Origin of the sequence: Psychroflexus torquis ATCC 700755, assembly GCF_000153485.2 — a bacterium.
Classification (GTDB): domain Bacteria; phylum Bacteroidota; class Bacteroidia; order Flavobacteriales; family Flavobacteriaceae; genus Psychroflexus; species Psychroflexus torquis.
The window spans coordinates 1,960,265-2,017,935 of the sequence record NC_018721.1; the positions used below are offsets into that span (position 1 = coordinate 1,960,265).

Here is a 57,671-nt window from a genome sequence, read left to right on the forward strand (position 1 = left end):
AAAAGGTTAACGAAAAAAGTGTGCCTTTAGGTACGCCCTATGGTTTTGTAATTATAAATTACAAAACGCCATTCAAAAATCACTTCCCAATTGTGCTTTCAAAAAGTTTTAGAATACGCCTATACTCATCTGTCCAACTGCTAGGCTGAGTAAAGCCATGTCCTTCGATTGGGTAGACTGCCATTTCCCAATTTTCTTTCTCTAATTCTATAAGGCGTTGTGACAGCCTTACCACATCTTGAAAATGGACATTGGTATCTACAACACCGTGAGCGATCAACAGATGCCCTTCAAGACCTTCAGCAAAGTAAATAGGTGACGACTTTCGGTAAGCTTCTGGATCTAGGTGAGGCTCATTCAGAATGTTGGAGGTATAGCCATGGTTATAATGAGCCCAGTCCGTTACAGATCTTAGAGCTGCTCCGGCGGCAAAAGTATCTGGTTCATTGAATAAAGCCATCAAGGTGATAAAGCCGCCATAGCTTCCTCCATACATCCCGATTTTCTCAGGATCTATACTATAGTTATCTACTAAATACTTAGCCCCATCAACTTGGTCAGATAAATCCTTTCCTCCCATATGTCTATAAATTCCTGTTCTCCAATTTCTCCCATATCCTGCACTTCCTCTATAGTCTATGTCCAAAACCGTATATCCAAGATCGGTCAAAAGATTATTGAACATATACTCTCTAAAATAACTCGACCACCATTTGTGAGCATTTTGAAGATAACCTGCCCCATGAACAAAAATTACCGCGGCTTTTTTATCAACATCTTTGTCTGGAGTATAAAGTCTCGCATAAGGTTTGGCACCATCTTCAGCGGTAAACTGAATCAACTCTGGTGTTTTCCAATCATAACTTTTAAAAGCGTCAGACTGTCCAGAAGTGAGTTCTTCTAAAGAAGAATTCGCTTTAGTCCGCTTTAAATAAAGTTCCTCTGGTGTATTGGAATCCGAAAACAAGACCGCCATATACTTTTCATCTGGAGACAAACTCACTTGATGCTTACCTTCCATTGACGTCAGTTGGATTTTTTCACCTCCCATAACCGGCATTTTATAAAAATGACGCTCTCCTGGATGCACTTCAGAAGACGTAAAAAACCATGAGTTTTGGTCTAAAGACAGTTGGGGGTTAAAGATTTCATACTCGCCATCTGTCAGCTGAATTTGTTTGTTCTTCTTAACATCATGAACATATAGATGTGAGTATCCTGTCGCTTCAGACTGGTAATACACATGAGTATTATCGCCTAGCCAACCCAATGTTCCTCCACCGTAATAACTACCAATCCCAGGGCCCGCAATCCAAGCTTCGTCATGTTGTCTATCTAAAGTTTCTAAAGCGCCCGTGTCCAAATTCAAAAGGCTAATCCAACGGTCCTTATTGTCTTGAGCTCTCATAGACAAAACTGCCTGTTGATCTGTAGAAGAAAATTTTACATCAGAAAAACTGACTTCACGTTCCTTGTTTTCCCATTCTCGATCTGGATAATTCTTGGTATAACTAGGTAAATCTGTGAGGCCAGGCAGTGAGGAAACATCTATCTTGAAAACCGTGTCTTTTTCGATATGGTAAAGCCACAAGTCTCTTTGTTGAGTCTGGTCGCCTACTTTGCTTCTCGCCTCCAAGAGTTTTGTATAGCCAGAAGCATCTACATAATTTGGAACTTCTGTAGATTCTGATTCTGAAGGTTCGTAAGTTTGAAAGGCTAAAAACTGACCTGTTTCACTAATGTTGAAATTAAAGGCTCTTTTTTTATCTAAATAAAAGACGAATTTTTCACCCTCAAATAACTCTTTGTTTTTATCTCTGAGTTCGGAGTTTTCCTTTTGAGTACGCACTTCTTCAAGGAGACTTAAATTTTCATCTTCTAACCATTGATTTTTTTCAGATTTTTTAGAGGTTTGGTCGTTAGAGCTTCCAGATTCTATGTTGGTTTTCTGCTGAATTTGCCCTAGATCAGCATCATAAATAAAGAGATTATTTCTTGAAATAAAGGCATACTTTGAAGTCGTAATAAACTTTGGACTCTGGATGCGTTCTCCAAGATCCAAGATGAGCTGGGCCGATTTCTTTTTCTTATCGTAGAGGTATAAATCTCCAGATTTCACGAAAAGCTTTTGAGTTTGTTTATCGTTATAATCCCCGTAAGCAGGAATTTTTGACTTACGCTCTGTAAGGCTTACTTTCTCGATGTTCGATTTGTTTTTCAACCTTTTTTGATACAACGAGTCAGAAAGCTGTTGTTCTGGATTATAGTCGAAATAAATAATGTCCGACTCCTCGTTCCATTCTATATTAGAGGGAAACGTTCCAAACCATTGTGGATCTTGCATGATTTGGTTGACAGTCAGATCAGATTGGGCTTTTCCGATCCAACTTGCTAGAAAAATGAAGATAAAAATGCGCAGTGAAAAGTTCATAGATTTTATGTTTTGAGAATAGATCAAATATAAAAGCTTTTCGAGTAAAGCTTTAAGGGGAATTCTTATTAATTTTAAGCCTAGATTATATTCTTATGACTTCAAAACCCCATTTAAGTTTAACGCTCCTCTTGCTACTTGTTTTTAATTTGACTTACTCTCAAGAGAAAAAAGCCTTTTCCCTGTATACCCAAGAAGGAGAAAAAATCTCTTATGATACTATGCTGGACAGTTTAAGCAAAACCAATGTGGTTCTGTTTGGAGAGTATCATAATAATCCTATTTCCCATTGGTTACAATTTGGAGTTGTCTCCGATTTAAAAACCTCTAAAATCAACCTTGCCATCGGTGCTGAAATGTTTGAAACCGACACACAATCTGTTCTTAACTTGTATTTAAAAGATAGCCTTACAGAACCTAAGTTTAAAAAAGAGGCTAGAGTTTGGAGCAATTATTCCACAGATTATAAGCCATTGGTAGAGCTAGCAAAACGAGATTCTATCCCCTATATAGCGACCAATATCCCAAGACCTTATGCCACTAGTGTGTACAGAAATGGTGGCTTTTCAGCTTTAGATAGCCTTCCTAAAAACGAGTTGAAGTGGATAGCGCCATTGCCTATTCCTTTTGATATCCATTTAAGTTCATACCAAAATATGCTAGACATGATGGGGGGACATGGAGGGGAAGATCTCGTAAAAGCCCAAGCCATAAAAGACGCGACTATGGCTCATTTTATATTAGAAAATTTAAAACCAAACCAAGTCTTTGTCCACCTTAACGGAAGCTACCATTCCAATTTTTTTGAAGGTATTTACTGGTATCTTAAAACCTACAGAGAAAACCTCAACATCCTAACCCTAACCACGGTTGAACAAAAAAACGTGCATCAATTGAAGGAGGAACACAAAGGTCTAGCGAATTTTATTATTGTTGTAGACGAAAACATGACCAAAACGTATTAAATAATGAACGATACTCTTCAGATCTCTTATATACAAGCCGACTTAATTTGGGAACATCCCAATGCAAACAGAGCTGTTTTTGAAAAAAAAATAGCCACTTGCCCAAAGGATACCGAGGTGATTATTTTACCCGAAATGTTTAACACAGGCTTTTCTATGAATGCTGAAGCCAACGCACAAGAAGTGCCAGACGTTTTGGAATGGATGAAAGCTCAATCTAAAAAACACCACGCAGCGCTAACGGGAAGTGCCATGGTAAAAGAAAATGGAAAGTATTTCAACAGGATGTTCTTTGTAGAGCCTAATGGAAAAGTCTCAAAATACGATAAAAAACACTTGTTTACTTTAGCAAAAGAACAGGAAACGTATACACCTGGCAACGAAAGGTGTGTCGTGCATTATAAAGGTTGGAACATTTGTTTGATGGTTTGCTACGATTTGCGTTTTCCAGTCTGGGCTAGGAATAAAGATGATTATGAGGTCTTGATTTATGTTGCCAATTGGCCAGCAAAGCGAATCTCCGCGTGGGATACTTTATTAAAAGCCCGTGCTATCGAAAACATGAGTTATTGTATTGGCGTTAATATAATTGGAACCGATGGAAATAATTTTCCTTACTTAGGTCATTCTGCGGCCTATAATGTATTGGGAGAACCCTTAAGCTCTCACCTTCCAGAAGAGGAGGTCATAGAAACTGTCATTTTAAAAAAATCTGACCTTGAAACGACTCGAGAAAAACTAGGCTTTTTAAAAGATAAAGATAGCTTTGAGTTCACTACTGAACAATAAACAGTCGTCAAATTCGTGAATGTGCTAAAAAATCTCTACACTTTCCCTGAAATACCATCTCTCAAATTTACTCATCATCATGGGATCATCGGCAAACCATAGAGTTACTCTACCTTAAATCCTCGAGGGCTTATGTTGTGCCTCCCCTACGAATGCTTATTTATTGGCAAAAGGTATTCTCTTTTGTTATTGTTTTTTTGACTTCTAAAAAATGAGAACATTTGTCCATTTCAAGAGAACCAATATTATAGATGTAACGCCCGTACAAATATATATAGCATCTTGCCAATAAAAAGTTCTCGCTCCCCATATCTTCCAATTATGCCCATATTTTGTTTTGATCGTTTCACGGGTAAACTTCCAATAAATTAAAGTGATTATTAAAAAAATAGATACCGCTATTACTATTATCCAAATTTCTGCCATTTGTTGAATTTTTAGTTTGTGTTTTTTTAATTACTGGATATAGATATAACATAACATCTTGTGTTATACCAGTCTTAAAATTCTAAACTAAAACATTTTCGCAACATGGATGTTATTTTTTTTGTTTTAGTCGTCTGATAGCATAAAAAGCTTGTATATATCTCCAGTTAATCTCAGCTTTTAGAGGATGTTAAGCAAAATTAGGCCTAAAAATCTGTAGTATTACTGGAATTGTGGTTTTTACTTTTTAATCAGTTTTTCGAAATGTTAGCCATCGATTCTATCTACCTCAAATCATCGAGAGTTTATGTTGTGCCTACCCTACCAATGCTTCTTAGATATTGTTCAACATTACTTATTCAGGCTAAAATCTGTATCCAATTCTTAGGTGTATGTTAACAGTACCTTCACTTTCATTTTCTAAAAATCCTGCTTGTTTTGCATAAGCATACCTATAACCAATCCCTATTCCAGTTTCATAAGTAAAATGTTTTCCTATATTTCTTCTGATTCCCCAGGTCGGTATAATTGAAATACTACTAATTACAATAACATTTTCCGTATTAGAAATAACAAACCAATCTGGATGATAACTGGTTTTCAGCGAAATAAAATTTCCACTATTTCCATCAATTCTACGTGATTTCTTTACTCTTTTATTTAAGTTGTAATAAAGTCTTGGTTCGAGTGTAATTACAGGTGTCATTAAAAACCCAGTTCCATCGTAGAAACTTCCTCCCCAAATTTCGCTGTCAAATCCGATTTCAGTTCGTAATGCTATTAAGTTTGTGAGTTTAGATTCTTGATGAGCTCAAATTCCTAGAAATCCAGTTTGAATTCCGTAAGTTGATTTTTCCACACTAGCGGTTTGAGGTTTAGCTATTAAAGTCATTCCACACAATGCCATTGTAAATAAAATTCTTTTCATTAAGTTAAATTTTTGTCCTAAAGTTTAAATTGTTATCAAGTGTTACACAACAGCCTTGGTTAAGGAGAGTGTTGTGGAGTAGGGACTCGAACTTGTCGGCTTTTTTGTTTATTCTCAAAAATAACACTTCATTCGAATACCCACTTTATAAGCTTAACCGATTTTACCTGCGGGATTTCTCCCATTATGTGGTCATCGTCAGTATCAATACCAATGTAAAAATCCCAACAGCTGTTGTAAATCTTCCCATTTTTTTTGATTTGGTCCATCCTGCTAAAGAAATCATAGCTATCAATGATATAATTCCCAAAATAAATGAAATAGTTCCTACTATTCTTGGAAATATTAAATCACTTTCGATGACTTCCAAAGGGTAACCTGTAGTCGTTTTCATAAGAAGGGTGGTCATTGCAAAAACTGAAACCAAAAAGAAACTAGCGGCTAATGTGGACACTATCATAATATTTTTAAATATCCGAGTGTTCACCTCTGATACTAATAGATTTGCAATTACCGCGATTGTAAACCCACCAAGTAACGAACTAATCATTATTGTCTGGTCAGCAAGTTTATTCCAGTATCCAAAAGTAATTTCAATCATAAATTCAGTGTGTTTTTACAATTAGATTCTAATACCAAGTTAGACCTATAATGACGCAATAAATCGTTTTACCGATACGAATTCGGCACAGGCTTTTTTCGCCTGCTTTTCATTAAAAATAATTACCGCAGCTAAGGCTATGCTAGTTATTAGTGCCTTTTGCAATAAAGTAAGTTGTAGAAGCTAGATAATATTTTTTGTAAGGGTTTCTCTGATATAAGAGTCAACGATCTCTTCTAAGATACCTAAAGGAACTGCTCCATTTTTCAAGACCACATTATGAAATTCCCGCAAATCGAATTCATTACCAAGTTCTTGTTTTGATTTTTCTCTAAGCTCTAATATTTTGAGCATTCCGATCTTATAAGCACAAGCCTGTCCTGGCCAAACAATATATCTCTCAATTTCCGTAGTTACTTCTGTCGTCGTCATTCCTGTGTTGAGCACCATATAATCGATGGCTTCTTCTCTTGTCCATTTTTTATAGTGAATCCCCGTATCCACCACTAATCTAACAGCCCTGAACATTTCAGCTTGTAATCTGCCTAAGTTTCCAAATGGGTCATTGTCATAAAGACCAAGCTCCCATCCCAATTGCTCGGAGTATAATGCCCAACCTTCTACATATGCTGTAAAAAGCCCTATCGTCCTAAAAACAGGAACACCTTCAAGTTCAGATTGAATAGCTATTTGAAAATGATGCCCAGGAATGCCTTCGTGGTATGCTAATGTTTTCATTCCAAATTTTACAGATTCATGCACGTTCCTAAGATTAGCATAGAAAACGCCCCCTCGTGAATCATCCATGGCCGGACCCTTATAATAGGCGCCAGCGGAACCTTCTTCTTTAAATTCAGGAACGCGCTTCACCTCTAGACCTGCTTTTGGTCGTACATCAAAGGCATCATCCAAACCCCCACTTATTTCAGATAATATACGGTCATATTCATCGAGTACCATTTGCCTTCCTTCATCAGTGTTAGGAAAAAGAAAACGTTCTTCCTTGTTCAATTCCTGAATTATTGCGCCGACTGTTTTGGTTGAATCTACATATCCTTCGGCTAATAGAATATTTTTCATTTCACTCTTTATTCTGGCTACTTCTGATAAACCGATCTGATGTACCTCCTCTGGATTTAGATTGGTTGTCGTGCTTTGTTTCAATTGATGACGATAGTATGCTGCTCCATTAGGGAGCTTCCAAACACCATCATCAGTAGTCGCTTTTTCATCGAGTTTTTCGAAATAATCAATAAGATTTTGATAGGCACGAAAGACTGTTGTGTCTATTTCTACTTCAACTTGTTTTTTATAGGAAGTTTTCTGTTCTGCAGATATCTCATCCAGCTTATCAATTTTCAATTCAAAATTGGTGTATAGAATATTCGATTTTTCTGCTGATAGAGTCGTGTTTGAAACCTTAGTTGAGTCTGTGGTTTCTGTTAGTATTCCTGTGAAGCCTTTCATTTCGTCAACCACTCTTTTAATCACAAACTTTGGAGGAATGATGCCTTTATTCTCTGCTATTTTCAAGTTTTCAATTAATTGCTCAAACTTCGTGTCGAATTTCGAAAGCCTGGAAATATAGGCTTCGACATCACTCTCATCCCTAAGTTTATGGGCGCTTTCCATAAGACTTGGCAATCCGCTTTGGATACCGCCCATTTGGTTTACAGGATAACCGTGATAGAAAAATGGTTCACTATCCTTTAACCCTTGTAAATAGAAGGCCAAAATTTTGGTGTTCAGCTTATTTTCTTCCGATTGACTTTCAAAATCATAACTCATCAATGTCTCGTAGTCTTCTTTCATTTTATAGAAAGATTCCCATTGTTTTGCATCGGAGATATCATCCAATTCATCTTTTGATCTATCGTATAGAATAGGAATCCCAACGGATGTTGTTAGTTCCGGACTATCTATGGCCAATTCTACAAAGATCTTATCGTAAAAGTGTTCGATATTAAATGGTCGAAACCAAATAAGGTTTATGAGCCAAAAAATACCGACTAAAAAAAGTATAAGAATAGTTCTTGATGTCCAAAATTTCCAAGTGCGTTTTTTCGTCATTATAGTTATTTTATTTAGCAATACATTTTTTTAGCATTTTACGCTAACACATTTTAATTGTAGTCGTTCTTTAATAAAAGGCTAAGGTTTGGCCAAACTGCAGTTTCATGCAGTTTAGGTTTTGTTGGCTAATGGATTTATTAACCACAATATCCGCCCCCATAAGAATAAATATATTTTGGGTTCCATTTGTTTTCTTTACCCAAAATCATTCTTGACCATTTAACTCCTTTCTTCAAACCGTAACTCTCTAGAAAATTAACGCCTTCTCCATTATCTATTGGCAATAATGTTCTCATTCCTTGTTTTGTGTGCTTTAATTTTAACAATTCAATTCCTGCTTTGCTATCCTTGGACAAAACTAAACCACGTCCAAGGTGTGGAAGGTAAAATTCCAACAACTCCTTATCATTATTGAAGTATCCTGTTCCGGTTGCAAAATATTTATCTATCAGATGTATCCTATTCTCACCATTTGTTTCCTTATCCAGTTTATATATACTTTCTAAATCTGATTTTTTCAATCTCCGCATGGAATTTGTATAATTAAAATCCATGTCTACTTCTGAATCGAAGCATTGGTATTCCATTATTTTTCTAAAGCCAACTTTTTGATAAACGGTCTCTCCAAGTTCAGTAGCAATTAACAATTGTGTTTCACACCCTTTATGATTTAAAAAGTCAACAAGAAATTTTGTCATTTTATACCCTAAACCTTTACCCCGGTGATTCTGATCTACAATAATGTTTGCAAGCCAACCAACTTTTTCTTTGAGCATGACATTTCCTGTCCCTACGATTAGTTCATCCTGAATTATGACAAAAGCATGGAAAAAGTCATCTTCGATAAAACTCTTTACAAAAGCTTCGTAATCAAATTTCCAATCTATTGGTGGAAGATTATTTAATCCTTTTATATCCGTTCCTTCTAATTCTCTAATCATTAGATTAATTCTCACATTTAGAATCATGGTTTTTAACGTAAAGCCAAAATTGTTGCCTTTTTTTATGATATGATTAAGCACTAAAGTTAATAAATAAATTAAAAATAGAAAATCCGCGAGTTCCGACACTTTGGGCTTCGTAAGTAAACTAAAACTAGCCATAAATTATATACGGCTTAAGTTTAATTTCTAATACCTTAAGTTATAAATCAGAAAGAACAAAAGAAAAAATTAATCGTTCTCTATACGATGAAGCTTTAAACTTCAACAATCCCAGAGCCTCGGGATTAATTCTCTCTCTATTACTACTTAAATCATGGTCTCCTTATAAATATAGGGACTGTGAGACATTAGATCTTATTTTCAAGCCTTTACTAAGCTTGTCTTAATGTTGTTGTTACCCATAGCTAGTTCTTTCATAAATCAATTCTTATAGATGAATATAAAGAAACTTTGGAGTTGACATCAGTAAGAATGTTTTTGATGTCCACTGTAGTTCTACAAGTGATAATCAGTACAAAACCGATGATACAGGTTTTAAAAAATTTCTTAAAGACTTGCCTAAAGGTTCCTTAGTAGTAATGGAAGCTACAGGGTGTTATCAGTATAGACTTGCTCAGCTTCTTTTAAAATAAGAAATACTTCATGACCCACCCTGAGCTTAACAGCCCCAAGAACAACCCCTTGGACGCAACGTTGTGTTTAATACCAAATTAGACCTATAATGACGTAACAAACGGTTAATACCAATTTAGCATCCGAATGTCGGATAAAATCAGTTTCTTTTTCACTTATTAATCGTCATAAAATAGAACTATAACTGGTGCTATGCTTATATTTTTTTCCTCAACTAAGTAAAAAACTTGTACTGAGCTACATCGTAGAATAATTCAAATTTTTAATACAAGATTTAAAAACTAAATTGGTATTAGAAATAGCAGACAAAAGCAACAAAAAAATGATGGTTTATATTTCTATCAGATTTTGAAATCCATATGGTGATCTTTGGAATTTTGGTATCGTAGATGGGTGGACCGAACGTTTATCTAAAATGGGAGTCAAGATTTTGTCTTTAAATGATACTATAGGCAGTTTAGACCCTGAAAATATTAATTATCTCTTTTCAAATTTAATTCCAGCCTATTCAAATATTGAGTTTGGAGCTCATCTTTACATGACACCAAGTATTTGGTGTAAACAAATTTATGCTACTTATACCAAATTAGCATCCAAATGTCGTACAAAATCAGTTTCTTTTTCACTTAATAATCGTCATAAAATAGAACCATAACTATTGCTATGCTTATATTTTTTTCCTCAACTAAGTAAAAAATATTTCAACTTTTTAATACAAGATTTAAAAACTAAATTGGTATTACTCAAGCGGCTGCGGCCGTTTTGATCGTTGTCTTATGGCAAAAGATATACTGACTGGTCATATGCCAACAGAAAAAATGCTATTCAATTATACTCAAAAAAAGCACATCAACTTACTGCGATGTGTTTTGAGAGTTCTTTTAATAAAGCGACTAGTATGTTTTCGGAGTACCATTAAAAAAAAGACTGCCCTTACAGACAGTCTTTTAATTAAATAGTATTTGGTTAAGCTTATTTTAGGATAATCCTTTTGGTCGTCGTGAATCCTCCAGAGGTGAATTGTAAAATATAAATACCACCCGCTAGCGATGACAAATCGAGTGATTTATTATAAAACCCTCCAACTTTATTTAATGTAGTTTGCAGTATTTTTTTTCCGACAGTAGAAAAAATCACAACATTATGTTCGTCTGAATTTAATTTACTGGTATCATAATTTAGATTGATTTTTTTATCATTTGACGGATTTGGATAAACGCTAAAAGATAAATTATTAGAAACGTTTTCAATGCCCAAAGTCTCACTTGTAGCTTTATCAGAAATAATAAAAGCAGTATCCACAGCACTTACAGACCAATAGTAATTTGTATTTCCTAAGTTTTTAATAGTCCATGAATTACCATTGACTTTGTAAGATGCAATCTCAGAACCATTTTGAGTCGTCCCTACATTTAAAAAATAAAATAAACCGTCTGATGGTGCAGGGCGAACGCATTAAAAAAAGTTTAAGTTAATTGGGTAAAAATGAGTGTTAATCACTTAAAATTCATCATATTATTTGTTGTTTTTTAGTTTAAAATATTGTATATTATATTGATAACCAATACTTTATACATTTTGAAAACTACCCAAAAGCTAAAGACCATATTTGGTCAAATACCCGACTTTAGACGTTCTCACAAGCAACTTTACGATTTAGAAAGCATCCTTCTCATCGGGATTATTTCAGTGATTTGTGGAGCAGATTCATGGAATGAAATGGAAAACTACGCCAACTCAAAAGAAGAATTTCTTCGTAGCTTCCTTGATTTGCCTAATGGTATCCCCTCGCACGACACATTTAATCGCGTTTTTTCTAATATTGACAGTAATCAATTTGAAAAATGCTTTATACAATGGGTTAGTGCTCTTGCACAACTACAGCCCAGAGAAATCATTGCTATAGATGGTAAAACAATTAGAGGTGCTAAAGCTGGCGGTAAAAAATCCCCAGTACACATGGTTAGTGCTTGGGCAAATGACAATAATTTGGTTTTAGGACAAGTGAAAGTTTCCCACAAGTCAAATGAGATCACTGCCATTCCAAAATTATTAAAAGTCTTATCCATAGAAAATACTATTGTAACTATTGATGCTATGGGATGTCAAACTAAAATAGCTAAGGCCATCGTTAAAAAAAATGCAGACTATATCTTGGCTGTAAAAGAGAATCAACCTCAGTTACTAGAGCATATTGAAGATGAATTTAGATTTGGAAAAACTATGGAATCAAACCTTAGCCAAGAATTAGACCATGGCAGAATAGAAACCAGGACGTGCAGTGTAATAAGCAACTTTAAGTTTATTTTAAAAAACAATAACTGGGAAAACCTAACAAGTGTTATAAAAATAGAAAGCAAACGTGAGTTTAAAAACTCACAAAAGCCTGCACAACACGCAATACGATATTATATTTCAAGTATAAAGGCTAGCTCCCAAGATTTTCAAAAAGCCATTCGTTCTCATTGGTCTATAGAAAATAAGTTACACTGGACTTTAGATGTTGCTTTTTCAGAAGATGCTTCTAGAAAAAGAACAGGTAACTCCACTCAAAATTTCTCCATACTCAATAAAATTGCACTAAATTTATTGAAAAATGAAAAATCATTAAAAACAGGGGTGAAGAGCAGAAGACTTCAAGCGGGATGGGACAATCACTATCTGATAAAAGTGCTGAATCTAATGAAAGTTTAATGCGTTTGCCCTGTCTGATGGTGTAAAATCGTCAGAAGCATTATCCCAAGTAAATGTTATAGAATCATCAGTATTTATTTGATTCGAAAGATTTGCAGGTACATTCGGTTGTGTATTGACCACATCGATATTGTTTTTATGTAAAACTGATTGAGATACATAAGCAGCATCATCAAAAAAACCAGAAACTAAAATATCAAAGTCGTTCTCATTGTCGTAATCGGACCAAGTCACATTTGTGCTTCCACCAAGATTAATAAGACCTTCTTCTACCAACGTAAAAACCGTGCCGTCGTTTCTATAAAGATAAGTAAGATCATTAAAGTTATTATCTGTACCAGATAACACTAAATCTAAATCACCATCGTTATCATAATCTCCCCAAGCTAATGGCGTTGTACCACTTGAATTACCGACACCTTCTAATACAATATTTGAATCCGTAAACATACCGGTTCCGTCATTATTATAAATTTTACTTAAGTAATCATAATTAGCATCATAACCTGTGAATACTAAATCTAAGTCACCATCATTATCGTAATCTCCAAGCGTTACCCAGCTATCTGCTGTGGCAAAAGGGATTTGACCTTCTGAGAAAATACCGTCTACATTATTGAATATTTGAGCATAATTATCGCCGTTTAAATCATAGCCATTAATTATAATATCTAAATCTTCATCTTTATCAATATCTCCAAACACAGCATTACCACCTTGTACCCCTGGTAAATTAGCAATTGCATCAGAGAATGTGCCATTAGTATTATTATAAATTGTGGTACCCCTTCCATTACTCCCTACTCCTGTAATCAATAGATCCAAATCTCCATCATTATCATAATCACCAAAATCAATAGAACTATAAATGACGCCTTCTAACTCTTGTTTTACGGTAAAAACGCCACTATTATTTTCATAGACGGTCAAGAAAAAAGAGGTGATATCATCATAATTTTGACCAGAGACTACTAAATCCATATCACCATCATAATCAATATCTAAAAACTTTACAGCTCCTAAATGGAGACCTTGTACATTAGGCTGTGAAATCAAACTCATTACTCCATTGTTATTTTCATAGAAATCTACTTTACTTGTGTCAGCAAATTCATTAGCATCTGTATCTAAAGCTCCAGAAATGACAAGGTCTTTATCGCCGTCATTGTCAATATCTGCCCAATCTGATGATGAGAAAAAATAGTCGTCGATTTCAGATGTAATAGGTTCAAATACACTTGGTGTTATTGTTTGGTTTAAAAATACTGTAGTCTTTGGTGTATTGTTTTCATCATATCCTGAAATAACAATATCAGGCCTCCCATCGTTGTTAATATCTCCAGAATCGCCATCTCCATAATATGAAGCTGTTAAGACGCTATCAGTTTGTGTGAAAGTGTCGTCTCCATTATTTACAAAAACGTAATGCGCAGAATCACCCTCTCCTGGTGTTGTTGTTGCGCCAACTATTAGTAGATCTACTAAACCATCTAAGTTAAAATCATTCCATTCCAAAATGCTATGTGAAACACCTGGAAGATTAATGTTTAATGGTGTAAAAGTGTTACCATCTATATTTTTATAAATGGTTGTTTGGCGTTCTACGCCACTATATCCACCTGTGACAGAGACAACTAAGTCTATAAATCCGTCGTTATTGTAATCTGCCCATTCTGTATCTCCTAACCAACTTTGAGTTAAATCAATGTTACTGTTAGAAAAGGTATTATCACCATTATTGGTATATATATTAACAGAATAGCTACCACTAATTGCGTCAAACCCGCTTAAAAGAAAGTCTGGGTAATTATCATTATTATAATCAGCCCATTTTATTCTTCCATAATTCATTCCAGGAATCGTTTCTAGATTGTTAATTTCTGTTACTGTATTATCTCCATTGTTTATAAATAATTTGGTTACAAATGTCCATGTATTAGTTTCAATGCCTGTAGTAGATATATCTACATCACCATCATTATCAAAATCTGAAAAAGCAACTTCGCCCAAGTACATTGGAGGCAGTCCTAATTCTAATTCGCTAAAAGTGTTATCGGTATTGTTTATGTATAGTTTTGTTAACCCACTTACGGAAGCATCATGTCCTTGTATAAGAATGTCTTGATAACCATCGTCATTATAATCTGCCCATCGTGCAGAACCTAGAGCTACTTGTGGTAGGTTACTTGTTGTTTGAAGTATGTAATTATCATTATGATAAATATATAAGCCTCCTTCTATATCACCAGAGGCATTATTTCCAGAGAGATATAAATCCATATCACCATCGTTGTCCACATCTCCTAGAGCTGTTATGGAATTATAGATCTCAGGGAGGCTTGTGCTTATTGGTGAAAAATCTTGAGCCTTAACAGAGCATATGCAGGCCATGGCAAATATTACGAGTTGTAATCTTTTATTTAGAATCATTCTAACTTATGTTTTAGGGTAAAAAAAAGAGAGCTTATTTTATCTCTCTTTTTTTGTTAATTAATTTATGTGAGCTTATTTTAAAATTAGTTTTTTAGTTATGTTATTGTTTCCAGATGTGAATTGTAAAATATAAACACCTCCAGGTTGGAGTGTCTACCTTTGATGTGACGATTTTTATGAGTTTATAAATTTTATATTTGAGTTATGGTAAAAAAGTATGACAATGAATTTAAAGTTATGATCGTCGAACTATTAAATTCTGGTATTGAGACAAAACAAGTTAGTGAGGATTATGATTTAAGCCTTAATATGATTGGTCGTTGGAAACGAGAATACAAGCTCAAATCTGGAGACTTTTCAAAGAAGAAGGAGTTATCTATTGAAGCTCAAGAGCTCAAAGCATTAAAGAAAGAGTTAAAGAATGTAACGATGGAACGTGACATCTTAAAAAAGGCGGTGAGCATCTTCTCCAAGAGCGACTGATAAGATATCAATTCATTTTAAAGAATGTTGATATGTATCCAGTAGAGAAGATGTGCAAATCCATGAGAGTTAGCAAGAACGCTTATTATCATTGGTTTAAAAACAAAGACATTGTAGTTTTAAAAACAGCGACAGCGGTTCTAAAAGAGAGGATCAAAATTATTTTTGAGCAAAGTAGAGAAATTTATGGTAGCTCTAGGGTTCAAAAAATGTTAGAACGAGAAGGCTTGGTTTACTCTCGTTCCTACATCGGTTTACTGATGAAAGATATGGGGCTAAGAAGTGTTCTAAAGAGAAAATTCGTTCTTACAACAAACTCTAATCATCCATATTTAACTAAGGAAAATGAGTTAAATAGAGAGTTCTCTAGTTTTAAATTAGGGGAGAAATGGGTGTCTGACATCACTTATATTCGAGTTAATGATGATTGGAATTACTTAACAACCATCATAGATTTAGCAGATAGAAAGGTGGTTGGATGGTCTTTAAGTGAAGATATGACTACTCAAAATACAGTTCTGAAGGCTTGGATTGATGCTCGAAAAACAAGAAGTATTCATAAAGAATTTATTTTTCATTCAGATAGAGGTGTGCAATATGCTTCGAATAAAATGACTAACATTTGCAATTTTAACCTTAAAATAACTCAAAGTATGAGTAGGAAGGGGAATTGCTGGGACAATGCTGTAGCTGAAAGCTTTTTTAAAACAATCAAATACGAATGGCTATATAGATTTAAATTTACCTCATATAATCAATTATATGAGTCTATTGATAGCTACATTCATTGGTATAATACCGAAAGATTACATTCTAGTTTAGGATATTCCTCACCTCTAGAAATGGAAATAAAATTGAGAGGATTTATTAAAAAAATAGCTTAAAAAATTAGTCACAAATTTACTAGCTATTCCAATCGACGCTGTCAAACGTTCCTGTTACGATAGTAGCACCAGCATCACCATTTCTTGTAGGTTCATCATTTGTGCCTGTAGCTGTTCCACCATTTATGGCAATAGTCGTACCTCTAAAGGCAATGTCCCACTCTGTATCGCTGGTGGTTTCTGCGCCAGTTTTAAAATCAAATTTTGTAAATGGACCTCCTACATCCATTCCCGTTCCCTGACCACCGGTTTGAGGTGCTGATAGATTACTTATCTGTTCTGCTTGAACAGGGTCTGATATTGGTATATTGTCATCGTCGCTGCTGCAAGATGTGAATGCCATAAATAATACTGCTAGTGCTAGTGTCTGTACTGTTTTCATTGTTTTCATTGTTTTCATTCTAATTGTGTTTAAAAACCTGCCCGACGGCAGGCGGGTTAAAATTGATAATTGAGTTTTACGTATCCTTGAATTCCCGGCAACGTTGGAATATTGATATCGGTATAGTCCAAAAGATTATTTGCTCCTACCTGTACTGTGAAATCTGTATAAAAGGTTTTGCTAGCTGCTACATTTGCCGTTACAAAACCATCGATAAAACTGGTATCATAAGAATCGATAAGTCCATTTCCATTAGTGTCGAACTGAGCATATTTGCTTCGATATAGAAGTCGTAGATTAATGTTTGCCTTTGCGGAAACAATATCATAAAACACCTTGAAGTTGGCATTGTGCCGAGAGCGGTTCACGAGCCCAAAATAATCGGACTGCGTGACCGCCACGGTCTGGTTTGTCCCAGGGTCACGGGCAAATACTTGACCATCTTCTACCTCTTGTTGTTTGTTTTTATCGTAGGCATAAAGCAACTGATAGCCAGCACTTACATTAAAGGCCTCGGTTATTTTATACCCTGTGTTGATTTCAAGTCCTGTGGTATAGATTTCATCAAAATTGACATAACTGAAAATATTTTGACCGTTGGTTTTGCGGGCAATAATGCGTGTATCGATAAGGTTCTTAATATCGTTTCTAAAAAAATTAAGTTCGCTATTCCATTTGCCTTCTTTGAAAGTCAATCCTAAATTATAACCAACAGAACTTTCTGCTTCTAACGGATTATTTAAGTCATCTCCCGAAACTACCACGTTAAGAATTTGTCCTTGTTCTTGAAGCTCTTGTAATTTATCCAGAGCCACGTTATACCCCAGAACCGTATAACCAACTGCCGAATTGGTAAAATCAAAATACAACTGTCTAAAGTCTGGCGCTTTAAAACCATAGCCTACCGAGCCTTTTACAGCAAATGCATCACTCAATTTATAACGCATTGCCAGTTTGGGACTAAATTGATTGCTATATTCCGAATGATTGTCAAAGCGAGCACCAGCAATAACATTGAGTCGTTCTATAGGATTGATGTCATATTGTGCATAAACATATTGCGAGTTGAAACTTACAAGTTCATCAAAAAACGTTCTGTCCAAAGCATCATATTGAAAGCCCAATCCTGCCGTTAGCGTTCCTGCGTTTGTGAAAGTGTAATTTCCACGAATTTCTGGTCGTAATAATTTTTGATCAAAATCACTATCGCTCAACACCTCTTCGGTAATTGGGTTTGCAAGTCGCTCATTGGCTACATAATTGGTATAATACAATTCATAAGCTGTCGTGAATTTTTCGTTCCATTTTTGGTCGAGCCTTGCATGGGCATTCCATTCCCGTTCTTTGCTATCTCCTTCAAACAGAACATCGTTGAAGGTAAATCCAGCATCCTGTACTTGGTCATAAAATCGTGTAGATGTGAATAAAGATAGCTTGTCATTAAAGTCATAATACACTCGACCATTAACGGTATAACTTTCAAATGGATTGACCGTTTGACCCTCTTCTTCAGGATTTAAATCATAGCCTTCGCTGGAAAATCGGTTGACAAAAAACCCATAACGCAACTTTTTAAAACGCTGTTTAATATCAAGATTGATATCTTGTTGTACAAAACTGCCTATGCGATAAGAAACGTCTCCCTGCAGGTCTTCAGTTTTTGGTTTTTCCGTGATAATATTGATGACACCCCCCAAAGCTTCAGAACCGTAAAGACTGCTCGAAGGTCCTTTTACCACCTCAATCTGTTTGATATTGCCCACCGTAAGCCTGCTCAAATCAAAATTTCCGGCACTTCTACCCACAAGTGGCACCCCATCTATAAGAATCAAAATATAATCTGATGAGATCCCTTGAATTTGTACACCTTCAAAACCACTTTCATCAGCCACGGTTATAATTCCTGTTTGCTCGCTTAATATTTCATTTGAGCGGATTGTACCCGACTGTAAAATTTTCTTTTTTGAGATTAAAGTTACTGGCAGTGGTAAAGATGAAAGTTGTCTTTCTGTACGCGTGGCCGTAAGGATAACTTCCTCTAAATTGTTGATTTGAGTGCTATCTACGCCCTCTTGGGAAACTACTTTCAAAAAAGATAAAATTATCAAAGTGTTTATAATAAGGAGTTTATAGTTCATTTTATTTATAACCAATCTTAATAGAGTTCAAATATATATATATTATTGTTATTTAGATTTAATAAAAATAGCTATTTTTGAGAAAAAATTATTAATCAATAAATCCTATTTCATGAAAACACCTTTTTACACCCTATTGGCACTATTGTTTTCGATAAGTGCAATTTCTCAAACATCAAAAAAACAAGAAGACCGCGAAGCTATCAAGACTATGTGTGGCTGTTTTGAGGTCGCTTTTAACTTTGCAGAGACCTTTAATTACAGTACTGATTCGCTTTACAAGCCCTCAAAAACGAAAATGGTCAAAGGTTTGGAATGGGCACAATTAGTGACCGATACAGATGATAAAATCCAAATTCAGCATTTGTTACAAGTCGGTAATCCTGCCGAACCTATGGTTATGAAGCATTGGCGTCAAGATTGGTTGTTTGAGAACACAGATTTATACTCTTACAACGCAGAGAATGAATGGAAGTTTAAAAAATTCTCTTCTCCCGAAGTTACAGGACAATGGACACAGAAAGTATTTCAAGTAGATGACAGTCCGCGTTATGAAGGGTCTGGCTCTTGGGTACATGTAGATGGTAAAAGTTATTGGGAAAACACCACACCTGCACCTTTAGCAAGACGTGAATATACCACCAGAAGCGACTACAACGTTTTGATGCGTGGCAACCGTCACGAAATTACAGATTACGGTTGGGTACATGACCAAGATAATACCAAAATTATCCGTGAGACTGGCAAGGAAGATATCGTATTGGCTAAGGAAAAAGGATATAACACCTATGTAAAAGTAGATGACAGCAAATGTGCTGCTGCCTCACAATGGTGGAAGGACAATGACAAAAAATGGGCTTTAGTTCGTGCTAAATGGGATGAAGTTTATGGCCGCAATAAAGACCTTGTTCTTGAAGAAAAAGTAGACAATAAGCCGCTCTATAAGTTTTTATTTGAAGAAGAAAGTTACGAAAAGGAAGCCGAAATTGATGAAGTCATTGAATCTTTCGTAAAAAAATAGTAAGATGAAGATTTTGAAAAATGTAACGCTGCTTGCTATGCTCTTTATGAGCATAGTGGCAGTGGCACAACAAGATAATGTACTTCTTGACCGTTCCTTCTGGAAAGGAAATCCAGACTTGAAAACAGTAAAGCAAAAAATCGCTGAGGGCAATGATGCAACCGCCTTAAATGAGAATGCATTTGATGCCGTAATCTATGCGTTACTTGAAAATGCAGATGATAGTATCATAAAGCACCTCTTGTCTTTTGAAGGAAATCCGGTTGATAAAAAAACCCACGACAGCCGTATCTACTTGCATTGGGCGGCCTATGCTGGACAAACCGAAATGGTCAATTTTTTACTCGATAAGGGTTCTTCTGTTACGAAATTAGACAGCCACGGTTATACACCACTTGCCTTTGCAGCGAATGCAGGTCAGAAAAACAAAGCCCTGTACGACGCTTTTGAAAGTCACGGTGTAAATCTTCTTAATGAGAAAAATGAAAGTGGTGCTAACCTACTTTTACTGGTTGCGCCATCACTTTCCAATGAAGAAGAGTTGAATTTCTTCACCGGAAAAGGTCTAAAACTTAATAGCACAGATAAAAATGGCAACGGTATTTTCAATTACGCCTCCAAAAAAGGGAATATAGATTTTCTAAAATTGCTTATTAAAAAAGGTGTGGATTATAAATCATCGAACAAAAAAGGGGGGAATGCCTTTTTATTCGCAGCACAAGGCGGACGTGGTTATAGTAATCCGTTGGCAGTTTATGAGTACTTGAAAAGTCTTGGTCTTGAGCCTAATATCGTGACCAAAGACGGCTACACGCCCTTACATAGATTGGCGTACAACACTAGCGATCCAGCGATTTTTGAATTTTTCCTAACTGCTGGTGCAGATGTAAACCAAAAAGATGCCGAAGGCAACACACCCTTTCTCAATGCAGCATCCCGAAATGAACTGGAAATGGTAAAACTACTTTCCAAAAATGTAAAAGACTTCGATGCTACAAATAATAATGGACAGTTGGCTTTAATGCTTGCGTTTCAACGTAACAGTCCAGAAGTGGCAGAATTCTTATTGAATAAGAAAAGTGATGCTGAAATTTATAGTGAGGGTCGTAGAAATGCAAAAGACAAGAAAGGCAATACCATCGCTTATTATTTGGTAGCCTCTTTTGATAGCAGAAAACCTGATGAATTTGATGCCAAATTAAAACTGCTTCAAGAAAAAAATATACAATTAAACACCACGCAAGCTGAAGGAAACACGCTATTTCATCTTGCCACCAAAGACAATGAATTAGGGGTATTGAAACGCCTTGTAGATTTTAATATTAACATCAATGCTAAAAATGGAAAAGGGTTAACCGCTTTACACCTTGCTGCTATGAAAGCTGAAGACAGCCAAATAATGAAATACCTAATCTCAAAAGGTGCGGATACAAAAATCAATACCGATTTTGAAGAAACGGTTTTTGACTTGGCCAGCGAAAATGAACTCTTACAAAAACAAAACACCTCATTGAATTTTTTAAAGTAATATGAAGCCCATAATCCCGAAATAAATTCGGGACAAGTTGGGCCTTAAAAATTTAGCTTAATGAAAACACTATTTAAAATTATTCCTGTGATGGTAATTGCAATATTATTGCTCTCGGCATTTACAACTACTGAAAACAAAGCTGTAAAATGCCTTATACAAATGACCAATTACACAGGCGAAGGTGCTTATGTAATTGTTTCTTTAATGAATCCATCTGGCGACTATGAAGAAACCCTTTACGTGCAAGGCAAAGACAGTGAATGGTTTAGTGAAATCCCTGAATGGTGGAAATTCTATGGGAAATATCGCCCTAATATCGATGCTATTTCGAGTGCAACGATAAGCGGTGGCGAACGTACCGTTACTGTATTGCAGATTCCAACCGATAAAGTTGATAAAGGATACAGCCTGCGTTTTGAAACTTCGGTAGAAGACCAAGACTATTATGCCGCTGATATTCAATTTGAGTTGACCACAGAAAATCTTAAATCCAAAAAAGAGGGGAAAGGGTTTATACGCTATATAAGAATGCTTCTGCAGTAAAAATTACCTATGACAATTTCTATTTGGCGATACAGTCATTTTATACTTGCCTTTGCTTCTTCTTTGTTTTTACTCATTGCCTCGGTGACAGGTGTGATTTTAGCCATTGAGCCCATTTCGCATCAAGCTAAAGGGTATGCAGTTCAAGATTTGGACAAGATATCTTTAGGGACTACCACTGAGGCGCTGAAAAAAAATTACGACGACGTATTTGCACTCGAAGTAGAAACATCAGGTTTTGTAAAGGCCTCTGTTCTTACTTTGGAAATGGAAATGCTCGATATCTACATCGATCCAAACACAGGCCTAGAATTGGGCCAAATACAAGAGCGACCCTTTATTTATAGTTTTGCCACTAATCTACATCGTTCTCTTTTTCTTAAAAGCATCGGACGGTTTTTTGTGGGTTTGATTTCGCTTTTACTTTTACTGATTACCATTACTGGAGTATTGCTTCTCGCCAAAAGGCAAGGAGGTTTTAAACGTCTTTTTTCAAAAGTTCAAAAAGATTATTTTGAACTTCGATACCATGTTATTTTAAGCCGATGGTTTTTTATTCCAATTGTTATTCTTGCTTTTACAGGTGTCTATCTTTCCGCAGAAAAATTTGAATTACTACCCAATGCTACTATCACGCATAAAGAAATTAATAATACGGATACGACAGAACGTTTTGAGCATATTATTGATATTCCTTTTTTCAAGGCAACCACGCTCGACCAAATAAGAAAGGTAGATTTTCCATTTTCTGAAAATCCTGAGGAGTATTATCAAGTCGCATTAAAGAATAAGGAAATAAGGGTCAGTCAACAAACAGGACAAATTGTAAGTGAAGCCAATTATCCTTTTGTAGCATTGGCATCCCGTTTAAGTTGGAAGCTGCATACAGGCGAAGGAAATGTCTTTTGGTCTATTGTTTTACTACTTGCAAGTGCTTCCATTCTATTCTTTATGTATTCAGGTTTTGCGATGACGCTGAAACGTAGAAAAAAAGTAAAAGCCATTTCCATAATGCCAGATAAGGACGACTGTGAATTTGTTATTTTAGTGGGGTCAGAAACAGGAACAACATTCGATTTTGCAAGGCAACTTTATACAAGTTTGAATGCTACTGGTAAAAAAGTCTATATGACCGAATTGAATAAGTATTGCACTTTCGCTAAAGCAAGACGCATCATCATATTTACTGCGACCTACGGCGAAGGCGAACCCCCTTCAAACGCCAGGAAGTTTGAAGCTATTTTTTCAACTATCCAACAACCGAACAAAATCCGATATTCCGTAGTAGGATTTGGTTCCTTGGAATATCCAGACTATTGTAAGTTTGCTATAAAAGTTGATGCGATCTTGCAAATACATCCTGATTTTCAGCCCTTGTTCCCACTTTATAAAATCAATAATGCAGATGCTGCTGATTTTGAAAACTGGGTCAAACAATTGAGCAAACAAATTGATATTTCGTTATCGATACAGCAGCCTAAAAAAATTAAAAGGCAGCTCAAGCAAATCCCTTTTGAAGTTTTGGGACGTACTGGATTAAATGTAGATGACACTTTTCTGATTCGATTAAAGCCCAAGAAAAAAATAAAATTCACTTCTGGCGATTTATTGGTCATATTAATAAAAGGAACTACTATTACCCGTCAATATTCTATTGCCAGAATAGGCGATGAAATACTGTTAAGCATCAAAAAACACGAGTTTGGCCAGTGCTCCTCCTATCTCTACGAATTGAGTAAGGGCGATACCATTGAGGCCGCTGTAAAGGCTAATCAACATTTTCATTTCCCTAAAAAAACGACTGCTACAGTATTGATAGCAAACGGAACTGGGATAGCCCCATACTTGGGGATGATAGAACAGAATAGAAACACAACAATTAACTTATTTTGGGGAGGTAGGACCGTAGCTTCATCAGCTATTTATGATGACATTCTTAAAGGGATTATTTCGAAAAATGAAAATAACACAATCCATAAATCCCATTCAAGAGAGGGAAGTAAAGAATACGTCCAAAATCTGGTAATCCAACAAAAGGATAGTGTTCTCAAAACAGTTCAAGAAGGTGGTGTGGTTATGATTTGTGGTTCGCTAGCGATGCAACACGATGTTTTAGATGTGCTGGAAAGTTTACTCGCAGAACATTCTGCAACTAGCCTCGACGAGCTTCAGCATAATGGGCAGTTAAAGATGGATTGTTACTAATACCAAATTAAACCTATAATGTCGTAATAAATCGTTTCTTTTCCGCCTGCTTTTTATCAAAAATAATTACCGTAGCTAAGGCTATGCTAATTATTTTTAATTTCAATCAACCAAAAAGTAATTCGATTTATTCATACGGCATTATAGATATATTTTGGTATAAGAAGACCTGAGTGCCGAAATACAAAGTCACTATCGAAAAACTTGAACGGACAGTTCGCCTAAAGTAAAAGTAACAATGCCTATTTTCTTTACCTCATCAACATCTGCCTTGAGTTTACTCCAAGAGAAATGAAGGCTTTTAAACAGTTCGTATCCAAAATTGAAGTGCACTATTGGGAATAGTGTTGCCAAAGAGCCCTCCTTAAACCAAAATTCACGTATGAAGAATGAAACAGAACCTTGCTATGGTCTTTAACCAGCAAGAGCTGAAATCGCTCAAAGATTTGATTATTTAACACACTAAAAACCAGACGCAACTTTGAAAGTAACTGAAATTAAGAGATAAAAACTTAGCATACATAATACCCTTTGCCATTCAAGAGAAATCTCTCCATCGCTGTTGTCCAAGTTGTAAAAGGAAACCTTGATCACACTTTTTACTTTTGACAGTCGAGGGCCGCCAAAGGATTACAAAAAAATTATAAAGGATAAACTGGAATACAAAAATTAAAAAACAGTTCTAAAAAGAAGATTAGCAGAGTACTGCCTAAACTGAAGAAAAAAGGGTAATATCGAGTGAAACTCACATAAAAGGAAACAAACAAACCCAAAAAAAAGTTGCTTCAAGTGACCATCAAAGAAAAACAATGCCTAATTTGATGTAAAACCAATCTTCTCCTTTTTTAAGGTCTATGGCCTAATCGTCAATTTACACCTTACCAGCAATCACGGATCAGTCAACAAATCATATAGCGGACTCCACTGAGCCTGTTGAAGTGTTGGCCTATCGGCAAGCGATATACTTAGTTATTGTCAATAGTTTTTGGTTCAATTTTATCCTGTAATTAGTATAGCTAGTCCTGTAGCTAATTATTGTGAACCATTCTCTAATATTATTTTTCATCGTGACTATGAACTTTGTCTTTAAGAATTGGAATCTACACCATTAAATGACTCCGTATTATTATAAGTTTAATATTCATATTCTACCAGGGTTGCTAATCTTTTTTGATTATTATTTGTTAAATGGTTTATTAAATTTTGTATCTCGATTATTATTTGAGCAGGAGTAATTAAACATTCCATTTTCCAAATCGGGTCCCTCTCAAACAAATACAATCCATTTATTAAGTATTTTTTTAGAGTATTCAAACTTGCTATTATTTCACTTTTTGGACAAAAGACGAGTGGTGCAAGTTGATCAGAATAGTCATCCCTTTTATTAATGTCTTCAAATGGAGCTAGACAATAATCCTTTTCGGAGCTACAATAATGTAAATAAGGGTAGTCTAGAAACTTATAATTTATATTTATTAGGCAATCAAGATCAACTGTTAATATTTTAAATCGAGACTTCATTTTATGTATATAATTTTTACAATTAGTAGTTTATGATCTTGCTAATTTGAAGGTAACGATAACAATAAATTAAATATGATTATTAGACTTAAGTAATTCATGTCCCACTATTACCAAGGTTAGTGAAAATAGTAGCCGGCTTTGTAAGAAGAATATTTCAGTTTTTTACTAAGTTTAATGTTGGCAACACTATTAATATTAGCTATGATCTCTGTTAATATTTTTATACATTATTGGTAAACTCCCTTTTTTTAATGTTGGCCATTCCACAAAATTGCCAAATATTTCATATCTTTTTTTAAATGTTCAATATTCAAGTCATTAATAGTCTTATTTTTTGACATTATTTAAACTATGAAAGTAATTTTTTTACTCATCAAACCAATAATTTTGTTTGAAATGCGGATAGGGTAAATCATCAGTACTAATGTATATAAACTCACTTTTTTCTTCTCCCGTTAGCCAATCGACCCAACCCCATTTGCCGTTTTTCTTAACAGCAAGTTTTGAGACACCATCGGCATCATACCTTTTGTAATCTTCATATTTGCAAGCCACAGTTTGTTTGGCCTGCTCATCATAACTCCAATAAGAGAGGTAAAATCCTGCTTTTCCGTTATTATATACTGCAGTGTACTTTACGTTGAAGGAATAAAAGTTTAAGCTATCATATTGCATTGGTATTAATTCTTTTTCCTCCATATTCATGTCCAGAAATTGATACATTCCCCACTTTTTAGTTTCTTTATTTCGTGCTTTTAAAGCACCATCTCCATTGAGTGGATCAAAAATTACAAGGTCAGCATTCAATTTTGTTTTTGCTAGTTTGAAGGTTTCTACCATCCAACTTTCCATTCTTACTAATGGAACTTCCTTTGGTGTGTTAAATATTGGGTCTACAATATAAAAACCATCAAACCAATCTATTAAACCCCATTTATCATCTTCCTTAACGAGTATATAATCTTCTCCATTGATATTTTTATGGATGATTTTATCAAATTTGCAATTCACTCTATCCCCAGCATCTTCAATTTCAAAAGGGAGTAAAAGAATACCGTATTTATCCTTCTGCTTTACGATTTGAAATCGTGCTTCTGGTTCAAAAAAGCTTAGTGAATCAAATTTTGGGGCAATAACTTCTTCAAATGAGAAATCTTCAATGTCCATACCTACATAAATAGAGTATAGGCCCCATTTTTTTGTGCTTTTCATTTTGGCTAATACCATTTCCTCTCCATAATATTCAGTCCGGATCACCTCTTTAGCTATCATTTTTTTGCGGATCTCTTTATTTGAAATTTCTTGAGAGAAGCAGCCAATCGTAAAAAGGGTTATAAGGTGTAGTAAAAATATTCTTTTCATAGTTTATTTTAATGTTTGCCAAAGTGAGTATAAGTGTAGTGCGGCATCTCGAAGTACATCCTTTTAATTTACCGTAAAGTTTGCTCCTTGAGAGGTATTGACTTTTAGACGTAAAGCAGGCACTATCGCATATACAATGTTGTAGCACGTCTTCATTTTAGTCTTGATTCCACCAATCAAACCGTTTATGATTGTTAGTTTCCATATATTCTATATCACAAGCTTTTACTATGTCAAGACAAGTTCTTTTGGATCCTATCATGAGGGCATAAGGGCAATCGTAATCGGGTAAAAGAATTTCAATTCCATCTTTGCTTTTGAGAGATTTTGCTTCTTCGATTTCAAGATAGATATCAAATTCGTCTTTATTCTTGAAGGGCACAATTTTATTTTTTGAATCTGGAAACCTTTCTAATTTTTTAGTTAGTAAATCTGTCAACCCTTTGTATTTAAAATATCGAATTAATGGGATGAGTAGACCTACAGGAATTTTGTCAGACACATAATCAGGAAAGTCTATTTTTTTCCATTCACAATAGTCCTTCAATTCAGATTGAAAAGTATCTTGAAGTTCTAAAATTCCTTTTGCTAATCTATTCAATGAGTTAAAGCCGATATCATCACTAATTTCTTTCCAACTTTTTGGCGCTAAAAGCGGATAGGTATTCTTTAAATCGGCTTCCCAATTGAAATGGTCAGCAAACACCTGATGGTTGAACGGAAACAAACAAATTAGTACTTCTTGGTCAGCAGGAAAGTGACTTTTAATTGTCTTGTCGTATGAGATTGTTACTGCTTCCATTTTAATGTGCTGCAAAATCCGTATAAACCCAATTCAAATCTTCAGTATAGGGTATATATCTATTTAGGGCGTTGTTTTATTTTCATCTAAACTAACACTTTCATACATACTACCAAATTAAGTTTATAATGTCGTATCAATAAATTAAATTATACTACAACGCAGCTCAGCACAGGTTTTTTTGATGGATTGAAATTAAAAATAATAAAAATAGCCTTAGTTACGATAACTATTTTTGATAAAAGCAAGCAAAAAAAGCATATGCCAAATTCGTTTCGGTAAAACGATTTATTCCGAAATTATAAGTTTGAATTGATATAAATTAAAGTTGCTCTACAAAGTCAGAAAAAACCTGCTTATGATGTTCCAAATCCAGATTTGGTGACACAGAAACGCGGGCAATATAATCCTTATCTTCTTCTTTAGTGGTTCCTTGAGTGGAGGTTGCTGGGATGGTCCAGTAACATCCTTTTAACTGCCCATAGCTCACACAGTGCTTGCTTTCATTAGGAATTTCGCTAATCATCATATCGATGAGTTTTTGATTTAAAGCTCTTTTATAAGCTTCTCTTTCTTCATCCGTGTTCCCTTTCGTAGGGAGATCTAATGAAAATACGGATGGTGTAAACCCTTGCTCAACCACCTCATCTGGAACAAAATTGATTTTTGCTTCTGGTAGCTCTTTTTTGATAAAATTGACAAACTCACGGGTGTTTATATACGCGTCTGCAATCCTCTTGTTCATAGATGGCAACTGCTCTGCTAAGATTTCCACTTGAAGATCTGTAGCCTCGTTATCGCAAAGTTTAAAATGCTTTTCTATGGCTGGCATTAGATCTTCTGCTTTTTCGTTGGCAACACAGTAACCCGTGGTACATTTTCCACCACTAGGAAATTTCGATCCACTCACGTAGGAAATTGATCGTATAGAAGAGAAAATACCCTCTTTGCTTAAAAATTGAACATTAGGACAAAAAGTTTGGTCCAAGATAAAAACAGGATCAATAGCCGTTTTTCCAGTAGGGGTTTGGCGGGTCTTACTTAAAACTGCTTTTAATTTTTCCAAGTCTGGAACTTCAACTCTTGGGTTAGTTGGAATTTCAGCAATAATGTAAGGAATGGCGTCTAGCTTCGCCACTTGGTCTAGAACTTGATCGGTGCTTTGTACCATATCATTATCCCGATCTACAGGTAGGTCTAAAATATCTACGTTTTCTACCGCCGCTACCACTCGTCTAGCTTGATCATTGGTTCCTCCATAACAGTTGGGTGGAACAATGATTTTGATGTTTTTTCCTGGATGCTTTTCTTTGGCATCGTCTATAAGCCCCATCATGATCGCATATTGAACGGATAGTCCACAAGACCCCAATAACACTTTAGACTTGGTTGCGGTAATCTCTTGTACCGATTTGACTACACTTGCTTTGTTCTTTGCTGTATCCCTTTCGACTGGAGTAGAGGGGGATTTCCCGACGAGTTGCTGTAAGGCAGAAAAAGAATCGGCTGGTGTCATGGCGATGGTTTCCCGTCTTCGCACATGTTGAATCTCTGAGATATAACTTTCGCTTTCTTCACTATTAACGAGTATAATACTTCCAAATGGAGGTTGTACACTAACGTAGAAATCGATTGCAGTCGACAGGTCGGCTCCTCCCATTTCATCATCTTGAGAAATGAAAATGTTACTGCCCCTAAAGTCAGGAATATCGTCTGCATTTTTAACCTGCTTTAATTCAAAGTTATACCCATAAACATCCTCTAGGGCTTTAAAATCGAAAGCCGGAGGCAAGTCTCCTGTATACAGGATTTGAGTGTTTTTATGATCGAATACATTCTTTCTGAGGACGGCTAAAACCGGCATCGTCTGAGATGAAAAAGCAATGACCTGTTCTGGTTTTAAATCATGCATATGAGCAATGCCCCATTCCAATATAGAAGATAAGGGATGACCCAAGCGAATATAGTCAAAAGCAGTAGGCAATTCACTAAGAGCTGATGTGTCTGAATTCTGGGCTTTATACAAGGCTTCAAACTGATCTATGAATTGGGTTTTAGCCAAACTTTCATTAAAAATATCCAATCGATGAGTGGTGAGTTTCAACCAGTCTGTTGGCATATTTTTGAGGACTTCTACTATATAATTAAGCATTTTAGGATCTTGCATCATCTTTTCTTTTAGGAAGGCAAAAATACAGATTTATTAGGCTTCCGCTAAAGGCCTTAACAAGATGTTTTGTCTTCACAATACAATGCCTTTGAGTTTGTCTTTTAAAAAGTAGCGACGAATTATTTTAAAAAACTCATCAATTAGTTTATCAGGTCCCATCTTTCCTAGATTTATGACTAAGGGAAGCCGCTATTATAAAAGCTGGAGTTGTAAACACACCTACTAATGTTTTAATTTCCACAAGCTCGTAAAACCCTAAAATAATGGATATAAATAAAAGTATATTTATTGTAGGGCTTTACGAGCTTTATTGATGTTCATGTGTTAGTTTTTAGTAACGGTTTATGGGGTTTTGATTAACAGAAGTAGATTAAAGTTGGGATCAAGGCTTATTGTTAGTTCTTCTATAAAATTGCTTTTAACAATATTATTTTGTGAATCTAATTTGCAAATTCAATTGATTACTTTCTTTATAAATCTCTCCAAATCCATGTCTTGAAGAACTCGCAGTATCGAGTTTTGTATTATTTAGCAAATAGTCCTCAAATTCATTTCTATTATAAATGTGATAACACAGAACATCTCCGTTTCCTTTAACAATTAAATATCCCCCCGTTGCCTCTTATTGACCTGTCCAAACTTTTGATGGCATCATTCCAGTGCGACATCGGTTAAATGGGAGGATGTAATCCAACTAAATCTCTGCGTTAGCTTCTATAAAACTTTCTAATTCACCTTCAGTTAAAAATGAATATTTTGGTTCTAAGCCAAATTCGAAGAATTTTACTAATCCTAATACGTCTGTGAAAAGCCTGAAGTGATTTCCTTCATAATTATAAACGTAAAAAAGTTTATCAGTATTTTTTAAATTGATTGTTTCAATGGTGCGACATGCAGTGATGTAATCTACTAAGCAATTATTAATTGTCTTCATTTTTTCTATAGTTTAAAAGTTTTTTTTCAAATAGCTATTGTCATCAAAAAAGTAAGAGCATTTGTAACCAAGTCTTTATTGCTTAATTTTTGATTCTATTCTCTACTACCGATTTTAGTAGGTTAGAAAGTTGACATTCATTTTTTTAACTTTTTAAAATCTCAATAAACTCCCCGACAACTCTCATTCCTGATGCACTTTCTTCATTGAGAATAATATCTTCATAAGAATCATCAAGCGAATTTGGCCTTAAAACAATAGACTTATGTCTAAAACTTTCCCCCGAAAACACTTTTTCACTTGAATATGTTTTGATAGTAAAAGCGGAATTGAAATCTTGATCTTGAATATCCATATTTTCTACCAAAACGATTTTCCCGTTTCTACTGCCCACTGGATTTGCTTTAAATAAGCAGATTGAACCATTCGGGATTACTCTATTCATTGATTCACCAACTATTTTACAAGCAAAATAATCGTTATTTGAATTACTTTTTTCTGAGCCTTCTATTAAGGAAAAATCTTTTTCTAATTGCATTTCACTAAACGTTCCTGCTGCGGCATAAAAATTATAAAATGGGATAGGGTTTAGTAACTCTTTTTCAACAGGTGTCGTTCTTACTAGTGGAACAGTTTTTCCATTATTTTCTGAAGAGGAATCTCTTATCTTTCTATTCTCTTGTAAATAGGTATAGATGGGAGCTATAACAGGATTTTCTAAATTGAACCGAATTTTTACAACTGGAATTTGTCTACCTTTGTTATTCTGGATTGCCATTTACTCAGCAACACGAGGGAAAAACATGGATCAACACTAGTGTAATCGGAATGCGTACAAATGATTATAAACAAAGCGTTTGGCATGGTGTTTTTGATGTGGAAACAAACCCCTTTTAGTTAAAGTCGATCCAATATGATGCTTAAGCAGTAAATACAGCAATGTAACAAAACAACTTCCGGAAGAATATTCCAAGACATTAGATACTTGACTTTGGAATAATTGTGCAATTTTGCCTGAGGTGGAGACTAAGGAGGAGGATTAGGAGATTGGTGAATCGTTGATTTTAATACGCTGATTAACCCGTCTAAAAAAAAATTGCAGATTTAACTTTTAAACAAAGTGACCACTTTATTGGTGTAAAAAAAGTTGTATTACAAGATTTACAACTTTTGCGACAAAAAATTACTATTCAGTTTGTCGGAAACAAAATTTAACTATATTTGTAACCATGTATAATGTTGTGTAATATGGTTATTAAAGATTATTATTCTATTTCTGAAGTTGCTGATATTCTAGGAAAAAGCACTGAAACCCTAAGAAGATGGGATCGAGATGGTAAGTTGTCAGCGGTTCGAGAACCTATGAGTAACTATCGTGTTTATTGCAAGGAACAGTTACAATTATTTCCTGAATTCCAAAATGCCGAAAATATAAATCATGTAGTGGGGAATTTTGTGAAACCAAATAACGATTATTCTGTTCTTGAACTATTTGCTGGAGCTGGGGGTCTTGCAATCGGATTAGAACAGTCGGGAATAAAGTGTACAGCACTAAATGAAATTGATAAATGGGCTTGTCAAACTCTTCGAACTAATAGACCTAGTTGGAATATCCTTGAAGGAGATATTAAGAATTTTGATTTTAGACAATATGAGAATAAAGTTGATATTGTAACGGGGGGATTTCCATGTCAAGCATTTAGTTACGCGGGTAAAAAACTAGGTTTAAAAGATGCTCGTGGAACATTGTTTTATGAGTTTGCTAGAGTAATTCAAGAAGTAAAACCAGCAATTTGTATTGGAGAGAATGTACGTGGATTATTGAACCATGAGAACGGTGAAACTTTGAAGGGTATGATTTCTATTTTAGATGAAATCGGATATAACGTAGTTGCTCCAGTTCAAATTCTAAAGGCAATAAACTATAATGTTCCCCAAAAAAGAGAAAGGTTGATTTTAGTGGGGGTACGAAAAGACATTGATTTAGAATATGTTTATCCTTCACCATATGAAAAAGTATACAACCTTAGTGATGCCTTGAAAAAAGGAGAGCTTTACGATTCAAAAGTTCCAATTTCTAAAGGAACACAATACCCAGAAAACAAAAAGAAAGTGTTGGACTTAATTCCACCAAAAGGCTATTGGAGAGATTTACCTATAGATCTTCAGAAAGAATACATGCAAAAGAGTTTCTATCTTGGAGGTGGAAAAACAGGCATGGCAAGAAGAATTGGTTGGGATGAGCCGTGTTTAACATTAACGTGTAGCCCAGCTCAGAAGCAAACAGAGAGATGCCATCCTGAAGAAACGCGGCCATTTACAGTAAGGGAATATGCTAGAATTCAAACTTTTCCAGATAAATGGAGCTTTGAAGGATCCGTTTCACAACAATACAAACAAATAGGTAATGCTGTCCCTATTAACCTTGCAAAAGAGATAGGTTATTCTTTAGTCAAATTTTTAAATGAATTTTATACAGAAAAATAAAACAGTCTATTTGTATTTTTCTTCAATTTCTTTGGTTAATTTATTTATTGTAGTTTCAACCACCTTGCTGGCATCAACTTCTAGAGCTACTTCTCCTATAGCATCTATTAGTTCAAAGTAGAAATCTTCTTTTCCTGTTAATCGGTACCAAAAATCTTGACCTATGTATACTGGATAATTTTGCCCTATCTTTCGATAATGGGAGCTTAATTCAGATACTTCACCATAAACCACACCAACAATCATATCATTTATTCCAACATTTAAATTATTGGTTCTAGCTAGATTTCTTACACCATCGAAATGATTAACGATGGTTGTTACATCATCGCGATTTATCGTGTTTGGTCCAGCTTTTAATTGACAGTATTTTTTTCTTTCATCCACCGCATCAATGAACTCTATATCGATTCCTTGAGTTGTGGAGCCAAGACCTTGAAATAAAGATGTTATTAAGCTCTGGACTTTCATTCCAAAAGAAGTTGTAATAGAAGAGCCCAATACCCTTGGAAGAACCAAAGCTTTAGCAATACTTTTAGGGTCATCATTTCCTGTCAAAAAATTAGCCAAATATTTAAATAAAAAGGGATTTACATTATAGTTTGAAAGGCTACTAGCTCTTTTACAAGCTCCGTCGATATGGCTTTGTGCAATTTCAGCTCTGAAAAATTGTTTAGCATTTTCAATAATCTGTTCCCTATGTTCATTATCCATTTTTTTTATCAGTTTTATCAAAGTTAGTAAAAGTTATTGTATTGGATTTATTTTTTACAATGATCGCCAACATATTAGTGTATGGTTATTTATTATTAGTATTAAACTAGTCACCTATTGTCTAAACTTTGTTGTTACAAATGCAACAGAGATATAAAATTGATTGCAGTTTTCTAGTTCATGAAGTATTGATGAAAGAACTTTTTTTGGTGGATTTTTTTGATTGACGAGTAGTTCAGGTTGGTAGTCTAGATCCGATGAAATGGTTTTATCTACATAACCCGTTTGTAAACTTCTATTGAAAATTTCAGTAAGCTTATCCATTCACTAGTAATTTGTCTACTATGGGAATATCCGCTGCTGCCCAATCAAGTTTTTTAAGTTCTTTTAGCGTTAGCCACTCTTTAGCTATATGTTCATGAAGTGTAAGTTCTTTTGTTTCAACTTCGCAAATAAAACTATGCATAGTCAATTCAAAATCTGGATATTCATGAACAACTGTAAGAAACAATGCTTTGATATGTGTTGAAATACTTAATTCTTCTAGCAATTCACGTTCCAAAGCTTCCTTTTTTGTTTCACCATGTTCCACTTTCCCACCGGGAAATTCAAATTTCTCAGATATATAGGCCAGTTTGTTTTTTGGCCTTTGAACGCACAAAATTTCATTCTGAAAAAAGATTACTCCAGCAACTACTTCAATCTTTTGCATTACTACCTTTTGTTTTATTCTATTTGCTGACAATTAGTTTTATAAACACAATAATACAAGTTAATCACAAACTCTTTTAAAATAAGTGAGTTTAATTTTTTATCTATCGAGAACACTCTCTAAAAGCTGAAGATATAAAAGAGTGCTGACTATTTAAGTTTACAAAAGCTCCTAAAACCATAGAATAATGGGTGTAAATAAAAGAATGTTTAAAATACAGAACCCTGTTGTGTTTTCTTTTAGTGATAGCTTAAAAGACTAGTCTCATAATTTGATAAGACAGAGGCTGTTTTTCTTTAGCCGTTTATTCTAGGTTCCTACTATTCAATAATCAGTTATTCAAGCATTGAAAGCTCCCAATTGGACTACCATCTGGGATTTTGGGTGATGGAATTACCTTGAACTTTTCCGGTTCGTCCATAAACTGATCGATACGGTACGTCATTTCCATTTCAACTACTGAGTTGGATTCCCTAAATTCGTTTTTCAATCCCTTCAAGGTTTTGTTTGCAAAAGCCTTTACTTGTGGAATACTCCCTGAATTCGCTGAAAGATTCATCAGGTGCTTTAATACATTAAAATTGATGGTGTTTTGGACTTCACTCAAATAAGCAGAGTCGTGTTGCTTTCCAAACGTGTTTTTTACCAATTCCTCCAAGACCTGTTCTAGTCCTAAATTTGACTTCTCTAAAGATTTCTGCTGGATGAGTCGGTTGGCACGCTCTGGATGCAGTAATAAGCCTAAGCTCATATCGCTTGCTGTAGCGGAGGCGCCCAAAGCATCAAAACCAACCCCTGTTTTACTTTTAAAGGATTCGCGGCTTCTGGCATAACCAAATGCACGAGGTGGAAACAGGTCCAAAATTCGCTCTGGAATAGCCAAAGCTTCTGCATCAAGAGTATTTAAAGCCGCTTCAAGAGCCTTGATCTGATCGGATTTTGGAATCCTCTCAACTGGTGTTAAGCTACTGCCTTTAACTGCATAGTTGTAATCCAAACCACCAATAAGTTTAATGGTGGCCTCTGTTTGATAGCGATGGAAAAAATATAAAGAGGCGAACACATCCTCTAAAACTGAATATGGTTCACCCGTCTTGATATTGTCTATAGAAAAGTTTGAAATGGCTGTTTTGCGTAGCTCTAAAAGACGACTTAACTCCTTATAGACATCTTTTCCATTATCCCACAAATGAGCATAGGCATGCGCTCCACCTTGAGCTCGCGCATCAGCATCGCTTATAAACCGCAAACCATCGGCTTCGGCTTGTTTTAAAATAGCGTTTAAGTATTGTTTTTCAGTTTTATTGGTACCGCTATCCCCATAACTATAGGCAACGGTGACTTTATCCCATTCGCCAATATTGGTATCGTAAGCTTCAGAGAAGTCGATTTGGTTATCTTTTAATTTCAGTTTTGGATGTGGATAATCCATAACGCTCGTCCTACCCTGTGCACTGGCAGAAAAGTTGTGTGCAAACCCCAAGGTATGGCCAACTTCGTGTGCCGCCAACTGACGGATACGCGCCAAAGCCATCTTTAACATAGGTTGGTAATTATCATCAGAAATCTCAAAAGGTCGATTCATCAAGGCCTGTGCGATCATATAATCCTGACGAATCCTAAGGCTACCTAAACTTACATGACCTTTTAGAATTTCACCTGTGCGCGGATCAACGACACTAGCACCATAGCTCCAACCCCTTGTGGAACGGTGTACCCATTGAATTACGTTATAGCGAAGGTCCATAGGATCTGCATCGGCTGGAAGCATCTTGACCTGAAAAGCATTTTTATAACCAATCTCTTCGAAGGCCTGATCCCACCATCTGGCACCATCTAACAAAGCAGATCTTACAGGCTCTGGTGTTCCAGGATCCAAATAATAAATAATGGGTTCTTTAGCTTCGCTTATGTCTGCATTGGGATTCTTTTTTTCCAAGCGATGGCGAATGCTGTATCGCTTAACCAACGGCTCAAAAATCGGCGTTGCATAGTCCTGATAGGACATAAAAATAGAACCGCTTCTGGGGTCAAATTCACGTTTTTTATAGCCGTCTTTAGGTAACTGGACAAAACTGTGGTGTTGGGTTACCGTTAAGTTAGAGGCATCCGGAGCAACTGAGCGAATATTTCTCCCCTCAGGATCGCCTGAAAAGGTAAGCAAAGCTTCAAATTCTGTATTTTTAGGAAAAGCTTTGGTGCGAAGCATGGCTAGTGCACTTTTATTTTTATCCAATTTGTAAGTCCCCTGCTTTTGTTGTTTCAATCGTCTAGAGACACCGTGAGCATCTTCCATTAGAAAAGGAGTGAGGTCGATAAGGAAACTCTTATCACTTTCGTCTTCAATTTTGAAACCATACAAAACAGATTTGGCAAAAGCTTGTTCAACACTTCGGCGCTCTAAACTATTATCCGTTATAGCTTTATAATCCTGATTGGGCTGAACCAATAGCAGCTTGTTTCCAGCACGTTGAAACTTTACAATGGCTGTTCCTCCAAGCTGTCCACGATCCAAACCGATGTCGTTGGAGCCCAAACCAGTCGTAAGTGAATGCACGTAGAGGAAGTCTTGGTCAAGCTGTTCAACCTTCATATAAATTTTATCTTCCTTTTCTGAATACCAAAAATCGAAAAACCCTTCATATTTTGTTAGTTGCTCCTTTTTTTCTAAAATTTTAAAGGTTTGCGCAGAAGAAACTGAAGCCATTAACAAAATAGTAACGTAAATAAGAGTTTTCATAGATAGATATTTATAAAATCAAAGCTTTAAAGATAGTAAAACTTGTTAATCCCTTTCAAAAAGCTTGATGTTTGCAAATTAAAAGTTCCAAAACCAACAAAAAGTAATCCTTTTAAGAATTTTTAATATTGAATTCCTATTTCCGTATAAAATATACTTTCCTAATTTAATTAATGAATTTTTAATAAAAGTAAAGACTTATTTGAAAATCTTTAAACATAGTTTTGCAGGTCATGATTACTTTCAAAAAAGCGCGTAAAGAAATATATTTAGAATTAAGTCAATCGCTTAAGAATCTATACTTAGGGACATTTACAAAAGGTCTTTCTGCTCAACATATCAGTAATGAAGAAGCAGAACTTTACCTCGATAACTTGTTTACAAAAGGATATGGAATTTTTGGGTTTTCTGATGATCAACTTGTTGCAGCGCTAATTGTAACACCCCCAAGTTTTGATAAAGAACGACCTGAATCAATTCAAAACAAATACAGTGATAAAGACTCTTTATATATCGCTGAAGTACTTGTAGACGATAAGTTTCGGGGTATGGGTCTCGGCAAAGGATTGTTTAAAGAATTTGAAATAAACCTGAGCAGTGATATAAAATACGTTTTACTGAGAGTGTGGAGTAAAAATGAAATCGCAGTCAACCTATATAAAAAATTCGGATTTGAATACTGCGGAAGTATCCTCCAAGAAAAATTAAAACCCGTTTCAAAAGAGCCTTTTAAAATGCTTAAACTCTATATGGTTAAGCCCTATTCAAAAATATTATGAAAGAATTCAATATAAAAACTCCTCATTTAATTGATGGAACTCCAGAAGAAAAACGACAAGAAATCCTTGATTATTTCCATAGAACTTTTGACTTAGACACAGAACTCTATGAAACAGTTAAAGACGACGCTACTTTCTATATGCGTGCAGACCACCTTCGCCATCCTATTATTTTTTATTATGGCCACACCTCTTGTTTTTTTATAAATAAGTTGGTTTTAGCGGGGCTGCTACCCTCTCATATCAATCCTTCTTTTGAATCAATTTTCGCCATTGGTGTGGATGAAATGTCATGGGACGATCTCAACAAAGAAAATTACGCTTGGCCTTCGGTATCTGAAGTTCGAGAGTATCGTGAGGTTGTAAGAACAACCATTGCCAAACTCATAGAAGAATTACCGCTAGAACTTCCTATCAACTGGGAAAGTCCGTTTTGGACTATTATTATGGGAATTGAACACCAAAATATTCATATTGAAACCTCATCGGTCTTAATAAGACAGCTCCCTGTAGAGAAGCTTCAAAGTGGACTATTTTCCAATATTTGCAAAGAAGATGAACCGGTTATTGCAAACGAATTAGTCGCTGTAGAAGGCTCAGAGGTAAATATGGGAAAACCACATAATCATCCTCTTTATGGTTGGGATCTGGAATACGGGAGTTTCCTAGAAACTGTCGACGACTTTAAAGCTTCAAAATATCTGGTTTCTAATGCTGAATTTTTTGAATTCATAGAAAATGATGGTTACAAAGATAAGCAGTGGTGGACTGAGGAAGGCTGGTCTTGGTGTACTTATAAAAAAGCTGAACATCCTCAATTTTGGATAAAAGAAAATGAGACGTATAAATTGCGTTTGATGACCGAATTTGTCCCTATGAAATGGAGCTTTCCAGCAGAAATTAATTATTTGGAAGCCAAAGCATTTTGCAATTGGAAGTCTGCTAAAACCGGCAAAAAACTGCGTATGCCTACAGAATCTGAATGGTATCGACTCGTAGAAGTTTCCCAAGTCAAGGAGGCTACAGATTGGGACGTAGCGCCAGGGAATATAAACCTAGAACATTACAGTTCATCTTGTCCAGTGAATACGTTTTCTTTTGGTGACTTTTACGATGTGATAGGGAATGTTTGGCAATGGACAGAAACGCCTATCACAGGTTACCCTGGTTTTAAAGTTCACCCATTATATGATGATTTTTCAACCCCAACTTTTGATGGTAAGCATAATATCATTAAAGGGGGATCTTGGATCTCTACAGGAAACGAAGCCACTTTACATGCTCGCTATTCGTTTCGCAGGCATTTCTATCAGCATGTTGGGTTTAGATATGTTGAGTCTAACCACGAGCCCGACATACGTGTAGATAGTTACGTAACTGATGAAGAAGTAGCCATTTCATGCGAGCAAAATTATGGGGAGTCCTATTTAGGAATGTCAAAATTGCCACTTCAAGTTTTAGATATTTTAAAAAAATACGTTGAAAATTCATCTGGAAAAAGACTCCTAGATCTAAATTGTGATACCGGTCGCTTAGCGTTTGAAGCTGCTTCACATTTCAAAGAGGTTACAGCAATAGATACTTCTGCAAGATTTATTCAACCAGCTATCGAATTGCAAAAAAATGGATTGTTGCGTTACGTTATTAAAGATGAAGGTGAATTATCCATTTTTAAAGATGTTCTCCTGAAGGATTTAAAATTAAACGACAATCATAGTCGCATCCAATTTATGCAGGATGATGCGACGAAATTAAAAGACCGCTACACAAATTATGATGTCATTGTAGCTATGAATCTGCTTGAAGAAATACGTAAACCTAAAGAATTCCTTAGTAAAATTCATCAAAGATTAAATGCTGATGGACTGCTTATACTAGGTTCAACTTACGAGTATAAAGAATCTGTAAGTCAAATAGATAACTGGATTGGTGGCTTCAAAAAAGATGGAGAACCTATTAGATCTATCGATGGGATTAGCCAGGTATTATCAGAGCATTTTACGCAAGAGTCTAATCCTTTCAACCTCACCTATCCTGTAAGAAAGTCGAGTAGACATTTTGAAGTGATGAGCTCAGAAGTTAGTATTTGGCGTAGAAAAATGTAGGGGTGATTAAGATTTTGTGACCTGAATTGTAGTTTTAGATCAGCTTGTATGAACAGTGTTGCCAACTCGTAGATCCACATTTTGTGAGCCTTTAAAGTTATATAGCATATATCCAGAACAGCTCTGCTTTTATATATCGAAAGTAGAGCTGTTTTGAATATATGAAGCTAGGGGGCCATAACTCCATCCCCATATGGAAGATAAAGTATGTGACCTAGGTGAATATAAGCGAAAAGACATTAATTAACTCAAGTTTCGCACCTAATCAATTTCACTTAACACCTTGATGATTAAAGCTATGGGTATTTGTTAGAAACCCATAACTCTCAATATCCTCTATTATTTTGGATGTAATAAGTTCAATATCAATTGATTCTACTAGTTTTTCCAAATTGGTTAAAATTAAGTTGACAACTGCCAATATTCTGATATTCAGCTTATTTTCAATATAATCCTGTTTTAAATCTTTAAATAATCCGCCTATGGTTTCATAAGCCTCCATTCTGTACCGAATACTTGTGAGCAGATATTGGGTCATTGCAATTGTTATTTGTGCAATCTGGACATCAAAATTGGTAGACTGACACTTTCCAAGACCAAAGAGCTGCTTGGCTTCTTTAAAAAAGACTTCAATTGACCATCGAATACTATATACTTCAATTGCTTTTACAAATTTGAGTGATGTATCAGTGGTTATTAAGGTGTGCCATTTGCCGTTCTTCCCACGCTTCGAAATAAAGAGAGCAACCTTGAGCCCATCAATTTCAGCTATGTAATGATGGTAGTAGTAATTGAATTTACGACAGCGCTTGGGCTTTGCTTTCTGTTTTTTAAGTTGTGCTAAAGTTTTGACCTTTGATCTGACTTCAATTTTACTATTGTATTTATACATCCCAATAATATGGGTCGAACTGCAAATACTTCGTAACTTTTTAAGTAATCCCACACTTGTAAACCAGGTATCTATTAAAATATAGTCTACAGGAATTTTACGCTTTACAACCCTGGAAAACATTTGCACTACTAGGTCTGTTTTCTTTTTATTGAGTTCCCTATACCTCTTTGCCGCAACTGTTTTACTACATCTTGGTGTCTTCTTTTGGGCCTTACGCTGCTTTGCGGTTAGACCATATTTTAATCTTGATGTTTTGCTCTCACGGTGCAGACTAAAATCAATGGGGATAAAAACACTTCCATTCCAATACCCAGCCACAAGTAGCTTGAAACCTAAATAGTAGGTCTTTGACACATGGTTGTAGATCTTTGAGACTCCTTCAATAGTCTTTCCTGTTTTTGAAAGATCAGTATCATCAAAGATCAAGCATCTTGTAGGGTCTGCTGAGGGGGTGAAGAGTTCATCTTTCAATAGATATTGCTTTACAAACTGGGCCAAAAAAGCTCTCCAATTAATTTTTTGATTTGCCAAGATTCGATAGTATGAATCTTTTCCACATTTATTAAGTTCTGGATCTTTGTCAGTTGTAAGTCCATAAATAGAATTAATTCCAATAAGGGGCAAAATCAAGAGCGTAGCGATCAAATCCTCAAATGAAAAACCCGCCTTTTTGCACCAACTGAATTGTTTTTTTATTCTATTGAAGCCTAAAATATTCAGATGTGCCCGTAAATAGTCTGAATTAAACCAAACCTTATTAAACTTCCCTTTTATTTCTTGAACTTTTGCAATATATTCGTGTTGTAGCATGTTTTGTACTTTGTGTTTAGTTACTTAAAGATACAGTAAAACCAAGGGTTTCCCTTGGTTTTCATGCTATTTTTTTCCAATTAAACCCTGTGAATAATGGGTGCGAAACTTGAGTTAATTAATAATATTAACCCACAGTGGGATCTTTTGAACGATAAGATTTAATTGCCTTTGGAAAAGAAAGATTCTTCAGTCGCAAAAAGCTCCTTCAAAATGACAGAGGCGTGTTGTCATTCCGACAGAGAAGCTGTTTTTTCTTTGACGAGGAATCTGTATGTTTTCGATAGAGAAAGATTCTTCAGTTGCGAAAAGCTCCTTCAGAATGACAGCAGCGTGTTGTCATTCCGACAGAAAAGCTGTTTTGCTTTGACGAGGAATCTTTTTGTCATTCCGACAGAAAAGCTGTTTTTGCTTTGACGAGGAATCTTTTTCTTTAAGCAAGGAATCTGTATGTTTCAGCAAGGAACCTTTATGTTTTCGAAAAGGATTAATTCTTCAGTCGCAAAAAGCTCCTTCAGAATGACAGCAGCGTGTTGTCATTCCGACAGAGAAGTTGTTTTTCTTCGATGAGGAATCTTTTTGTCGTTCCGACAGAAAAGCTTTTTTTGCTTTGACGAGGAATCTTTTTGTTTCAGCAAGGAACCTTTATGTTTTCGATAGGAAAAATTCTTCAGTCGCGAAAAGCTCCTTCAGAATAACAGAGGTGTGTTGTCGTTCCGACAGAAAAGCTGTTTTTGCTTTGACGAGGAATCTTTTTGTTTCAGCAAGGAATCTGTATGTTTTCGAAAAGGAACGATTCTTCAGTCGCGAAAAGCTCCTTCAGAATAACAGCAGTGTGTTGTCATTCCGACAGAGAAGTTGTTTTTCTTCGATTAGGAATCTTTTTGTCATTCCGACAGAAAAGCTGTTTTTGCTTTGACGAGGAATCTGTGTGTTTTCGAAAAGGAAAGATTCTTCAGTCGCAAAAAGCTCCTTCAGAATGACAGAGGCGTGTTGTCATTCCGACAGAAAAGCTGTTTTTGCTTTGACGAGGAATCTGTATGTTTTCGATAGGAAAGATTCTTCAGTCGCGAAAGGCTCCTTCAGAATGACAGAGGCGTGTTGTCATTCCGACAGAAAAGCTGTTTTTGCTTTGACGAGGAATCCTTTATATTTTCAAAAGGAAACGATTCTTCAATCGCAAAAAGCTCCTTCAGAATGACAGAGGCGTGTTGTCATTCCGACAGAAAAGCTGTTTTTGCTTTGACGAGGAATCTTTTTGTCATTCCGACAGAGAAGCTGTTTTTGCTTTGACGAGGAATCTGTATGTTTTCGTTAAGGAAAGATTCTTCAGTCGCAAAAAGCTCCTTCAGAATGACAGAGGCGTGTTGTCATTCCGACAGAAAAGCTGTTTTTGCTTTGACGAGGAATCTGTATGTTTCAGCAAGGAACCTTTATGTTTTCGATAGGAAAAATTCTTCAGTCGCTAAAAGCTCCTTCAGAATAACAGAGGTGTGTTGTCGTTCCGACAGAAAAGCTGTTTTTGCTTTGACGAGGAATCTGCATGTTTTCGATAGGAAAGATTCTTCAGTAGCGAAAGGCTCCTTCAGAATGACAGAGGCGTGTTGTCATTCCGACAAAGAAGCTGTTTTTGCTTCGATGAGGAATCTGTATGTTTTCGATCAAAAAGGCGAAAAAAGCCTTTGCCGAATTCGTTTCGGTAAAGGCTTTTTTCGTGGAAGTATAGGTCTAAATTGGTATTATCTCATCTTTACTTTTAATTAGGCGAAGGATACAGCTATATTAGACCTCAGGTAAAGGCCTTAGCAGGATGTTTTGTCTTAGGTAGGCTAACTCTTAAGAACAAAAATTAAACGCGCTAAGAACTTTGCTGAGATAGTGAGTTTGTTAATTAATTCTGTAAGTATTACCCTTCACAATCGTCTAGGATTTTTTGAGCTTTTTTCTCTCCCCAATCTGGATAAAACTTTACCTCTGATTTTTCTTCATTTTGAAAAAACCCTAAGGCCCTTTTAATGTCTTTGCAATAAGGTTCGATAGAACTGCCAAAAAATTGGGCTGACCCCATATCCCATTCGGCTTTGGAAAGAATAACCCTCGGGTTATTTGGGGCTATTTTAAGCGCCGCTTGATAAATATATTCGTTTTTTCCAGATAAAGTCATACCATATTTTTGACTATCAAAATTTATGTAAGCAGTGTTTGCCAGAGCTTTCACAATCATAATTTCAGGATTGTTAGGTGAACTGCTTGACGCTTGACTCAAAAGTTCAGTGGCTTTTTCAATCTTCAATTTAAAAGTTGCCTCATCTTTCGCTTCAAAAGAAGAAATCACTAGTGTATAGCCTGCATAAAAAGGTGGGATCCAATTGTCTTTTTCTGCTTTTGCAATGCGTTCAAAGAGATTGGAAGCTTCCATGATCTTTTCTTCTTCCCAAAGATTAAAGGCTTCTTCCATGCCTTTTTCATAAGAAGTTTGAGCGTTTATATTCAAACCTAAGATCATAGTAATGATAAAAATAGATAGTATTTTCATAATGCTTATTTTATTTTGAGTTGAATGACTGTATCGGTTTTAATCTCAATTTTAGATTCTTGAAAATTTGGTGGTCCAAAATTGCCTTTTTGACCATTGGAAAATCCATAAGGTTCTTTGGGAATCCCTACCATGTTTTTATCTAATTCACCATTACTGTTCACATCGTGATAGTAGGAGAAACTGTAAAACCCCTCTGGCAAATTTTCTATAACAATTTTAGCCTTGCCGTCTTTAAAACTAGATGAAGCTGCTTTATAGTTATTTTCCATGTGACTGTCCTCTGAATTAAAAAGGGCAAATAAAATACTGCCACCGTCGAATTCTGTGGCTTCAAACTCGAGTGTCAAGTCGATTTTGTTTTCTGATTGCGCATAAGACTGCATAGCAAACAAGATTAAAATTGATAAATAGCTGATTGTTTTCATAGTTTTTATTTTGAGTTAAAGATCGATTATAATTTAGCTTTTTACAACTCCTAAATGACGAGTTGATGTATTTTGATACTGAATCGTAAACACTTATAGATTATTCAATTGATTTGATTTTTTATCATCGCTAAGGGTCCAGAAAAAACCAACAAAGAAAAACTGATCGGTATTTGGCAAAATAGCTTCTCTCTGGAAAACACCACTCATATCCATTTCATTGGCGTAGTTGTAGCCAAATATATTTCGTGTGCCTAACACATTGCTCACAGCAAAATATAGAATTTTCTGTTTATCAATGAGGTAAGCCCAATTGAAACTCAGTGAATTAAAATTTTTGGTTTCTCGATTTAAAAACCCATTAGAATTGGGATCGGTATAATTTCTGCCTGAAGCAAAAACATGGCTAAAACCCAATTGACTCTTCCAGTCTTCAATCCAATACTTTGCTACCAAAGAGAGATTATGTTCAGATGCAAAAGCAGGGCGTGCCTTTTCAAGAAAATTTCTATAGTCCCGTTCTGTATCTAAGTAAGAATAAGAGGCCCAGTATTCTAAATTTTTAAAGGATTCATTATCTCTCCAAAACAAATCAACTCCTGAAGCATAACCAGAGCCTGTCGAATTATAAGAACTCGTAAAAGTGGGAAATTCTGTATCAAACTTTACCAAATCAGCATAGGTCTTATGATAGGCCTCTACTCTAAAAATTTTCTTGGATTTTACATATTGAAAATTAGCGATAAAATGAGAAGCGTTCTCTGCAGTGATAGTATCATTAAACTTTAAAAAATCGGCACTTGGGTTTTGAAAAAACTTACCATAAGCAAATGAAAATTGTGAAAATTCTCCAGACTTGTAAGCAATTGAGCCTCTTGGCGAAAATAAAGTTTGATTCCATAATTCATAGTGATCAATTCTACCGCCAAGGTTCATTGCTAATTTTTTAGAGAAAAAAATATCAACTTCACCAAACCCTGCAGAAATGTTACTTTGAAATCCATAATCGAAGTTTCCAAGTAGATTACTTTCAAAATTCTCATCAAAATCTGTTATAAAGTATTCAGAACCAAAATTGAATTCAAAGTTGTTATTGATACGTTTTCTGAGCTTTATTTTTAGGTGTGCAGAGTTGTCGTTGTTATCGATTAAATCCTCACCAACTTGCAATTTGTTGTTGTCATTAGACAATGAAAATCCGGTATTGAGTATCCAGCTTTTACCAAGAAAGCTTTTATAAGAGCCGTTGATGTATAGATTTCTGTTTTCGTTAGCAAAACGAAAGCCCTCTTCAAAATTGATGTTTTGTTGGATTAAATCTAAATCGGTGTAACTGTAACCTCCATACAATTTCAATATATCACTATTATTGGTTTTATACCGGTAAATAATTTCTCCATTCATAGATTGAATAGGGCTTAACCATTCATTTCTATTAGGTAAGGCTTCGGTATAAGGGGCTAAGTTTGTGTAATTCGTATTGATACTAAGTGAACTTTTGTCCCACTTTTGAGTATTCCCAACGCCAAGACCAACAGTCATTAATGATACCTCTGTTTTTTCTTGATCCGGTTCATCAATGGTATTTAATTTCAAAACTCCAGATAAAGCTTGACCATATTCTGCAGAATACCCGCCTGTTGAAAACGAAATTCCCTTAAAAAGAAAAGGAGAAAACCGTCCCCGAGTTGGGATATTATTGGCTGTAGGTGTATAAGGGGCAAATACTCTCATGCCATCAATAAATATCTGAGTTTCATCTGCGCCACCACCCCTTATAAATAATCTGCCATCTTCGCCCACTGTAGATGTTCCTGGTAAGGTTTGTAAAGCACCCAAGAAGTCTCCAAGAGCACTTGCTGTAGTCACTACATCTAAAGGTTTTAAAGCGGTAACTCTAGAATTCTCACCAGCCTCGAACGTCCCTGTAGATAACATTACAGCATCCAACATATTCACATCTTCTTTCAACTTGATTTCTAAGTTTTTAAACTCTGAAAGATTTGCAGTCAAAGAGTAATCCTCAAAAGACAAAAAAGAAACATACAGGGTTTTAATTCCAGTTTCTGAAGTCGAAAAAGAAAATTTCCCTTCTAAATTTGTAGTGGCCCCATCGTAAGAACCCACTATATAAACATTCGCTCCAGTAATAGGGAGACCACGTTGTCCTTTAATCGCACCTGAAATTTGGTGTTGCGCTATAATTTGAGTACCAAATAATAAAAGAGATAGTACCAATAAGACTCTCATAAGCTTTGTTTTTTAGTTTATGAGAGCAAATATGTCTAAACAACTTTGGCTAAGTAAATAGTATTCTATGAATGGTTGGATCACTAGGATGAACCGTAATTTCCCTCTCTTTTATGCGTGATGTGTAACTTTATTAGCAATTTGATGTAATTCTGGTTTTTCGTTCTTATTTTATTATATCTCAAAAAATAGAACTCTAATTTATCCCATAGACTATATTATATTTATCAATCTTTACTTACTAGTTACATCTGAAACAAAAGCGACTAAATTCTAAAATTACAATCCTATATGAGCACCAAACAGGACTTATATAACCAGTGTGTCCAACTTGTGGATACGCGGTTTAAAAGCATTCAAGGTCATATCTCAGATATCCAAAACAGCCTGCTTTCAGAAACTAAAAGTAGCGCTGGTGATAAGCATGAGACTGGACGGGCTATGCTTCAACTGGAGCGTGAAAAAGCAGGGCGGCAACTCGCTGAGATCAACAAGCTGAGAACAGCCCTCTCTAAAATAAATATCGAAAAAAAAACAACACATGTGGGGTTAGGTAGTCTGGTATACACCTCAAAAGCTCATTATTTTATAGCCGTTAGCCTGGGGGCACTGAAAAGTAGTGAAAAAAGCTTTTAAGCCATTTCACCTAGCACACCCATTGGAGAATTGCTTATGGGCAAAACAATAGGGGAGGAGGTGTCATTTAATGGCAATTCATTTGTTATTGAGCAATTGATTTAAAATTACTAAAGATTTATTGTTGGCAAGTTTTAGATTAGTTTTTTTTGATAAAGAGTGTAAACAGATAAAGGTAATTTCTTTATTCCAACTTTTTTGAATCCCTGCTTTTCGTAATACTTGCATAGCTTTGAGTTTTTGGAATCCACATCTAATCTTAAATATTTACAGTGTTTCACTTTAGCATCATTTGCTACGTTATGAAGTATTAAAGATCCAATTCCATTTCCATTGTACTTCTCTTTTACCACTAATGAATGGATGTATTTAGCTTTCTCACTTTGTTCTCCCCAATACACTAAGTCTTGCTCTAAAATTCTGACCATCCCTAGAGTTTCATAATGGGTATTTTGAACAAAAAAATATTCATTATTTTCAATACCTTCTTCCACCCATTTTATTTTTTCTGAAGGTGGGTTTTTCCAATATTGCCAATGATCAATATTCAGTCTATTAATTTTCTCGGCTGATTTTTTAAACAACTTCAAAACTTCATTTTGATCTCCTTTATTTATGGATTTAAAGATGAGCTTCATTTAATTATGAATTTAAAATGCATACAAATGTAAATCGCATTTTTATGAGATCAATGTTTATTTTGAGTTTCGAAGCCTTTAAAGTTTATTATTTCCTACTGTAAACTTTTCTATTGATGGTAATATTTTTGGTTTTTGATATCAGAGTGAGATACTGAAACAAGTTCAGCATGACAAAATCACCTTGAGGGATGAGTGGTGACATTCAACAGTCTTTTATTTGTAAGTCTTTATAAAAAAGAGTCCTCATCTTCCTTATGGGTAACTTGCTGCTTTATCAATAGCTTGACATAATGCCGGTTGCGGCGTTCTTTTTTATCACTAGTGCGTTTATGCTTGCGTTTGTCTTTTACGATTTCCCCAAGATTATCTAGATCTTCAATGTCTTTAATGTCATTTACAGAAGTTCTTTTAGCCATAATAGAATAGGTATAAGGTGGTTATTTTTATACATATTCAATATAGCATATTTCATTTGGTAGCTAAATTCTATTGTGTTTTCTTAAGAATTTATTAGATATTATAGAATAAATCATTATCATCATTACCTTTAAGCTGCTCATCTACTTTTAAAATCTTACTTTAATTATTCATCTTTATCGCTTTGGATTATATTGCCATAACAAAGCATTAAGAAATGTATGTTTAAGCTTTTAGGTTAACGAAGGCGAAATCAGAATAAATTAAAAAAAAATTGATTTTCAATACTTATGAAAGTGTGAATTACTTATTTGATTTTATACTTTAAATCAAACAAAAAATCCTGAATCAATCTCCTGAACCCGACTGCAGGAGATTGATTCAGGATTTTTTATAAATTTTACTACTTCTATAATTCGTTTTCTATGTCCACTTCTTCAACAGAACCTAGCAGTTCAAAATCTATAGTTCTTTTCACTAAGTCTGCCTTTTTAACGCGAACATAGACTTCTTCTCCAAGTTGATACATCTTCTTTGTACGACGTCCTATGATGGCATAGTGTTCTTCGTTAAAATCGTAATGATCATCAGAAATATCTTTTAGTCGAACCATCCCTTCGCATTTGTTCTCTGAAATTTCAATAAAGATTCCAAAATCTGTCACACCAGAAATAACACCTTTATATTCTGTTTCTTCTTGGTCTTGGATATACTTAACCTGCATGTACTTTATAGAATCTCGCTCTGCATTAGTCGCTAGTTTTTCCATCTCACTAGAGTGCTTACACTTCTCTTCATACTCCGTTTCACTAGCACTTTGTTCCTTATCTATATAGCGTTGTAAAAGTCGGTGAGCCATGACGTCTGGATAACGTCTTATGGGCGATGTAAAATGAGAATAATAGTCGAAAGCTAAACCGTAATGCCCAATATTTTGAGTAGAGTAGTAGGCTTTACTCATCGTTCTTATGGTAAGTGTATCTACAAGATTTTGTTCTTTTTTGCCTTTTACATCTTCTAATAAACCATTTAATGTGTTGGCAATATTTTTTTTATTTTTAAAATCAAGAGAATATCCAAATTTGGAAACTACTGTATTTAAGGCTTCCAACCTGTCTGGTTGAGGTTCATCGTGGCAACGGAACACAAAAGTTTTTGGTGGTTTGCGTTTCCCTATGAATTCAGATACTTTTCTATTGGCCAAAAGCATAAATTCTTCTATCAACTTATTAGCATCTTGACTTGTTTTCACATATACTCCTTTAGGATTATTGTCTTCGTCCAAATGGAATTTAACTTCCACCTTATCAAAAGAAATAGCACCTTGGTTCATACGCTCTTTACGCATGATTTTAGATAGGTCATTCATCGTCGTTATAGCGTCAACTAATTCTGGCTGGATATCGTATGCTTTCTTAGACAACGAAATATCTGATGGAATGTGTTTATCTTTAGAATCGATAACAAATTGAGCTTCTTCGTAAGCAAATCTGGCATCAGAATAGGTTACTGTTCTTCCAAACCATTCACTTTTCACATCTCCTCTTGGCGTTAATTCAAATAAAGCTGAAAAGGTATATTTTTCTTCATTGGGTCTAAGAGAACAAGCTCCATTAGATAATATTTCTGGGAGCATAGGTACCACACGATCTACCAAATAAATAGAAGTTGCTCTGTTGTAGGCTTCATCATCCAAAATAGTTCCTGGCTGGACGTAATGTGCAACATCGGCAATGTGAATTCCTATTTCATAGTTACCATTGTCCATTTTTTTGAAGCTTAAGGCATCATCAAAATCTTTGGCATCTGCAGGATCAATAGTGAAAGTGAGGGTGTCTCGAAGGTCTCTTCTTTTCTTTATTTCTGAAGAATGGATTTTGGTATCTATACCATTAGCAAATTCTTCTACTTCGGGTGGAAATTGTTCTGGTAAACCATAGCCTGCTAAAATCGCATGCATTTCTGTATTGTGCTCTCCAGGAACCCCAAGCACTTCTGTGATCTCACCTTTTGGTGAATCATCTTTATCCTTCCATTGTACTATTCTTACTTTTACAAGGAGACCATCTTCGGCACCGTGCATTTTGTCGTTGGGTACAAAAATATCTGTATACATTTTTGAATTACCAACAACAACAAAACCAAATTTTTCTTGTTTATGTAAAACTCCTACAAAATCAGTTTTATAACGCGTAAGTATAGAAATAACTTCACCTTCAGACTTTGATTTTTCTCTTTTTTTGAAAACGTAGATTTTAACTTCATCTCCATCCAAAGCGTGATTCAAATTCTTGTTTGTAATATAGACGTCTTGTTCCATATCTTCTATAACGACATACGCATCTCCACGAGACGTCATATCGATAGTTCCGGTATGGAAATCATCTACAGCTGCAAACTGAAATTGTTTATCTTCAATCTGTTTTAATTGACCTTTTGCAGTAAGTTGACCTAGTAGACGAATAACAGAATTTCTAGTTTTGGTATCGTCAATTTTTAACTTTTCTAGAATATATTTAAAGTCAAATCCTTTTTCTGGTTGCTTCTTAAAGAGGTCTAATATCTTCTTTGATAAGCCTCCATCCCTCTCCGGTGTTGACTGGAAAGGCTGTTTTTTTTTTTTCTTTTTACTCATAAATATTTAAAATAATCTTTGCTAAAATAAGATAATATAATTTGAAACTTGAATCGCTGTACTAAATCTTTGTTAAGTCCACAATACTAATCATTTAACAATTAAATATCTGTAGGGTATTTCCTTTACTGTTATGATAGCTATCATTAGACTTTCTAAAAGTCTTTTCTAAACACCTCCTTTAGAATTTTTGAATAGATTCATCGAAATATAACTGAAGGTATTTTTAATTTATTTTATAAAACTTCTTTAGGTCTATCTTTTTTTGTGTTTGCAATTGCAATGTATACCTATTGGAATATTTTCGTCATCTCTTTGCCTCATCACTATTTTATTTAAAAGTATCATTCCCAATACAAGCTACTAAAGCTAGTGTTCTTATTGTTGTCGAATCAATTTGCTTAAAAATTCTTCGTATTGCAGCCGAAAGATACCGTCTTAAACCATATTGTAGATAATGACTATAAACTTTAAATTAGCATTCCATTTCGCTACGTCTCCCTCGATTAAGATTTTTGTACTGATAATCTCATTTGTTTCTTAGCCATCAGTGCCAGGAACACTGAACATAAATAACTTTCTATTTGTTGCGCTTTTCTTTGTAATGTAATTGATAACACTATTCGGTTGTTAAACACACAGTTAATAAAAAAAATACGAAACTAATATCGTGATTAATGCAGGAATAATTTTGTTAAATCAAAATCATAACAAATATGTAATTACACGATTAGTGTAATTTTTAAAAACAATTTAAATAAATAATTATCTATTGTAGATGTTTAATTACTATAATTTATGAATATAGCTTTAGAATTCCTTCAATAAAGCATAAAACTCAACTAAAATTTTACCAAGTTTAACTATATTTCTTACTTTACACATAAAAATATGAATAACTTTATTCAGCTAGCTGTTTTTACTTATCCTCACGAATATACCGTTTTAAAATTACTGCTTGAAAAAGAAGACATCAGATTTTTTTTTCAAAATGAAACTGTTATTGGTGTTATTCCATTTTATTCCAACGCACTTGGTGGCATATTTTTAAAAGTACATCCAGAAGATCTGAAAGAAGCTAAAAAGATTTTTTCAGATTATAATTTTGAAAACCATCTTCATATCGTTTAATTTATCTACTTCAATTTAAATTTACCATTCACTATTCCCTTTTTAAAATCCATTTTCAAATTTTCTTTTTAAAGTTTTCCACACTATATATTAACCACCACTTTTTTTAAAAAATTTTATTTCAAATTTGATGTATGTTATTGCCCGTGTACAACTGGAAAACTTTTTCTTATCATATTCTGTTTCCAATTAAATCTAGTTTATTCACAATTTCTCCACACTATTTATAGTCTTTAAAGCATTGATTTTTATTGGTCTATTATAAAGTTATCCACAGTTTAATATTTACTTTCCACAAGTTACTACTTACAAGTTTTTTGTTAATAGGTGTGGATAACTTTATATATCGAACGCAAAACTTTTTCGAAAATAGGGGATTGAATATTTTAGTAAATCACATTTTTATCTACCTGATTTTTTCCTTTGAAATACCAAATTATGCTCATGCTTTTTTTACATAAGTTATCCACATTTTCCTTAAAATTGAAGTCTATCAAACTGATATGATTCAAAAGTTTTCCACAATTTATGGATAACCTTTTTTCAATTTTACAATCTGTTTATAAACAGGAGATTAACTTTTATCTTGTTTTTTTCAAAGTCTTTTTATTTAATAAACCTTAACTTTGTTATCCAACTTTATAATTACATACTTATGATAATTTCAATTGGTAATGATCATGCTGGGACGTTTTACAAAAATAAAATTGTAGATTATCTTAAGTCCCAAAATATTGAGGTACATAATCATGGTACCAATTCTGAGGATAGCGTTGATTATCCTGATTTCGTTCATCCTGTAGCTATAGATGTTGAAGATGGAACCTCAAGTTTAGGAATCATTATTTGTGGAAGCGGTAATGGGGCTAATATGACCGCTAATAAACACCAAGGAATACGCTCTGCACTGTGTTGGACTAGTGAATTGGTAGCTTTAGCAAAACAGCATAATAATGCAAATGTACTGAGTATTCCTTCAAGATTTGTTTCTTTAGAAGAAGCGCTAGATTTTGTAACAGTTTTTTTAAAAACTCCTTTCGATGGTGGCCGTCATCATCATAGAGTAGATAAAATTGCATGTCATTAGTTTATTTTGAGTCATAATCATTCACATCAAAGGTCACAAACCAATCTTCTTGTTTCTATATTTTTAAATATAGGAATTACTCTTGCCCAAGTTATAGGTGGAATCATCAGTGGGAGTTTAGCTTTACTATCTGATGCGCTCCATAATTTTACAGACGTCGTTTCTCTTATCATCAGTTATGTAGCTTCTAAGTATTCTAAGAAAAGTGCTACATCCAATAAAACCTTTGGTTATAAACGCGCTGAAATAATTGCTGCATTTGTCAATTCTGCGAGTCTTATTATTATAGCCATTATCCTTATTAAAGAATCTATTTTGCGATTTTTAAATCCTCAAGCCATAGATTCTACTCTTGTTATTTGGCTTTCGGTCGTAGCTATTATAGGAAATGGTTTTAGCGTTTTGCTTCTTTTAAAAGATAGAAAGTCCAATATGAATATTGCTTCTGCTTACCTTCATTTACTTACAGATATGTTGGCATCTGTAGCCGTACTTGTGGGTGGTCTTTTAATGAAGTATTACGAAGTATACTGGCTAGACAGTCTACTTACTGCAGCCATTGCTGTCTATCTTATTTTCGTAGGTTTTGAACTTTTTAAAAATTCATTTAAAGTTTTAATGCTCTTTACACCAAGCACTATTGAAATTGACGACATTGTGGCTAGAATCAATAAATTATCAACCGTCAAAAACATGCACCATGTTCATATATGGCAATTGAACGAAGACGAAGTTCATCTAGAGGCAGAAATCGACTTTGACAAGGATATCACCTTATCAGAATTTGATAAGATTTTAGTTCAAATAGAAGATATCCTTTTTTCTGAATTTGGAATCAATCACATCAACATACAACCTGAATTTAATAAAACAGATAATAAAAACATTATAGTCCAAGATTAATGACAACAGAAATTCTCCCTTATTCAAAACTCACTTCAACACAGGTTTATGATTTCCTTCAGCTGAGATCTGAAGTTTTTGTGGTTGAACAAGATTGCGTATATCAAGATATAGATGGGTATGATGATAAAGCTTTTCATGTTTTATTCTATGATGATAAAACTTTAGTGGCTTATTCTAGAATCCTTCCACCAGGGGCTTATTTTGAAGAATTAAGTATAGGTAGAGTCATTGTAAAGGATACTCATAGAAAATTAAATTTAGGACACGATGTAATGGATAGAAGTATAGTTTTTTCCCATGCTAACTATAAAAAAGCTATTATTAAAATCTCTGCTCAGCGGTATTTAATTAAGTTCTATGAATTGCATGGATTTCAAATTGATGGAGAAGGTTATCTAGAAGATGGTATACCTCATATTGGAATGAAACTTATGAAAATTTAAATTTTAACTCATACCAAATTAAACCTATAATATCGTAATAAATCCTTTTACCGATAGGAATTTACCACAGGTATTTTTTGTTTGCTTTTAACAAAAAACCTATGTTGAACTACGTCGTAGTATAATTAAATATACTCACACGACATTAAAAATTATTTTGGTGTAAGACTTTTTATTCCTAAAATCCTAAAATTTCTTTATACTGTGCTTTATTATTTAAGGCTTTTAAAGCTTTATTGATGACTTCACCTTCTTGTGTATAGTAATTGTAAACAGCTTCATCATAGCCTAACTTTCTTATGATAGCTTCAGTTATTAACTTTCGAAGGGTTTCTGATTCTTCCTCCAAAAGATTTTCTTTTTCATTTTGAAGGTTTTTCTTTAGCTCCATAATTGAGCTTTCTATAGATTTCAGGAAATTTTCGTTTTTTGCTATCTGTTCAAGTTCTTTTATTTTTTGATCAGTTTTTGTTTCAAATTTAAAGTCTTTTTTATCAATAAACTTTTGAAAATTATTTATTACACTTGTATTCATTACAAAGGTCTCAAGAGTTAATCCTTCTTTTTCATTTAGGTATGTGTTGGCAAAATCAAAAATCAAGTTTTCTTTAATAATTTCTTTTACAAGTTCATTTTCTTTTTCTTCATCCACTTCTATATCTGGTCTTACACCACCGCCATCGTAGACACTTCTTCCATTTTTTGTTTTAAACTCTGTATATTTATCTTTATTCTTTCTTATACTTTTCCCATCCAGATAATCTAAGGCTTGTATACATCTTCCACTAGGTGTATAATATCTTGAAATCGTAATTTTAGCTTGAGTTCCGTAGTTTAATTTCTTGGGTCTTTGCACAAGACCTTTCCCAAAACTTCTACTGCCTATGATGATACCTCGATCCAAATCTTGTAAGCTACCAGAAACAATTTCACTAGCTGAGGCACTATTTTCATTAATCAAAACGGCTACGGGAATATTTGTGTCAAGGGCTTTATTTTGAGTAGTGTAGGTTTGATTATATTTTTCTATAGCTGATTTCGTAAAGGTGATGGTCGTTCCTTTCTCAATAAAAATATTACTTACGTTTACTGCCTCCGATAATAAACCACCTGGATTATTTCTTAGGTCTAGTATAATTTGAGTAGCTCCCTGTTTTTTCAAATCCTGAAAGGCTTCACTAACTTCAGAAGATGCAGATCGTGTAAATTTTGAGAGGACTATATATCCAGTATTATTTTTTAAAAGTTTATAAAAAGGCACTGCTTTTATATTAACAACTCCTCTTTCTAAGGTGATCTTTTTATTTGTAGTATGACGTTTTAATTCTAAAATAACTTCGGACTTTGGAGCACCTTTAAGTAACTCGCCCGCATCTTCATTATAGTCTTTGACTTGTATATCTCCAATTTTGAATATTTCATCCCCAATTTTTAAACCTGCTTTATCTGCAGGGGATGACTTGATTATATTTCTGATAACAATAGCATTAGATTTACTTATGATATCTGCTCCAATTCCAGTATAATTCCCAGAGTTTCGAATTCTTGCATTTTGGATTTCCTGCTCATTCCAATAGACTGTGTAAGGATCCAAATCCTCGAGCATAGCTTCTATAGCTGTATTCATCAATTCTGCCGGATTTACCTCATCCACATAATTCATATTGACTTCTTTGTACAGATTCGTAAAGATTTCTATCTGCTTAGCAATTTCAAAGAAATCGTTTTTATAGGTTGTAAACCCGTATGAAGTTACTGCCACTATAGCAGTAAGGATAATAAGTTGTATGCGTTTTATCATCACTTTATATCGTTTAGCAAAGTATGCATTACTTTGTGAATTTTTTCAGACTCTAAATGTGTTTTCCCTATATAGAGTATCATCACCGAATAGCTTTTATTTTTATCTAATATCTGACTTTTATGCAATCGGTATGCTTCTCTGAGTTGCCTTTTGATCCTATTGCGATCTACTGCTTTTTTAAAATTTCGTTTGGACACACTTACACCCACTTGTTGATACTCTAGTTCGCTCTCCACATATCGAATTAAAAGGGGATATGTTTTTATAGATTTTCCTTCCTCAAATATGTATTTGATTATTTTTCTGGATTTTAGTTTCTCCTTATTTTGATACGTAAACAAAGGTTTAAGCATAATTATAAACTAAAAAAGCAATATCTATCAGTCTTAAAGATATTGCTTTATAAATGAATATATTTTTTTATTTTAAAGCTTCAATGCCTGGTAAGCTTTTTCCTTCTAGCATTTCCAACATTGCTCCCCCTCCTGTAGACACATAACTAACCTTAGTATCAAACCCGAATTTTTTTGCTGCCGAGACACTATCACCTCCACCTACTAGAGAGAATGCCCCTTTTTCCGTTGCGTTTGCTATGGCTTCGCCTAGAGCTATAGTTCCT

Annotated in this window: 44 protein-coding genes and 5 pseudogenes (1 of these 49 cut by a window edge); 19 read left to right on the forward strand and 30 right to left on the reverse strand. The window is 34.7% G+C overall.

Annotated features, from left to right (window positions below; genetic code table 11):
* Nucleotides 1-79: 79 nt before the first annotated feature.
* A complete protein-coding gene (locus P700755_RS08425; RefSeq protein WP_015024264.1) occupies nt 80-2,431 on the reverse strand; it encodes a S9 family peptidase in 2,352 nt (783 codons plus the stop codon).
* A 95-nt stretch (nt 2,432-2,526) separates the two neighbouring features.
* Between P700755_RS08425 and P700755_RS08430 the strand changes: the two genes are divergently transcribed.
* Nucleotides 2,527-3,396, forward strand: a complete 870-nt coding sequence (locus tag P700755_RS08430; RefSeq protein WP_015024265.1) for a ChaN family lipoprotein — start codon at nt 2,527-2,529, stop codon at nt 3,394-3,396.
* Nucleotides 3,397-3,399: 3 nt separating this feature from the next.
* On the forward strand, nt 3,400-4,185 hold the full coding sequence (locus P700755_RS08435) for an amidohydrolase (protein WP_015024266.1): 786 nt from the start codon (nt 3,400-3,402) through the stop codon (nt 4,183-4,185).
* A gap of 790 nt (nt 4,186-4,975) precedes the next feature.
* Here the strand turns inward: P700755_RS08435 and P700755_RS20670 are convergent.
* From P700755_RS20670 to P700755_RS08460, 4 genes are all read right to left on the reverse strand, one after another.
* On the reverse strand, nt 4,976-5,317 hold the full coding sequence (locus P700755_RS20670) for a hypothetical protein (protein WP_245536028.1): 342 nt from the start codon (nt 5,315-5,317) through the stop codon (nt 4,976-4,978).
* A gap of 406 nt (nt 5,318-5,723) precedes the next feature.
* Nucleotides 5,724-6,140, reverse strand: a complete 417-nt coding sequence (locus P700755_RS08450) for a hypothetical protein (protein ID WP_015024268.1) — start codon at nt 6,138-6,140, stop codon at nt 5,724-5,726.
* A 183-nt stretch (nt 6,141-6,323) separates the two neighbouring features.
* Nucleotides 6,324-8,210 (reverse strand): DUF885 domain-containing protein, encoded by a 1,887-nt coding sequence (locus P700755_RS08455; RefSeq protein ID WP_015024269.1) that lies wholly within the window; start codon nt 8,208-8,210, stop codon nt 6,324-6,326.
* 140 nt (nt 8,211-8,350) lie between these two features.
* A complete protein-coding gene (locus P700755_RS08460) occupies nt 8,351-9,154 on the reverse strand; it encodes a GNAT family N-acetyltransferase (RefSeq protein ID WP_041758711.1) in 804 nt (267 codons plus the stop codon).
* 925 nt (nt 9,155-10,079) lie between these two features.
* Between P700755_RS08460 and P700755_RS20675 the strand changes: the two are divergent.
* Nucleotides 10,080-10,370: pseudogene (locus tag P700755_RS20675) on the forward strand (hydroxymethylglutaryl-CoA lyase); the annotation flags it as partial.
* A 392-nt stretch (nt 10,371-10,762) separates the two neighbouring features.
* On the opposite strand, the gene P700755_RS08470 reads toward P700755_RS20675, so the two are convergent.
* Nucleotides 10,763-11,092 (reverse strand): T9SS type A sorting domain-containing protein, encoded by a 330-nt coding sequence (locus tag P700755_RS08470; protein WP_041758258.1) that lies wholly within the window; start codon nt 11,090-11,092, stop codon nt 10,763-10,765.
* 276 nt (nt 11,093-11,368) lie between these two features.
* Here P700755_RS08470 and P700755_RS08475 point away from each other — a divergent pair, with 276 nt between their 5' ends.
* Nucleotides 11,369-12,484 (forward strand): ISAs1-like element ISPto5 family transposase, encoded by a 1,116-nt coding sequence (locus P700755_RS08475; protein ID WP_083858537.1) that lies wholly within the window; start codon nt 11,369-11,371, stop codon nt 12,482-12,484.
* Here the strand turns inward: P700755_RS08475 and P700755_RS08480 are convergent.
* Nucleotides 12,470-14,914 (reverse strand): FG-GAP repeat domain-containing protein, encoded by a 2,445-nt coding sequence (locus tag P700755_RS08480; protein WP_015024271.1) that lies wholly within the window; start codon nt 14,912-14,914, stop codon nt 12,470-12,472. The genes P700755_RS08475 and P700755_RS08480 overlap by 15 nt on opposite strands.
* 75 nt (nt 14,915-14,989) lie before the next feature.
* A pseudogene (locus P700755_RS21265) lies at nt 14,990-15,052 on the reverse strand (hypothetical protein); the annotation flags it as partial.
* A gap of 69 nt (nt 15,053-15,121) precedes the next feature.
* On the opposite strand from P700755_RS21265, the gene P700755_RS08490 reads away from it, so the two are divergent.
* Nucleotides 15,122-16,284 (forward strand): IS3-like element ISPto4 family transposase gene (locus P700755_RS08490; RefSeq protein ID WP_086000788.1). Its coding sequence is split into 2 segments (ribosomal slippage): nt 15,122-15,359 and nt 15,359-16,284, totalling 1,164 coding nucleotides; the frame shifts between segments, so codons are not numbered across the junction.
* 19 nt (nt 16,285-16,303) lie between these two features.
* Here the strand turns inward: P700755_RS08490 and P700755_RS08495 are convergent.
* The gene (locus P700755_RS08495; protein WP_211206100.1) at nt 16,304-16,684 is read right to left on the reverse strand and encodes an HmuY family protein; all 381 of its coding nucleotides are present in this window, start codon (nt 16,682-16,684) and stop codon (nt 16,304-16,306) included.
* 38 nt (nt 16,685-16,722) lie between these two features.
* Nucleotides 16,723-18,804 (reverse strand): TonB-dependent receptor plug domain-containing protein, encoded by a 2,082-nt coding sequence (locus P700755_RS08500; RefSeq protein ID WP_015024274.1) that lies wholly within the window; start codon nt 18,802-18,804, stop codon nt 16,723-16,725.
* 112 nt (nt 18,805-18,916) lie between these two features.
* Here P700755_RS08500 and P700755_RS08505 point away from each other — a divergent pair, with 112 nt between their 5' ends.
* From P700755_RS08505 to P700755_RS21275, 6 genes and pseudogenes are all read left to right on the forward strand, one after another.
* Entirely contained in the window at nt 18,917-19,825 is a 909-nt protein-coding gene (locus P700755_RS08505) for a DUF6607 family protein (protein WP_015024275.1), read from the forward strand.
* Between the two features lie 4 nt (nt 19,826-19,829).
* Nucleotides 19,830-21,353, forward strand: a complete 1,524-nt coding sequence (locus P700755_RS08510; protein ID WP_015024276.1) for an ankyrin repeat domain-containing protein — start codon at nt 19,830-19,832, stop codon at nt 21,351-21,353.
* Between the two features lie 60 nt (nt 21,354-21,413).
* Complete coding sequence (locus tag P700755_RS08515; RefSeq protein WP_015024277.1) at nt 21,414-21,899, forward strand: DUF2271 domain-containing protein; 486 nt, start codon at nt 21,414-21,416, stop codon at nt 21,897-21,899.
* Between the two features lie 9 nt (nt 21,900-21,908).
* On the forward strand, nt 21,909-24,104 hold the full coding sequence (locus P700755_RS08520; protein WP_015024278.1) for a PepSY domain-containing protein: 2,196 nt from the start codon (nt 21,909-21,911) through the stop codon (nt 24,102-24,104).
* 240 nt (nt 24,105-24,344) lie between these two features.
* A pseudogene (locus P700755_RS21270) lies at nt 24,345-24,449 on the forward strand (DUF6686 family protein); the annotation flags it as partial.
* A 146-nt stretch (nt 24,450-24,595) separates the two neighbouring features.
* Nucleotides 24,596-24,777: pseudogene (locus tag P700755_RS21275) on the forward strand (IS91 family transposase); the annotation flags it as partial.
* Between the two features lie 1,217 nt (nt 24,778-25,994).
* Here the strand turns inward: P700755_RS21275 and P700755_RS08530 are convergent.
* From P700755_RS08530 to P700755_RS08550, 6 genes and pseudogenes are all read right to left on the reverse strand, one after another.
* On the reverse strand, nt 25,995-26,990 hold the full coding sequence (locus P700755_RS08530) for a WG repeat-containing protein (RefSeq protein WP_015024280.1): 996 nt from the start codon (nt 26,988-26,990) through the stop codon (nt 25,995-25,997).
* A 157-nt stretch (nt 26,991-27,147) separates the two neighbouring features.
* Nucleotides 27,148-27,792, reverse strand: a complete 645-nt coding sequence (locus P700755_RS08535) for a hypothetical protein (protein ID WP_015024281.1) — start codon at nt 27,790-27,792, stop codon at nt 27,148-27,150.
* A gap of 322 nt (nt 27,793-28,114) precedes the next feature.
* Nucleotides 28,115-29,959 carry a PLP-dependent aminotransferase family protein gene (locus P700755_RS08540; RefSeq protein ID WP_041758260.1) on the reverse strand — a complete coding sequence of 615 codons (1,845 nt, stop codon included), beginning with the start codon at nt 29,957-29,959 and terminating at the stop codon, nt 28,115-28,117.
* 430 nt (nt 29,960-30,389) lie between these two features.
* Nucleotides 30,390-30,572, reverse strand: a pseudogene (locus tag P700755_RS20680) (HpaII family restriction endonuclease); the annotation flags it as partial.
* 84 nt (nt 30,573-30,656) lie between these two features.
* The gene (locus tag P700755_RS08545) at nt 30,657-30,896 is read right to left on the reverse strand and encodes a hypothetical protein (protein WP_015024283.1); all 240 of its coding nucleotides are present in this window, start codon (nt 30,894-30,896) and stop codon (nt 30,657-30,659) included.
* A gap of 145 nt (nt 30,897-31,041) precedes the next feature.
* Nucleotides 31,042-31,674, reverse strand: a complete 633-nt coding sequence (locus tag P700755_RS08550) for a S24 family peptidase (RefSeq protein WP_041758262.1) — start codon at nt 31,672-31,674, stop codon at nt 31,042-31,044.
* A 470-nt stretch (nt 31,675-32,144) separates the two neighbouring features.
* On the opposite strand from P700755_RS08550, the gene dcm reads away from it, so the two are divergent.
* Nucleotides 32,145-33,383, forward strand: coding sequence for a DNA (cytosine-5-)-methyltransferase (gene dcm / locus P700755_RS08555; RefSeq protein ID WP_015024284.1), 1,239 nt, complete (start codon nt 32,145-32,147; stop codon nt 33,381-33,383).
* Nucleotides 33,384-33,389: 6 nt separating this feature from the next.
* On the opposite strand, the gene P700755_RS08560 is transcribed toward dcm, so the two are convergent.
* From P700755_RS08560 to P700755_RS08575, 4 genes are all read right to left on the reverse strand, one after another.
* The gene (locus P700755_RS08560; protein ID WP_015024285.1) at nt 33,390-34,097 is read right to left on the reverse strand and encodes a PmeII family type II restriction endonuclease; all 708 of its coding nucleotides are present in this window, start codon (nt 34,095-34,097) and stop codon (nt 33,390-33,392) included.
* 114 nt (nt 34,098-34,211) lie between these two features.
* On the reverse strand, nt 34,212-34,421 hold the full coding sequence (locus tag P700755_RS08565) for a hypothetical protein (RefSeq protein ID WP_041758264.1): 210 nt from the start codon (nt 34,419-34,421) through the stop codon (nt 34,212-34,214).
* The gene (locus tag P700755_RS08570; RefSeq protein ID WP_015024286.1) at nt 34,414-34,809 is read right to left on the reverse strand and encodes a (deoxy)nucleoside triphosphate pyrophosphohydrolase; all 396 of its coding nucleotides are present in this window, start codon (nt 34,807-34,809) and stop codon (nt 34,414-34,416) included. Before P700755_RS08570 ends, P700755_RS08565 begins: the two co-directional genes overlap by 8 nt.
* Before the next feature lie 331 nt (nt 34,810-35,140).
* The gene (locus P700755_RS08575; RefSeq protein ID WP_015024287.1) at nt 35,141-37,549 is read right to left on the reverse strand and encodes a zinc-dependent metalloprotease; all 2,409 of its coding nucleotides are present in this window, start codon (nt 37,547-37,549) and stop codon (nt 35,141-35,143) included.
* Nucleotides 37,550-37,782: 233 nt separating this feature from the next.
* On the opposite strand from P700755_RS08575, the gene P700755_RS08580 reads away from it, so the two are divergent.
* Together P700755_RS08580 and ovoA are read left to right on the forward strand one after the other, a co-directional pair.
* Nucleotides 37,783-38,328: a GNAT family N-acetyltransferase gene (locus P700755_RS08580; protein WP_015024288.1), complete on the forward strand. Its 546-nt coding sequence runs from the start codon at nt 37,783-37,785 to the stop codon at nt 38,326-38,328.
* Nucleotides 38,325-40,433, forward strand: coding sequence for a 5-histidylcysteine sulfoxide synthase (ovoA, locus tag P700755_RS08585; RefSeq protein WP_015024289.1), 2,109 nt, complete (start codon nt 38,325-38,327; stop codon nt 40,431-40,433). Before P700755_RS08580 ends, ovoA begins: the two co-directional genes overlap by 4 nt.
* Nucleotides 40,434-40,704: 271 nt before the next feature.
* Here the strand turns inward: ovoA and P700755_RS08590 are convergent, their stop codons facing one another.
* The 4 genes from P700755_RS08590 to P700755_RS08610 form a co-directional block, all read right to left on the reverse strand.
* Nucleotides 40,705-42,138, reverse strand: a complete 1,434-nt coding sequence (locus P700755_RS08590; protein ID WP_015022725.1) for an IS4-like element ISPto3 family transposase — start codon at nt 42,136-42,138, stop codon at nt 40,705-40,707.
* Nucleotides 42,139-44,044: 1,906 nt separating this feature from the next.
* A complete protein-coding gene (locus P700755_RS08600) occupies nt 44,045-44,674 on the reverse strand; it encodes a tetratricopeptide repeat protein (RefSeq protein ID WP_015024290.1) in 630 nt (209 codons plus the stop codon).
* A 5-nt stretch (nt 44,675-44,679) separates the two neighbouring features.
* On the reverse strand, nt 44,680-45,102 hold the full coding sequence (locus P700755_RS08605; RefSeq protein ID WP_015024291.1) for a DUF2141 domain-containing protein: 423 nt from the start codon (nt 45,100-45,102) through the stop codon (nt 44,680-44,682).
* 93 nt (nt 45,103-45,195) lie between these two features.
* Nucleotides 45,196-47,352 (reverse strand): TonB-dependent receptor, encoded by a 2,157-nt coding sequence (locus tag P700755_RS08610; protein ID WP_015024292.1) that lies wholly within the window; start codon nt 47,350-47,352, stop codon nt 45,196-45,198.
* Between the two features lie 291 nt (nt 47,353-47,643).
* On the opposite strand from P700755_RS08610, the gene P700755_RS08615 reads away from it, so the two are divergent.
* Nucleotides 47,644-47,988: a hypothetical protein gene (locus tag P700755_RS08615; protein WP_015024293.1), complete on the forward strand. Its 345-nt coding sequence runs from the start codon at nt 47,644-47,646 to the stop codon at nt 47,986-47,988.
* Between the two features lie 134 nt (nt 47,989-48,122).
* Here P700755_RS08615 and P700755_RS08620 read toward each other — a convergent pair whose 3' ends face one another.
* The 3 genes from P700755_RS08620 to rnr form a co-directional block, all read right to left on the reverse strand.
* The gene (locus P700755_RS08620; protein WP_015024294.1) at nt 48,123-48,626 is read right to left on the reverse strand and encodes a GNAT family N-acetyltransferase; all 504 of its coding nucleotides are present in this window, start codon (nt 48,624-48,626) and stop codon (nt 48,123-48,125) included.
* A 230-nt stretch (nt 48,627-48,856) separates the two neighbouring features.
* Nucleotides 48,857-49,045 (reverse strand): hypothetical protein, encoded by a 189-nt coding sequence (locus tag P700755_RS08625; protein ID WP_015024295.1) that lies wholly within the window; start codon nt 49,043-49,045, stop codon nt 48,857-48,859.
* A gap of 410 nt (nt 49,046-49,455) precedes the next feature.
* Nucleotides 49,456-51,681 carry a ribonuclease R gene (rnr, locus tag P700755_RS08630; RefSeq protein WP_015024296.1) on the reverse strand — a complete coding sequence of 742 codons (2,226 nt, stop codon included), beginning with the start codon at nt 51,679-51,681 and terminating at the stop codon, nt 49,456-49,458.
* Between the two features lie 891 nt (nt 51,682-52,572).
* On the opposite strand from rnr, the gene P700755_RS08635 reads away from it, so the two are divergent.
* The 4 genes from P700755_RS08635 to P700755_RS08650 all read left to right on the forward strand — a co-directional run bounded on the left by P700755_RS08635 (nt 52,573) and on the right by P700755_RS08650 (nt 55,248).
* Entirely contained in the window at nt 52,573-52,812 is a 240-nt protein-coding gene (locus P700755_RS08635) for a hypothetical protein (RefSeq protein ID WP_015024297.1), read from the forward strand.
* A gap of 655 nt (nt 52,813-53,467) precedes the next feature.
* Entirely contained in the window at nt 53,468-53,899 is a 432-nt protein-coding gene (gene rpiB, locus P700755_RS08640; RefSeq protein WP_015024298.1) for a ribose 5-phosphate isomerase B, read from the forward strand.
* 6 nt (nt 53,900-53,905) lie between these two features.
* Complete coding sequence (locus P700755_RS08645) at nt 53,906-54,802, forward strand: cation diffusion facilitator family transporter (RefSeq protein ID WP_015024299.1); 897 nt, start codon at nt 53,906-53,908, stop codon at nt 54,800-54,802.
* Nucleotides 54,802-55,248, forward strand: a complete 447-nt coding sequence (locus P700755_RS08650; RefSeq protein WP_015024300.1) for a GNAT family N-acetyltransferase — start codon at nt 54,802-54,804, stop codon at nt 55,246-55,248. The genes P700755_RS08645 and P700755_RS08650 overlap by 1 nt, the downstream gene beginning before the upstream one ends.
* A gap of 178 nt (nt 55,249-55,426) precedes the next feature.
* Here P700755_RS08650 and P700755_RS08655 read toward each other — a convergent pair whose 3' ends face one another.
* The 3 genes from P700755_RS08655 to P700755_RS08665 all read right to left on the reverse strand — a co-directional run.
* Nucleotides 55,427-57,049, reverse strand: coding sequence for a S41 family peptidase (locus P700755_RS08655; RefSeq protein ID WP_041758266.1), 1,623 nt, complete (start codon nt 57,047-57,049; stop codon nt 55,427-55,429).
* Nucleotides 57,049-57,405, reverse strand: coding sequence for a ribonuclease P protein component (gene rnpA, locus P700755_RS08660; RefSeq protein WP_015024302.1), 357 nt, complete (start codon nt 57,403-57,405; stop codon nt 57,049-57,051). The genes P700755_RS08655 and rnpA overlap by 1 nt, the downstream gene beginning before the upstream one ends.
* Nucleotides 57,406-57,472: 67 nt before the next feature.
* On the reverse strand, nt 57,473-57,671 hold the 3' portion of the coding sequence (locus P700755_RS08665) for a phosphoglycerate kinase (protein ID WP_015024303.1). It continues 983 nt past the right edge of the window; the window shows 199 of its 1,182 coding nt (coding positions 984-1,182); its start codon lies beyond the right edge, outside the window; it ends in the stop codon at nt 57,473-57,475.

Excerpts from the sequence above, each read along its gene's own strand:
- P700755_RS08425 (WP_015024264.1), bottom strand. The coding sequence starts at position 2,431 with ATGAACTTTTCACTGCGCATTTTTATCTTCATTTTTCTAGCAAGTTGG.
- P700755_RS08430 (WP_015024265.1), top strand. The coding sequence starts at position 2,527 with ATGACTTCAAAACCCCATTTAAGTTTAACGCTCCTCTTGCTACTTGTT.
- P700755_RS08435 (WP_015024266.1), top strand. The coding sequence starts at position 3,400 with ATGAACGATACTCTTCAGATCTCTTATATACAAGCCGACTTAATTTGG.
- P700755_RS20670 (WP_245536028.1), bottom strand. The coding sequence starts at position 5,317 with ATGACACCTGTAATTACACTCGAACCAAGACTTTATTACAACTTAAAT.
- P700755_RS08450 (WP_015024268.1), bottom strand. The coding sequence starts at position 6,140 with ATGATTGAAATTACTTTTGGATACTGGAATAAACTTGCTGACCAGACA.
- P700755_RS08455 (WP_015024269.1), bottom strand. The coding sequence starts at position 8,210 with ATGACGAAAAAACGCACTTGGAAATTTTGGACATCAAGAACTATTCTT.
- P700755_RS08460 (WP_041758711.1), bottom strand. The coding sequence starts at position 9,154 with ATGATTAGAGAATTAGAAGGAACGGATATAAAAGGATTAAATAATCTT.
- P700755_RS08480 (WP_015024271.1), bottom strand. The coding sequence starts at position 14,914 with ATGATTCTAAATAAAAGATTACAACTCGTAATATTTGCCATGGCCTGC.
- P700755_RS08495 (WP_211206100.1), bottom strand. The coding sequence starts at position 16,684 with ATGAAAACAATGAAAACAATGAAAACAGTACAGACACTAGCACTAGCA.
- P700755_RS08500 (WP_015024274.1), bottom strand. The coding sequence starts at position 18,804 with ATGAACTATAAACTCCTTATTATAAACACTTTGATAATTTTATCTTTT.
- P700755_RS08505 (WP_015024275.1), top strand. The coding sequence starts at position 18,917 with ATGAAAACACCTTTTTACACCCTATTGGCACTATTGTTTTCGATAAGT.
- P700755_RS08510 (WP_015024276.1), top strand. The coding sequence starts at position 19,830 with ATGAAGATTTTGAAAAATGTAACGCTGCTTGCTATGCTCTTTATGAGC.
- P700755_RS08515 (WP_015024277.1), top strand. The coding sequence starts at position 21,414 with ATGAAAACACTATTTAAAATTATTCCTGTGATGGTAATTGCAATATTA.
- P700755_RS08520 (WP_015024278.1), top strand. The coding sequence starts at position 21,909 with ATGACAATTTCTATTTGGCGATACAGTCATTTTATACTTGCCTTTGCT.
- P700755_RS08530 (WP_015024280.1), bottom strand. The coding sequence starts at position 26,990 with ATGAAAAGAATATTTTTACTACACCTTATAACCCTTTTTACGATTGGC.
- P700755_RS08535 (WP_015024281.1), bottom strand. The coding sequence starts at position 27,792 with ATGGAAGCAGTAACAATCTCATACGACAAGACAATTAAAAGTCACTTT.
- P700755_RS08540 (WP_041758260.1), bottom strand. The coding sequence starts at position 29,959 with ATGCAAGATCCTAAAATGCTTAATTATATAGTAGAAGTCCTCAAAAAT.
- P700755_RS08545 (WP_015024283.1), bottom strand. The coding sequence starts at position 30,896 with ATGAAGACAATTAATAATTGCTTAGTAGATTACATCACTGCATGTCGC.
- P700755_RS08550 (WP_041758262.1), bottom strand. The coding sequence starts at position 31,674 with ATGGCAATCCAGAATAACAAAGGTAGACAAATTCCAGTTGTAAAAATT.
- dcm (WP_015024284.1), top strand. The coding sequence starts at position 32,145 with ATGGTTATTAAAGATTATTATTCTATTTCTGAAGTTGCTGATATTCTA.
- P700755_RS08560 (WP_015024285.1), bottom strand. The coding sequence starts at position 34,097 with ATGGATAATGAACATAGGGAACAGATTATTGAAAATGCTAAACAATTT.
- P700755_RS08565 (WP_041758264.1), bottom strand. The coding sequence starts at position 34,421 with ATGGATAAGCTTACTGAAATTTTCAATAGAAGTTTACAAACGGGTTAT.
- P700755_RS08570 (WP_015024286.1), bottom strand. The coding sequence starts at position 34,809 with ATGCAAAAGATTGAAGTAGTTGCTGGAGTAATCTTTTTTCAGAATGAA.
- P700755_RS08575 (WP_015024287.1), bottom strand. The coding sequence starts at position 37,549 with ATGAAAACTCTTATTTACGTTACTATTTTGTTAATGGCTTCAGTTTCT.
- P700755_RS08580 (WP_015024288.1), top strand. The coding sequence starts at position 37,783 with ATGATTACTTTCAAAAAAGCGCGTAAAGAAATATATTTAGAATTAAGT.
- ovoA (WP_015024289.1), top strand. The coding sequence starts at position 38,325 with ATGAAAGAATTCAATATAAAAACTCCTCATTTAATTGATGGAACTCCA.
- P700755_RS08590 (WP_015022725.1), bottom strand. The coding sequence starts at position 42,138 with ATGCTACAACACGAATATATTGCAAAAGTTCAAGAAATAAAAGGGAAG.
- P700755_RS08600 (WP_015024290.1), bottom strand. The coding sequence starts at position 44,674 with ATGAAAATACTATCTATTTTTATCATTACTATGATCTTAGGTTTGAAT.
- P700755_RS08605 (WP_015024291.1), bottom strand. The coding sequence starts at position 45,102 with ATGAAAACAATCAGCTATTTATCAATTTTAATCTTGTTTGCTATGCAG.
- P700755_RS08610 (WP_015024292.1), bottom strand. The coding sequence starts at position 47,352 with ATGAGAGTCTTATTGGTACTATCTCTTTTATTATTTGGTACTCAAATT.
- P700755_RS08615 (WP_015024293.1), top strand. The coding sequence starts at position 47,644 with ATGAGCACCAAACAGGACTTATATAACCAGTGTGTCCAACTTGTGGAT.
- P700755_RS08620 (WP_015024294.1), bottom strand. The coding sequence starts at position 48,626 with ATGAAGCTCATCTTTAAATCCATAAATAAAGGAGATCAAAATGAAGTT.
- P700755_RS08625 (WP_015024295.1), bottom strand. The coding sequence starts at position 49,045 with ATGGCTAAAAGAACTTCTGTAAATGACATTAAAGACATTGAAGATCTA.
- rnr (WP_015024296.1), bottom strand. The coding sequence starts at position 51,681 with ATGAGTAAAAAGAAAAAAAAAAAACAGCCTTTCCAGTCAACACCGGAG.
- P700755_RS08635 (WP_015024297.1), top strand. The coding sequence starts at position 52,573 with ATGAATAACTTTATTCAGCTAGCTGTTTTTACTTATCCTCACGAATAT.
- rpiB (WP_015024298.1), top strand. The coding sequence starts at position 53,468 with ATGATAATTTCAATTGGTAATGATCATGCTGGGACGTTTTACAAAAAT.
- P700755_RS08650 (WP_015024300.1), top strand. The coding sequence starts at position 54,802 with ATGACAACAGAAATTCTCCCTTATTCAAAACTCACTTCAACACAGGTT.
- P700755_RS08655 (WP_041758266.1), bottom strand. The coding sequence starts at position 57,049 with ATGATAAAACGCATACAACTTATTATCCTTACTGCTATAGTGGCAGTA.
- rnpA (WP_015024302.1), bottom strand. The coding sequence starts at position 57,405 with ATGCTTAAACCTTTGTTTACGTATCAAAATAAGGAGAAACTAAAATCC.